Origin of the sequence: Streptomyces sp. 3330, from assembly GCF_031456635.1 — a bacterium.
In the GTDB taxonomy this organism is placed as follows: domain Bacteria; phylum Actinomycetota; class Actinomycetes; order Streptomycetales; family Streptomycetaceae; genus Streptomyces.
In genome coordinates this window covers 1-57,671 of sequence record NZ_JAVDVA010000036.1, presented here as the reverse complement: position 1 = coordinate 57,671, position 57,671 = coordinate 1, and the positions used below count along the sequence as shown (strand labels likewise).

50 protein-coding genes are annotated in these 57,671 nt (G+C 71.6%); 35 read left to right on the top strand and 15 right to left on the bottom strand.

Going from position 1 to position 57,671, the window contains the following annotated elements:
• The first annotated feature begins 32 nt into the window (after positions 1-32).
• From J2X68_RS36495 to J2X68_RS36480, 4 genes are read left to right on the top strand one after another with little or no spacing between them, the layout of a single operon-like run.
• Positions 33-623 carry a sigma-70 family RNA polymerase sigma factor gene (locus J2X68_RS36495; RefSeq protein WP_310436905.1) on the top strand — a complete coding sequence of 197 codons (591 nt, stop codon included), beginning with the start codon at positions 33-35 and terminating at the stop codon, positions 621-623.
• On the top strand, positions 620-1,576 hold the full coding sequence (locus J2X68_RS36490) for a BN159_2729 family protein (RefSeq protein WP_310436904.1): 957 nt from the start codon (positions 620-622) through the stop codon (positions 1,574-1,576). Before J2X68_RS36495 ends, J2X68_RS36490 begins: the two co-directional genes overlap by 4 nt.
• Positions 1,573-2,157, top strand: a complete 585-nt coding sequence (locus J2X68_RS36485) for a WhiB family transcriptional regulator (RefSeq protein WP_310436903.1) — start codon at positions 1,573-1,575, stop codon at positions 2,155-2,157. Before J2X68_RS36490 ends, J2X68_RS36485 begins: the two co-directional genes overlap by 4 nt.
• A 29-nt stretch (positions 2,158-2,186) precedes the next feature.
• Positions 2,187-2,786, top strand: a complete 600-nt coding sequence (locus J2X68_RS36480; RefSeq protein ID WP_310436902.1) for a hypothetical protein — start codon at positions 2,187-2,189, stop codon at positions 2,784-2,786.
• Positions 2,787-3,055: 269 nt separating this feature from the next.
• On the opposite strand, the gene J2X68_RS36475 is transcribed toward J2X68_RS36480, so the two are convergent.
• The 3 genes from J2X68_RS36475 to J2X68_RS36465 are packed head-to-tail and all read right to left on the bottom strand — an operon-like array spanning position 3,056 to position 5,080.
• Positions 3,056-3,955, bottom strand: a complete 900-nt coding sequence (locus tag J2X68_RS36475) for an aminoglycoside phosphotransferase family protein (protein ID WP_310436901.1) — start codon at positions 3,953-3,955, stop codon at positions 3,056-3,058.
• A 28-nt stretch (positions 3,956-3,983) separates the two neighbouring features.
• On the bottom strand, positions 3,984-4,502 hold the full coding sequence (locus J2X68_RS36470) for a ferritin-like domain-containing protein (protein ID WP_310436900.1): 519 nt from the start codon (positions 4,500-4,502) through the stop codon (positions 3,984-3,986).
• On the bottom strand, positions 4,499-5,080 hold the full coding sequence (locus J2X68_RS36465) for a hypothetical protein (protein WP_310436899.1): 582 nt from the start codon (positions 5,078-5,080) through the stop codon (positions 4,499-4,501). The genes J2X68_RS36470 and J2X68_RS36465 overlap by 4 nt, the downstream gene beginning before the upstream one ends.
• 225 nt (positions 5,081-5,305) lie before the next feature.
• On the opposite strand from J2X68_RS36465, the gene rimP reads away from it, so the two are divergent.
• The 9 genes from rimP to J2X68_RS36420 all read left to right on the top strand — a co-directional run bounded on the left by rimP (position 5,306) and on the right by J2X68_RS36420 (position 17,650).
• A complete protein-coding gene (rimP, locus tag J2X68_RS36460) occupies positions 5,306-5,842 on the top strand; it encodes a ribosome maturation factor RimP (RefSeq protein WP_310436898.1) in 537 nt (178 codons plus the stop codon).
• Positions 5,843-5,844: 2 nt separating this feature from the next.
• Positions 5,845-6,831, top strand: a complete 987-nt coding sequence (gene nusA, locus J2X68_RS36455) for a transcription termination factor NusA (RefSeq protein ID WP_020128608.1) — start codon at positions 5,845-5,847, stop codon at positions 6,829-6,831.
• Positions 6,832-6,954: 123 nt separating this feature from the next.
• The gene (locus J2X68_RS36450) at positions 6,955-7,251 is read left to right on the top strand and encodes a YlxR family protein (protein ID WP_310436897.1); all 297 of its coding nucleotides are present in this window, start codon (positions 6,955-6,957) and stop codon (positions 7,249-7,251) included.
• 147 nt (positions 7,252-7,398) lie between these two features.
• Positions 7,399-10,518: a translation initiation factor IF-2 gene (gene infB / locus J2X68_RS36445; RefSeq protein WP_310436896.1), complete on the top strand. Its 3,120-nt coding sequence runs from the start codon at positions 7,399-7,401 to the stop codon at positions 10,516-10,518.
• A 185-nt stretch (positions 10,519-10,703) separates the two neighbouring features.
• Positions 10,704-10,997, top strand: coding sequence for a DUF503 domain-containing protein (locus J2X68_RS36440; protein ID WP_062641530.1), 294 nt, complete (start codon positions 10,704-10,706; stop codon positions 10,995-10,997).
• Positions 10,998-11,040: 43 nt separating this feature from the next.
• The gene (gene rbfA, locus J2X68_RS36435; protein WP_020128605.1) at positions 11,041-11,490 is read left to right on the top strand and encodes a 30S ribosome-binding factor RbfA; all 450 of its coding nucleotides are present in this window, start codon (positions 11,041-11,043) and stop codon (positions 11,488-11,490) included.
• On the top strand, positions 11,490-12,395 hold the full coding sequence (truB, locus tag J2X68_RS36430) for a tRNA pseudouridine(55) synthase TruB (protein WP_310436895.1): 906 nt from the start codon (positions 11,490-11,492) through the stop codon (positions 12,393-12,395). Before rbfA ends, truB begins: the two co-directional genes overlap by 1 nt.
• Positions 12,396-12,657: 262 nt before the next feature.
• Positions 12,658-16,548 carry a trypsin-like peptidase domain-containing protein gene (locus tag J2X68_RS36425; RefSeq protein WP_310436894.1) on the top strand — a complete coding sequence of 1,297 codons (3,891 nt, stop codon included), beginning with the start codon at positions 12,658-12,660 and terminating at the stop codon, positions 16,546-16,548.
• A gap of 157 nt (positions 16,549-16,705) precedes the next feature.
• On the top strand, positions 16,706-17,650 hold the full coding sequence (locus J2X68_RS36420) for a bifunctional riboflavin kinase/FAD synthetase (RefSeq protein ID WP_310436893.1): 945 nt from the start codon (positions 16,706-16,708) through the stop codon (positions 17,648-17,650).
• A gap of 70 nt (positions 17,651-17,720) precedes the next feature.
• On the opposite strand, the gene J2X68_RS36415 is transcribed toward J2X68_RS36420, so the two are convergent.
• From J2X68_RS36415 to eccE, 3 genes are all read right to left on the bottom strand, one after another.
• Positions 17,721-21,221, bottom strand: a complete 3,501-nt coding sequence (locus J2X68_RS36415; protein WP_310436892.1) for an SCO5717 family growth-regulating ATPase — start codon at positions 21,219-21,221, stop codon at positions 17,721-17,723.
• A 322-nt stretch (positions 21,222-21,543) separates the two neighbouring features.
• On the bottom strand, positions 21,544-22,314 hold the full coding sequence (locus J2X68_RS36410; protein ID WP_399041687.1) for a hypothetical protein: 771 nt from the start codon (positions 22,312-22,314) through the stop codon (positions 21,544-21,546).
• Complete coding sequence (gene eccE / locus J2X68_RS36405; protein ID WP_310436891.1) at positions 22,311-23,636, bottom strand: type VII secretion protein EccE; 1,326 nt, start codon at positions 23,634-23,636, stop codon at positions 22,311-22,313. Before eccE ends, J2X68_RS36410 begins: the two co-directional genes overlap by 4 nt.
• 201 nt (positions 23,637-23,837) lie before the next feature.
• Between eccE and eccB the strand changes: the two genes are divergently transcribed.
• The 13 genes from eccB (at position 23,838) to J2X68_RS36340 (ending at position 35,866) form a co-directional block, all read left to right on the top strand.
• Entirely contained in the window at positions 23,838-25,364 is a 1,527-nt protein-coding gene (gene eccB, locus J2X68_RS36400) for a type VII secretion protein EccB (RefSeq protein ID WP_310436890.1), read from the top strand.
• A gap of 125 nt (positions 25,365-25,489) precedes the next feature.
• A complete protein-coding gene (gene mycP / locus J2X68_RS36395) occupies positions 25,490-26,767 on the top strand; it encodes a type VII secretion-associated serine protease mycosin (RefSeq protein WP_399041698.1) in 1,278 nt (425 codons plus the stop codon).
• 82 nt (positions 26,768-26,849) lie between these two features.
• The gene (locus tag J2X68_RS36390) at positions 26,850-27,269 is read left to right on the top strand and encodes a WXG100 family type VII secretion target (protein ID WP_310436889.1); all 420 of its coding nucleotides are present in this window, start codon (positions 26,850-26,852) and stop codon (positions 27,267-27,269) included.
• A 43-nt stretch (positions 27,270-27,312) separates the two neighbouring features.
• Entirely contained in the window at positions 27,313-27,630 is a 318-nt protein-coding gene (locus tag J2X68_RS36385; RefSeq protein WP_310436888.1) for a WXG100 family type VII secretion target, read from the top strand.
• Positions 27,630-29,381 carry an RNase A-like domain-containing protein gene (locus tag J2X68_RS36380; protein ID WP_310436887.1) on the top strand — a complete coding sequence of 584 codons (1,752 nt, stop codon included), beginning with the start codon at positions 27,630-27,632 and terminating at the stop codon, positions 29,379-29,381. The genes J2X68_RS36385 and J2X68_RS36380 overlap by 1 nt, the downstream gene beginning before the upstream one ends.
• A gap of 17 nt (positions 29,382-29,398) precedes the next feature.
• The gene (locus J2X68_RS36375; RefSeq protein WP_310436886.1) at positions 29,399-29,962 is read left to right on the top strand and encodes a hypothetical protein; all 564 of its coding nucleotides are present in this window, start codon (positions 29,399-29,401) and stop codon (positions 29,960-29,962) included.
• 59 nt (positions 29,963-30,021) lie between these two features.
• Positions 30,022-30,321, top strand: a complete 300-nt coding sequence (locus J2X68_RS36370; protein WP_310436885.1) for an RNase A-like domain-containing protein — start codon at positions 30,022-30,024, stop codon at positions 30,319-30,321.
• A gap of 21 nt (positions 30,322-30,342) precedes the next feature.
• The gene (locus tag J2X68_RS36365) at positions 30,343-31,053 is read left to right on the top strand and encodes a contact-dependent growth inhibition system immunity protein (protein ID WP_310436884.1); all 711 of its coding nucleotides are present in this window, start codon (positions 30,343-30,345) and stop codon (positions 31,051-31,053) included.
• Between the two features lie 607 nt (positions 31,054-31,660).
• A complete protein-coding gene (locus J2X68_RS36360; RefSeq protein ID WP_310436883.1) occupies positions 31,661-32,095 on the top strand; it encodes a hypothetical protein in 435 nt (144 codons plus the stop codon).
• Positions 32,095-33,804 (top strand): hypothetical protein, encoded by a 1,710-nt coding sequence (locus tag J2X68_RS36355; protein ID WP_310436882.1) that lies wholly within the window; start codon positions 32,095-32,097, stop codon positions 33,802-33,804. The genes J2X68_RS36360 and J2X68_RS36355 overlap by 1 nt, the downstream gene beginning before the upstream one ends.
• Positions 33,805-33,926: 122 nt before the next feature.
• Positions 33,927-35,105: a S8 family serine peptidase gene (locus tag J2X68_RS36350; RefSeq protein WP_399041683.1), complete on the top strand. Its 1,179-nt coding sequence runs from the start codon at positions 33,927-33,929 to the stop codon at positions 35,103-35,105.
• A 67-nt stretch (positions 35,106-35,172) separates the two neighbouring features.
• Positions 35,173-35,511: a WXG100 family type VII secretion target gene (locus tag J2X68_RS36345; protein WP_020128584.1), complete on the top strand. Its 339-nt coding sequence runs from the start codon at positions 35,173-35,175 to the stop codon at positions 35,509-35,511.
• Between the two features lie 52 nt (positions 35,512-35,563).
• Positions 35,564-35,866 (top strand): WXG100 family type VII secretion target, encoded by a 303-nt coding sequence (locus J2X68_RS36340; RefSeq protein ID WP_310436881.1) that lies wholly within the window; start codon positions 35,564-35,566, stop codon positions 35,864-35,866.
• A gap of 213 nt (positions 35,867-36,079) precedes the next feature.
• On the opposite strand, the gene J2X68_RS36335 is transcribed toward J2X68_RS36340, so the two are convergent.
• The 5 genes from J2X68_RS36335 to eccCa form a co-directional block, all read right to left on the bottom strand.
• A complete protein-coding gene (locus J2X68_RS36335; protein WP_310436880.1) occupies positions 36,080-36,733 on the bottom strand; it encodes a hypothetical protein in 654 nt (217 codons plus the stop codon).
• Positions 36,733-38,910, bottom strand: coding sequence for a hypothetical protein (locus J2X68_RS36330; protein ID WP_310436879.1), 2,178 nt, complete (start codon positions 38,908-38,910; stop codon positions 36,733-36,735). The genes J2X68_RS36335 and J2X68_RS36330 overlap by 1 nt, the downstream gene beginning before the upstream one ends.
• A 5-nt stretch (positions 38,911-38,915) precedes the next feature.
• The gene (locus tag J2X68_RS36325; RefSeq protein ID WP_310436878.1) at positions 38,916-39,362 is read right to left on the bottom strand and encodes a hypothetical protein; all 447 of its coding nucleotides are present in this window, start codon (positions 39,360-39,362) and stop codon (positions 38,916-38,918) included.
• Between the two features lie 346 nt (positions 39,363-39,708).
• On the bottom strand, positions 39,709-40,257 hold the full coding sequence (locus J2X68_RS36320) for a hypothetical protein (protein ID WP_310436877.1): 549 nt from the start codon (positions 40,255-40,257) through the stop codon (positions 39,709-39,711).
• 130 nt (positions 40,258-40,387) lie between these two features.
• Positions 40,388-44,353 carry a type VII secretion protein EccCa gene (eccCa, locus tag J2X68_RS36315; protein ID WP_310436876.1) on the bottom strand — a complete coding sequence of 1,322 codons (3,966 nt, stop codon included), beginning with the start codon at positions 44,351-44,353 and terminating at the stop codon, positions 40,388-40,390.
• Between the two features lie 257 nt (positions 44,354-44,610).
• On the opposite strand from eccCa, the gene eccD reads away from it, so the two are divergent.
• Positions 44,611-46,122 (top strand): type VII secretion integral membrane protein EccD, encoded by a 1,512-nt coding sequence (gene eccD, locus J2X68_RS36310; RefSeq protein ID WP_310436875.1) that lies wholly within the window; start codon positions 44,611-44,613, stop codon positions 46,120-46,122.
• 48 nt (positions 46,123-46,170) lie between these two features.
• Here eccD and J2X68_RS36305 read toward each other — a convergent pair whose 3' ends face one another.
• Positions 46,171-46,311 carry a hypothetical protein gene (locus J2X68_RS36305; protein ID WP_310436874.1) on the bottom strand — a complete coding sequence of 47 codons (141 nt, stop codon included), beginning with the start codon at positions 46,309-46,311 and terminating at the stop codon, positions 46,171-46,173.
• Positions 46,312-46,356: 45 nt separating this feature from the next.
• Positions 46,357-46,653 carry a DUF397 domain-containing protein gene (locus J2X68_RS36300; protein ID WP_310436873.1) on the bottom strand — a complete coding sequence of 99 codons (297 nt, stop codon included), beginning with the start codon at positions 46,651-46,653 and terminating at the stop codon, positions 46,357-46,359.
• A gap of 370 nt (positions 46,654-47,023) precedes the next feature.
• On the opposite strand from J2X68_RS36300, the gene rpsO reads away from it, so the two are divergent.
• The 5 genes from rpsO (at position 47,024) to J2X68_RS36275 (ending at position 52,586) form a co-directional block, all read left to right on the top strand.
• Positions 47,024-47,311: a 30S ribosomal protein S15 gene (rpsO, locus tag J2X68_RS36295; protein ID WP_020128575.1), complete on the top strand. Its 288-nt coding sequence runs from the start codon at positions 47,024-47,026 to the stop codon at positions 47,309-47,311.
• Positions 47,312-47,728: 417 nt separating this feature from the next.
• Entirely contained in the window at positions 47,729-49,948 is a 2,220-nt protein-coding gene (locus tag J2X68_RS36290) for a polyribonucleotide nucleotidyltransferase (RefSeq protein WP_310436872.1), read from the top strand.
• Complete coding sequence (locus J2X68_RS36285) at positions 49,945-51,324, top strand: pitrilysin family protein (RefSeq protein ID WP_310436871.1); 1,380 nt, start codon at positions 49,945-49,947, stop codon at positions 51,322-51,324. Before J2X68_RS36290 ends, J2X68_RS36285 begins: the two co-directional genes overlap by 4 nt.
• A gap of 46 nt (positions 51,325-51,370) precedes the next feature.
• On the top strand, positions 51,371-52,123 hold the full coding sequence (gene dapB, locus J2X68_RS36280) for a 4-hydroxy-tetrahydrodipicolinate reductase (RefSeq protein ID WP_310436870.1): 753 nt from the start codon (positions 51,371-51,373) through the stop codon (positions 52,121-52,123).
• 7 nt (positions 52,124-52,130) lie between these two features.
• Positions 52,131-52,586 (top strand): hypothetical protein, encoded by a 456-nt coding sequence (locus tag J2X68_RS36275; RefSeq protein ID WP_310436869.1) that lies wholly within the window; start codon positions 52,131-52,133, stop codon positions 52,584-52,586.
• An 86-nt stretch (positions 52,587-52,672) separates the two neighbouring features.
• On the opposite strand, the gene J2X68_RS36270 is transcribed toward J2X68_RS36275, so the two are convergent.
• Both J2X68_RS36270 and J2X68_RS36265 read right to left on the bottom strand, forming a co-directional pair.
• A complete protein-coding gene (locus J2X68_RS36270; protein WP_310436868.1) occupies positions 52,673-53,224 on the bottom strand; it encodes a hypothetical protein in 552 nt (183 codons plus the stop codon).
• Between the two features lie 89 nt (positions 53,225-53,313).
• Positions 53,314-53,550, bottom strand: coding sequence for a hypothetical protein (locus J2X68_RS36265; RefSeq protein WP_310436867.1), 237 nt, complete (start codon positions 53,548-53,550; stop codon positions 53,314-53,316).
• Between the two features lie 187 nt (positions 53,551-53,737).
• Here J2X68_RS36265 and thyX point away from each other — a divergent pair, with 187 nt between their 5' ends.
• From thyX to J2X68_RS36250, 3 genes are all read left to right on the top strand, one after another.
• Positions 53,738-54,478 (top strand): FAD-dependent thymidylate synthase, encoded by a 741-nt coding sequence (gene thyX / locus J2X68_RS36260; RefSeq protein WP_310436866.1) that lies wholly within the window; start codon positions 53,738-53,740, stop codon positions 54,476-54,478.
• Between the two features lie 228 nt (positions 54,479-54,706).
• Positions 54,707-55,606, top strand: a complete 900-nt coding sequence (gene dapA, locus J2X68_RS36255; protein WP_310436865.1) for a 4-hydroxy-tetrahydrodipicolinate synthase — start codon at positions 54,707-54,709, stop codon at positions 55,604-55,606.
• Positions 55,607-55,733: 127 nt separating this feature from the next.
• The gene (locus J2X68_RS36250) at positions 55,734-57,419 is read left to right on the top strand and encodes a ribonuclease J (protein ID WP_310436864.1); all 1,686 of its coding nucleotides are present in this window, start codon (positions 55,734-55,736) and stop codon (positions 57,417-57,419) included.
• Positions 57,420-57,671: the final 252 nt, after the last annotated feature.

Genomic DNA, 57,671 nt, shown 5'->3' with positions numbered 1-57,671 from the left:
ACCCCCGCACGACGTCGACGGGAGTACCTGCTGTGTCCGCACCGAACAACGCCACGTCCGCTCCGGACGGCCCGGAACCCGAGTTGATCGCCCGGGCCCGCGCGGGCGACCGGGAGGCGTTCGCCACCCTCTACTACGAGCACTACCGCCTCGTGTACAGCTTCCTGCTGGTCCGCACCCGCAACAGACACCTCGCCGAGGACCTCACCCAGGAGGTGTTCACCCGCGCGCTGCGCCGCATCGACGCCTATGTCTGGCAGGGCACGGCATTCGCCGCCTGGCTGGTCACCATCGCCAAGAACCTCTACCTCGACGAACTCGGCCGCGGCCGCACCCGGTTGGAGACCCCGGTCGCCGAGTTCCCGGACCCGCAGGTGTCCGGCCGCGGCCCGGAGTCGCTCGCCCTGCGCGAACTCGAGGCCGTCGAGGCGCACGAAACGGTCCGCACCGCCCTGCACACCCTCAACGACCAGCAGCGCCACTGCGTCCAACTGCGCTTCCTCCACGAACTGACGGCACAGGAGACGGCCCTGGAGATGGGCCGCAGCGTCGGCGCCGTCAAGGCGCTCACCCACCGGGCGCTGCGGAAGCTGCGCTGGACGGCCGGGGCGGTGGCGGTGTGAACGGGAACGTCCCGCACGCCGCGCGCGTGATCCGCACGGTGCTGGCGACCGTCCGGACCGAGCAGGCGGCGGCCGTGGCACACGCGCTGGACACGGCCCGGCTCCTCGTCGACCCCGAACGTTCCTTCGGCGTGGTGCTCTACCGCGGGCCGGACGGCGACTGGTCCCGCGCCGCGCGGCCGGTCACCGAACTGGAGCGGCAGGCCCTGATCTGGGACACCTCCTGCGCACGGGCGCGGCACGTCGCGCAGGCCGTCGAACGGCACCTGGGCGCCCACCCGGGGCCGCACACCGTCACCGTCGACGGCGACCGGGTGCGGGTCAGGCTGCGCGTCGACGGCCCCGCCCAGTGGGCTCGCTGGCGCTCGTACTTCGGCATCGCGATCGTCGGTGAGCGGACCGAGCCGCACACGCTGACCGGTGAGGGGGAACGCGACGGCGTCCGCGTGACGGTGGTGGCCCTCAGCGCCTCCGCCGCCGCGCCGCCGGAGCCGGCGGCCGGGAACGAGAAGCACCGGTTCCGGATCGGCGAGACCCTGTACGACCTCGCCTTACCGATGCGGGACGGGCACGGGGGCGTCTGGTACTTCGAGGGCCGCCGCAGCAGCGACGGCATGCCCCTGATGTCCCTCGACGGCCGGCCCGAGCGCTGCTCCCTCGCCAACGTTGTCGCCTACCTGGGGCCGTTGTCGCCGGTGCGGCCCGACGAGGACGGCACGAGCCCCGGCCCGACGGAGACCCCGCGGGTTCTGCCGGTCCTGCCGCTGCCGCGGACGCTCCCGAGCCCGCCCGTGCCGCACGTGCTCCCGAGCGCTCCGGGGCCGTGGGCGATGGTGGACGTGTCGGAGGCGGGCATGGCGCCGGACGCGCCACGACCGTGGGCGGCCCCGGACCCACCGGAACCGGAGCGGGAACAGGCACGGGAAGAGGAGCCTGCGGGACCCGTGCGATGAGCGCCGGTCCGTCGAGGGGGCCGACCGGCGCCGGGGGAACGACGGCCAGGGAAAGGGCGGCCAGGGGAACGGCGGACGGGGGGACCCGGGCCTGGGAGACGCGTGCCGCCTGCCGGTACCAGGACGCGGAACTGTGGTTCTCCCGCCGGTCCTCGTCCCGGGCCGTGGCCATCTGCGCGGCCTGTCCCGTACTCGAGCCCTGCCGGGCCGCCGTGCTCCTGCGCGAGAAGGGACTGCCCAAGTGTCAGCGCGACGGTGTCATCGCCGGTCTGACCGGCCCTCAGCGCCATGCCCTGGAACGTCAGGCGGACCCGCGTCCGGCGTCGGCCGCCGTTCCCGAGGCGCCCCGGGCGGCGGGCGGCGTGCCCCGGGGACAGCCCGCCCCGTGCGGGACCCGGGCGGCCTACCAACGGCACCTGCGCCTGCGGGAGTCCGTCGACGAGGCCTGCCGTCTGGCCAACGCGCGCAGCGCCGGCCGGTACCGCCGTACCGGCTCCACCCTCGGGCGCAACGGAGCCGACCTGGGACGCGACCGCCTGCGGGGCGCGGCCGGGTCACCCGGCGGCCCGTCCCGCACGTGACCCCGTGTCCACCGCCATCGGAGTACTTCATGTCCGTACCGTCATCCTCGACGGGCCGTCCGCCCGAAGAGCCCCTGTCCGACGGCTCCCGGGACCGCGGCTCCCGAACCGGTCGTCCCGTCGGCCGCGCGGCCGCACTTCGCCGTCTCCTCGGGCTGCGAGGCCGCGCTCCCCGGCCCGAGACCCCGCCGCGGCACGGTTCTTCTTCCCCTGACCTGGACCACTGCCGTCAGGAGCTGGTCCGCTGGCAGCGTCACGCCGACTCCTTCGAGCGGGAGCTGACCCGCGTCTCCTTCGAACGCGCGCACCTCCTCGCCTGGCTGGCGGCGCTGCACCCGTCGAGCGCGGTCGTCACCCCTGCCGTCGGCGCCGGAGCGGACGGCACGCACCTGCTGCGACTCGTGGCCGGCGGACGGCAGTTGTCCTGGCGCCTTACGCCCAGGGACATCCCGCTGTTCGCGCACGTCCCGTACACGGAGCGCGCCGTCGGCCACGGACAGCGGGACGGCCCCGCCCCGGGGGAGCAGGCCGCCCACATCCGCAGCCACACCCGCCTGCTCGCACTCGAGGGGACACTGCTCGCCACCCCCGCCGAGAGGCGGCCGCAGGCGCGACCGACCGAACACTGACGCCGCACGGGACGGGCCTCGTGGCCCACCCGCGAGACTCCGGTTGGCAGGCTCGGGAGGCACGTCGGCCGGACCACAGCGCTCCCCTGCGGGGGGACCTCCAGCAGGGGAGCGCTGCCCCCTCCACGGCCTGCCCCCTCCACGGCCTGTCCCCTCCACGGCCTGTCCCCTCCACGGCCTGCCCCGTCCACGGCCTGCCCCGGGCCCGTGTAGAGCCCGGTGACCCCGCGGCCCCGCACCTCGGGCGGTCTGCGGGAAGACGGCGCCCGCTACAGCCAGCTCGCGAACTCGAGCAGCAGCTCGGAGTCCCGGGTCCGCCCGACCCGACGCGCCCGGACCCCCGACTCCACCGCCCGGAACAGCGTCCAGCCGCGCAGCCGCTCCTGGTCCAGCTCCAGCGACTCCGCGAGCCGCTTCACCCGGCGCCGGGTGATCGTCGCCCCGGACGGCGAGGCGATCAGGTCCTCCACCCGGTCGCGGACCAGCCGGGCCAGGTCGAAGGCGCACTCGCCGACCACCGGATCCGGCCCCACCGCCAGCCACGGCATCCGCTCGCCCGCCAGCACCTTGCTCTGCCGGAACGTGCCGTGCAGCAGCCGGTGTTCGGGCGGTCCGGCCAGCAGCTCGGTACGGGCGGCGAGCGCCGCGTCCACCAGGGCGGCCACCTCGGGCTCCGCCTCGGCGCTCGCCCGCATCGCCTCCGCCTGCCGTCCCGTGCGGTCGGCCACGGACTCGAAGGAGTGCCCGGCCGGCGGCTCCACCCACAACCGCCGCAACGTCCCCGCCGCCTCCAGCAGGGCCTTCGCCTCCGCCAGCGACCGCACCGACACATCGGGGTGCAGCCGTTCGAGCAGCAGGGCCCCCGCCGTCCGCGGCTCCGCCAGCAACTGGACGGCGCCCAGCCCGTCCCAGTGCGCCAGCGCGGCCCGCTCCGCCTCCGGCCGGAACCGGGGCGGGGCCAGTTTCAGCACCGCCGGCGTCCCGTCCGCGCGCCGCACGAGCACCACCATGCTGGTCCGGCCGCCCGGCACCTGCACCCGATCGACCGTCAACTCGCGCAGGGCGACGGCCTGCCGGGCCGCCTCCGGCAGCTTCTCCAACCAGCCGTCGCCGTCCGGTGCCGTCTCGCCGAGCGCCCTCACCAGACGCGGCGGCGGTTCGAAAGCCATGCGCGAGTCGTTTCCTTCCTGCTTCGGGTCAAGCCGCCGGTGTGCCGGTGGCCGCTGCCGCCGCCGGAGGCGTGGCCGCTGCCGGCACGGACGCCGAGGCCGTGGCCGGATCCGTGCCGGTCCGCTCGGCGAGACCAGGGAAGGCTACGCTCCCGCCGCGCCAGCGCACCGCGCGGACCGCCGCCTCCCGCAGCGCGCCCGCGGCCTCCCGGCGCCGTGCGTCCCCGGCTGCCCGCACCAGGTCGGAGTACACCCCGGCGACGCGTTCCTCCAGTTCGGTCGCCAGCCGGACCGCCGCCGCGGAGTCCGCCACCGGGAACGGCAGCGCGTACCCGGCGCTCGCGGCGACCGGCTCGGCCCCCAGGTCGCGCACCTCGCGCGCCAGCACGTCCCGGCGCGCCCGGTGCGCGTCGTAGGCCGCCCGCGCCTCGGCGCTCCGTTCTTCGCGGATCCGCCCGCCGACGACCCCGTACCCGTACACGGCGGCGTGCTCGGCGGCCAGCGCCGCCTGGAGCGCCGTCAGTTCCGCGCTCGTCGCCTCACTCATCGCGTCCCCTCCGTCAGCAGATAGGCGTGCGCCGCGCCGGCCGCGGCCACCGAGGCCAGCAGCCGGGCCAGTTCGCCCGGGACGTCCAGCAGCTCCGTCACCCTGCGGTCCGCGAGCGCCCGCTCGGCCGCGGCCAGGCCGGCGAGCGCGTCCGTGTCGGTGATCGGCACGGCGGAGGGGACGGCCGGCGGAACCGGGGCGGAGCCCGTCGGGGAGGCCGTGGGAGTGGTGGGCGAAGCGGGGGAGCCGGAGGCGGAGCCCGTGGCGGAGGGGGAGGCCTTCGCGGCGCCCCCGAAGGCCTCCACGTGCCGTGCCACCTCCGCGCGCAGCGGCGCCAGCCGCACCGCGAGCGCCGGGTGGACGGCGAGCACGGCGTCGTACCGTGCCGCCAGCTCGCCGCTGTCCCGGGCCGCACGCGCGCGTGCCCGCTCCGTGGCCGACGGGCCGCCGCCCGCCCTCTCCTCGGACTCCTCCGTACCGGACGAGCAGCCCACGAGCAGGGCGGCTCCCGCGGCCGACGCGAGCAGGGATCTTCTGCGCGGCCCCGAGGGGGTGCGCGAGGGGAGGGGCAACGGCACGGCGGGCGTCCTCGGGGAACTCGTACGGAACTGGCGTCCTGGTGGGCGGCGGGCCCGTGATCACCGTACCCGCGCGGTCGCCCCGTACCACTCAGCGGCACCGCACCGCGAGGGTCCGCCACCCTCCGTGCACAGGTGGACGGCAACACACCCTGCGACCGGATACCCTTTGACCAGACACGCGCCCCATCCCACAACAGCACACGCGGCCGAGGAGTCACCCGGATGAGCACCACCCAGAGCGAGAGGCTGCGAGAGCTCCTGGAACCGCTCGTCGCCTCCCAGGGACTGGATCTCGAAGAGATCACCGTGGACTCCGTGGGACGCAAGCGGGTGCTGAGCGTCGTCGTCGACTCCGACTCCGGAGCGGACCTGGACCAGATCGCCGATGTGAGCCGCGCGCTCTCGGCGAAGCTCGACGAGACGGACGCGATGGGCGAGGGCGAGTACACCCTCGAGGTGGGCACCCCGGGCGCGGAGCGCGCGCTCACCGAACACCGCCACTACGTACGGGCCGTCGACCGGCTGGTGCGGTTCCAGCTGACCGAGGGCGGCGAACTGGTCGCCAGGATCCTCGCGGTCGACGACGCGGGCCTCGATCTCGAGGTCCCCGGTGTGAAGGGCCGCAAGGCCACCACCCGCAGACTCCCCTTCGGTGACATCGACAAGGCCCGGGTGCAGGTCGAGTTCAACCGCAAGGACAAGAGCGACCAGCACCCCCAGAACGAGAACGACGAGAACGAGATGGAAGAGGAGGCGTAGCCGTGGACATCGACATGAGTGCCCTGCGGGGCTTGGTACGGGAGAAGGAGATCTCCTTCGACCTGCTGGTCGAGGCGATCGAGTCGGCCCTCCTCATCGCCTACCACCGCACCGAGGGAAGCCGCCGTCACGCGCGCGTGGAGCTCAACCGGGAGACCGGACATGTGACCGTGTGGGCGAAGGAGGACCCCGAGGACCTCGAGGAGGGGCAGGAGCCCCGCCCGTTCGACGACACCCCGTCCGACTTCGGCCGCATCGCCGCCACCACCGCCAAGCAGGTGATCCTCCAGCGTCTGCGCGACGCCGAGGACGACGCGACGCTCGGCGAGTACGCCGGCCGTGAGGGCGACATCGTCACCGGCGTGGTCCAGCAGGGCCGCGACCCGAAGAACGTGCTCGTGGACATCGGCAAGCTGGAGGCCATCCTGCCGGTGCAGGAGCAGGTCCCCGGCGAGACGTACCCGCACGGCATGCGCCTGCGGTCGTACGTCGTCCGGGTGGCGAAGGGCATGCGCGGCCCGTCCGTGACGCTCTCGCGCACCCACCCCAACCTGGTGAAGAAGCTCTTCGCCCTGGAGGTGCCGGAGATCGCCGACGGTTCGGTCGAGATCGCCGCCATCGCACGCGAGGCCGGTCACCGCACGAAGATCGCCGTCAGGTCCACCCGTTCGGGTCTGAACGCCAAGGGCGCCTGCATCGGCCCCATGGGCGGCCGGGTGCGCAACGTGATGGGCGAGCTGAACGGCGAGAAGATCGACATCGTCGACTGGTCGGACGACCCGGCCGAGATGGTGGCGAACGCCCTGTCCCCGGCCCGGGTCTCCAAGGTCGAGGTCGTCGACCTCGCGGCCCGCTCCGCGCGGGTGACGGTGCCGGACTACCAGCTGTCGCTGGCGATCGGCAAGGAAGGGCAGAACGCCCGGCTCGCCGCCCGGCTGACCGGCTGGCGCATCGACATCCGTCCGGACGTCGAACAGCCCACGGAGTAGCCGCCGAGCAGCCCGGGAATAGTTCTCGGCCTGCCGTGGCTCAGATCACGACAGATGTAACGCGGCACCTGTTCGAATCCTGGCCCGAAGGGGTGAGGTCGCCGCGGGGAGGTAGACTTAAGAGTGTCTGGCCGGACGCACACCGGAGCATGCCCTGAACGCACCTGTGTGGGGTGCCGGGAGCGGGCGGCCAAGACGGAGCTGCTGCGCATCGTGGCGATCAAGGACACCTGTGTCCCCGATCCACGCGGTACGCTGCCCGGCCGGGGTGCGTATCTGCATCCCGCCCCGGTCTGTCTCGACCAGGCGGTACGCCGCCGGGCGTTCACGAGGGCGTTGCGAGCCCCGGGAGCGCTCGACACAAAGGCGTTGCGCCAGTACGTCGAGCAGACGACCGTTGCCGCACAGGCAACACCGTAAGAAGGCGTCGCACGGAACCCCCGTGCGGCTCTGGTACCCCGCGAGTTGGAAGTAGGTCGAGATTGCGATGAGCACTCGATGAGCACGCGATGAGTACGCCCATGAAGTAGCGACGGTCCGGACACACCCGGACCTAAAAGGAGCGAAGTGGCTAAGGTCCGGGTATACGAACTCGCCAAGGAGTTCGGGGTGGAGAGCAAGGCCGTCATGGCCAAGCTCCAGGAACTCGGTGAATTCGTCCGTTCGGCGTCTTCGACCATCGAAGCGCCCGTTGTCCGCAAGTTGACAGACGCCTTCCAGGGCGGCGGCAAGCCCGCCCCCCGCAAGGCTGCCCCCAGGCCCGGCGCGCCCTCTCCGGCGCAGTCGGCCCGTCCGGGTCCGGCCGCACCTCGGCCGGCCGCCCCCAAGCCTCCCGCGGCGCAGACGCCCGCGGCTCCGGCGGCTCCCGCCGCTCCCGCCGCCTCGTCGGCCCCCGCGCCGGCGGCCTCCGGTCCGCGCCCGACGCCGGGCCCCAAGCCCGCGCCGCGTCCGGCCCCGGCCGCCCCGGAGTTCACCGCTCCGCCGGCCGCTCCGGCCGCCCCCGCCGCTCCGGCCCAGTCGTCCGGCCCGCGGCCGGCCTCCCAGGGTCCGCGCCCCGGCGCGCCCCGTCCCGGTGGCCGTCCCGCGCCCGGTCAGGACCGTGGCGACCGCGGTGACCGCGGTGACCGCGGCCAGCGTCCGGCCGCCGCTCAGGGGCCGCGCCCCGGTGGCGCAGGCGCCCCGCGTCCGGGCGGTGCCCGTCCCTCGGGTCCGCGTCCGGGCAACAACCCCTTCACCTCCGGCGGCAACGCCGGTATGGCGCGCCCGCAGGCGCCCCGTCCGCAGGGCGCTCCGCGTCCCGGCGGCCCCGGTGGCGCTCCCGGCGCCGGTCCCCGTCCGCAGGGCCCCGGTGGCCAGGGCGGCGGTCCTCGTCCGCAGTCTCCCGGCGGCGCCCGTCCGTCTCCGGGCGGCATGCCCCGCCCGCAGGGCGCAGGCCCCGGCGGTCCGCGTCCCGGCGGCCCGCGTCCCAACCCCGGCATGATGCCGCAGCGTCCCGCTGCCGGCCCGCGTCCCGGCGGTGGCCCCGGCGGCCGCGGTCCGGGCGGCGGCGGTGCCGGTCGTCCCGGCGGCGGCGGTCGTCCCGGTGGCGGCGGCTTCGCAGGTCGTCCGGCCGGTCCCGGCGGCGGCGCCCGTCCCGGTGGCGGCGGCGGCTTCGCCGGTCGTCCCGGTGGCGGTGGCCCCGGCGGCGGTGGCGGCTTCGGCGGCGGCGGTGGCCGTCCCGGTTTCGGCGGTCGTCCCGGCGGTCCCGGTGGCCGTGGTGGCACGCAGGGCGCCTTCGGTCGTCCCGGCGGTCCCGCGCGTCGTGGTCGCAAGTCGAAGCGTCAGAGGCGCCAGGAGTACGAGGCCATGCAGGCCCCGTCGGTCGGCGGTGTGATGCTGCCTCGCGGCAACGGCGAGACCATTCGCCTGTCGCGCGGTGCGTCGCTCACCGACTTCGCCGAGAAGATCAACGCCAACCCGGCGTCGCTCGTCGCGGTGATGATGAACCTCGGCGAGATGGTCACGGCCACGCAGTCCGTCTCCGACGCGACCCTCGAGGTCCTCGCCGGCGAGATGAACTACACGATCCAGATCGTCAGCCCCGAGGAGGAGGACCGCGAGCTGCTCGAGTCCTTCGACATCGAGTTCGGCGAGGACGAGGGCGACGAGGAGGACCTGGTGGTCCGTCCGCCGGTCGTCACCGTCATGGGTCACGTCGACCACGGTAAGACCCGACTGCTCGACGCCATCCGCAAGACGAACGTCATCGCGGGCGAGGCCGGCGGCATCACCCAGCACATCGGTGCCTACCAGGTCGCGACCGAGGTCAACGAAGAAGAGCGCAAGATCACCTTCATCGACACCCCGGGTCACGAGGCGTTCACCGCCATGCGTGCCCGTGGTGCGAAGTCGACCGACATCGCGATCCTGGTCGTCGCGGCCAACGACGGCGTCATGCCGCAGACGGTCGAGGCGCTCAACCACGCCAAGGCGGCCGAGGTCCCGATCGTCGTCGCGGTCAACAAGATCGACGTCGAGGGCGCCGACCCGACCAAGGTGCGCGGTCAGCTCACCGAGTTCGGTTTGGTGGCCGAGGAGTACGGCGGCGACACGATGTTCGTCGACATCTCCGCCAAGCAGGGTCTGAACATCGACTCGCTGCTGGAAGCCGTGATCCTCACGGCCGACGCCTCGCTCGACCTGCGGGCCAACCCCAGCCAGGACGCGCAGGGCATCTCGATCGAGTCCCGTCTCGACCGCGGCCGTGGTGCCGTGGCGACGGTCCTCGTCCAGCGAGGCACGCTGCGGGTCGGCGACACGATGGTCGTGGGCGACGCCTACGGTCGTGTGCGCGCCATGCTCGACGACAACGGCAACAACGTCGCCGAGGCCGGCCCGTCGACGCCGGTCCAGGTCCTGGGCCTGACCAACGTCCCGGGTGCGGGCGACAACTTCCTCGTCGTCGACGAGGACCGCACCGCCCGTCAGATCGCCGAGAAGCGTGCCGCCCGCGAGCGGAACGCCGCCTTCGCCAAGCGGACGCGCAGGTTCTCCCTGGAGAACCTGGACGCCGCCCTGAAGGCCGGCGAGGTCCAGCAGCTGAACCTGATCATCAAGGGTGACGCTTCCGGTTCGGTGGAGGCTCTCGAGTCCTCGCTGCTCCAGCTGGACGTCGGCGAAGAGGTCGACATCCGCGTCCTGCACCGCGGCGTCGGTGCGGTCACGGAGTCGGACATCGACCTGGCCATGGGCTCGGACGCCATCGTCATCGGCTTCAACGTCCGTGCGGCGGGCCGCGCGGCGCAGATGGCCGAGCGCGAAGGCGTCGACGTCCGGTACTACTCGGTCATCTACCAGGCGATCGAGGAGATCGAGGCGGCCCTGAAGGGCATGCTGAAGCCGGAGTACGAGGAGGTCGAGCTCGGCACGGCGGAGATCCGCGAGATCTTCAAGTCGTCCAAGCTGGGCAACATCGCCGGTGTCCTGGTCCGGTCGGGCGAGGTCAAGCGCAACACCAAGGCGCGCCTCATCCGCGACGGCAAGGTCATCGCGGAGAACCTCAACATCGAGGGCCTGCGTCGCTTCAAGGACGACGTCACCGAGATCCGCGAAGGCTACGAGGGCGGTATCAACCTCGGAAACTTCAACGACATCAAGATCGACGACGTCATCGCGACGTACGAGATGCGGGAGAAGCCGAGGGCGTAAGCGCCCAAGGTCCGTACCGGCCGGCGGGGGATCGTTCCCCGCCGGCCGGTACGGCGTCCGGCGGACGCATGAGCGAGGCGAAACTCCGTCGAGCCACCGCCAGGATCGTTGTACCGTTCGTGATGTCCCTGTCCCATGGGCGGGCGGGGCCATCGATCCCGTACCGGCGGGTGAACCGGTTACACATGTACGTGGGGACTCTGTCCTTCGACCTCCTCCTCGGCGACGTACGGTCGCTCAAGGAGAAGCGCTCCGTCGTCCGTCCGATCGTCGCCGAGCTCCAGCGCAAGTTCGCGGTGAGCGCGGCCGAGGTGGACGACCAGGACCTCCACCGCAGGACCAAGATCGGTCTCGCCGTGGTCTCCGGTGACGCGGAGCATCTGACCGATGTGCTGGACCGGTGCGAACGGCTGGTCGCCGGACGCCCCGAAGTGGAGCTGCTGTCGGTCAGACGCCGCTTCCACGGCGAAGACGACTGACCGACCACAGAACGCAAGAGAAGAAAGAACGGGAGACGGACCAGTGGCCGACAACGCGCGTGCCAAGAGGCTGGCGGACCTCATCCAGCAGGTGGTGGCCCAGAAGCTGCAGCGCGGGATCAAGGACCCGCGGCTCGGCTCCCACGTCACCATCACGGACACCCGGGTGACGGGTGACCTCAGGGAGGCGACGGTCTTCTACACGGTGTACGGGGACGACGAGGAGCGGGCGGCCGCGGCCGCCGGGCTGGAGAGCGCCAAGGGCATCCTGCGCTCCGAGGTGGGCCGCGCGGCCGGCGTGAAGTTCACGCCGACGCTGGCCTTCGTCGCCGACGCCCTGCCGGACAACGCCCGCACCATCGACGACCTCCTCGACAAGGCGCGGGCCGCCGACGAGAAGGTCCGCGAGGTGTCCGCGGGCGCCGGATACGCGGGCGACGCCGACCCGTACAAGAAGCCCGGTGACGAGGACGAGACGGACGACTCCGCCTGATGAACCGCAAGCAGACCCCGCCCGACGGCCTTGTCATCGTCGACAAGCCGTCGGGCTTCACTTCGCACGACGTCGTGGCCAAGATGCGGGGGATCGCCAAGACCCGCCGGGTCGGCCACGCCGGCACGCTCGACCCGATGGCGACGGGCGTCCTCGTCCTCGGCATCGAGCGGGCGACGAAGCTTCTCGGGCACCTGGCGCTCACCGAGAAGGAGTACCTGGGCACGATCCGGCTGGGCCAGACGACCCTGACCGACGACGCGGAGGGCGAGATCACGGGGTCCACGGACGCCTCGAAGGTCACCCGGGACGCGATCGACGCCGGCGTCGCCAAACTGAGCGGCGCCATCATGCAGGTGCCGTCCAAGGTCAGCGCCATCAAGATCGACGGCGTGCGCTCCTACAAGCGGGCCCGCGACGGCGAGGACTTCGAGATCCCGGCCCGCCCGGTCACCGTCTCCTCCTTCTCCGTGTACGACGTCCGCGACGCGGTCGCCGAGGACGGCACCCCGGTGCTGGACCTGGTCGTGTCCGTCGTCTGCTCCTCGGGCACCTACATCCGGGCCCTGGCCCGCGACCTGGGCGCGGACCTCGGCGTCGGCGGCCACCTGACCGCCCTGCGCCGCACCCGCGTCGGCCCCTACAAGCTGGACTCGGCGAAGACGCTCGACCAGCTCCAGCAGGAGCTGAGCGTGATGCCGATCGCCGAGGCGGCGACCGCCGCGTTCCCCCGCTGGGACGTGGACGCCAAGCGGGCCCAGTTGCTCACCAACGGCGTGCGCCTGGAGATGCCCGAGGCGTACGCCGGTTCGGGCGCCGTGGCCGTCTTCGACCCCGAGGGCCGGTTCCTGGCCCTGGTCGAGGAGCAGAAGGGCAAGGCGAAGAGCCTGGCCGTGTTCGGCTGAGCGGCGCCGGACGCCTCGCGTCGCGTGGTGTCCGTGGAGCGGCGAACACGGGGTGGTGCTGCGCCGCCGCTCCACGGTCCCCCCTCGGTTCCCCCACCCCTAGGGTGTATCCAGCGGCCCCCGTTCATTCACCCGTCCGGGCAGGCGCTCGGAGTGAACCGAGGGAGTGCAGGGGGGCGCGTTCGCTCCGTGATCTGTCCCGCTGATCATCCCGCCCCTACCGTCGGACGCAGGGCACGCGGGCGCGGCGGGAGGTACGGCGATGGCGGGACGAGGCCCGCGGACAGCGCGGCAGGACGCACTGCGGGACGTGACCCGCAACCGCCCGGCGGATCCCCCGGGCCGCCAGGACCCCCGGCGTCCCGCGGACGCCCCGGGTGCCCGGGACGCGGACCCCGCCGCCGACCTCGCCTGTGACGCCGACGTCTCGCTCGTCCGGATCCGTGACCTCGCCGGCCGGCCGCGCGGCACCGGGTTCGTCGCCGACCACGACGGCACGGTCGTCACCAGCCACGAGGCGGTCGACGGCCTGACCCGTCTCGTCCTGTCCGCCGCGGGCGACCGCAGCTGCGTCGTGAGCGCCGATGCGGTCACCCCTCTGCCGGAACTCGACCTGGCACTCGTGCGCACCGAGGGCCTCGGCGGGGTCCCGCTGCCGGTGACCGTGCGGGACGGCGTCGAGACCGGCCGGTACGTCCGGCTGGCCGCGGGCTGCTGGCGCGAGGCCCGGGTCCTGGCCGAGACGTCCGTGACGTACACGGCGACGGACCGCTTCCACCCCCTCGACGACGCTCTGGAGCTGGCGATCGGCACGGCGGGACGGGACGCGCTCCGGCTCGGCGGGGGCGCGGCCGGCGGGCCGGTCCTCGACGCCGCGACCGGCGCGGTCGTCGCCGTCCTCGGCACCGCCCTCCGGTCCGGCCACCGGGACGCCGGCTTCGCGGTGCCGCTGCGCCCCCGGATCCCGACGGCCGACGCCCCTCCGGCGATCGACGGCCTCCCGCCGACCGGGGACCCGCCGACGGGCGACGACCACCCTGCGGGCCCGCCGCCGAGCGACCACGTGAGCGACGAGGGAGCGAGGAGCGCGCCCCCGGCGGGAGCGGACGAGGCGGGCGCGGGCGCCGCTCGCGGTGGTGGTGAAGACGACGGTCGCGCGGTGGCGGAACCCGGGTCGTGGGCGGCGGCGGCCCGGGCCGGAACTCCTGCCGACGGGCCGCTGGCCGAGCTGCTCGCGCGCAACGCGGCCACGGTGCCCGCCTACGGCGCCGACCTCAACCTGGCCGGTCTCCTCGAACTCACGGCCACGTCGGTGGCTTCGGACGGCCCGCCCGGAGCCCTGCCCGGCCCCTGCGGCCGTACCGCGACCGACTCCTCCGCGGCCGTCGCGGAACCGATCGAACGCGCCGCCCCGGCACGGGAGTTCGACGCCTTCGCGACGGGTCCCGCGGCCGTCCTCGGCCTCGTCGGCGCGCCGGGCAGCGGCCGTACGACGGAACTCGCCGCCCTCGCCGCGCGCCGCGCCCGGGGCCCTCGGCCGGCCCCCACCCTGTGGCTGCGCGGCGCCGATCTCAGGGCCGGGGACGACTCCCTCGCCGACGCGGCACGCCGCGCGCTGAGCCGCGCGGCGCGCATCGTGGCCGCCTCGGGCTGCCGACCGACGGCCGTTCCGGGGCGCGGGGCGGCGGCCGATCCGTCCGTCGCGGCCGGAGTGTCCGGGGCGTCCGGCCCCGGCGACCTGGGTGATGTCACCCCCGAGCGGCTCGCCCGGCTCGCCGGGGCCGTGGGACGCCCCCTGCTGCTGCTCCTCGACGGGCCCGAGGAGATGCCCCCGGTCCTCGCGCACCGGCTCGGCGAGTGGACCGAGGGCACGGCCGCATGGCTGCGGGAGACGGGTACGCGGCTGGTGGTGGCCTGTCGGGCGGAGTACTGGGAACGGGCCGGCGCGGAGTTCCCGCCCGAGCTGCTGCACGGGACCACGGCGGCCGGGGACCCGCTGCCGCCCTGCGTCCGCCTGGGCGATCTCACCCCCGACGAGGCGCGGGCGGCCCGCGCCCGCCACTCCCTGCCCGAGGGCGCGCTCGCCGCCCCCGACGACCGGCACCCCCTCACCCTGCGCCTCCTCGCCGAGGTGTGCGCGGCCCTCCCCGGACCGCAGGCCCCGGCGCCGGTCGACCGCGACGACGTCCTGTCCGCGTACCTCGACCTGATGTGCCTGCGGGTCGCGGTGCGCCTCGCCGCCGGGAACGGGGTGCGCGGCACCGCCGTACGCCGTCTCGCGGCGAAGGTCTCCGGCCAGGTCCACGAAGCCGCCCGCCGCAGTCTCGGGCCCGGCCAGGGCGAACTGGACCGGGCGTCGTTCGAGGCGGTCTTCCCCTGGGGCCAGGCGCCGGCCCGGCTCGGCGGCGGCGTCGGCTGGGCGTCCGCCGTGCTCGCCGAGGGCCTCCTCGTGCCCGCGGGCGGCGGCTACCGCTTCGCCCACGAGGAACTCGCCGACTGGATCCAGGGCATCCACCTCGACCTGGACGAGGCCCTGCGCGCCCTGGTCCACCGCCGTCGCGCGCCCGGCGGGGGGCATCCGCTGCCCGTCCCGCACCACCGGGTCGGTCCCGTCGTGCAGGCCCTGCTGCTCCTCGCCCGCCAGCAGGGCGCGCACCGACTCGCCCTGCGGCTGCGCGAGTTGGTCCACGCCCTGGACGCCGACCCGCAGTCGTGGTGGGCCGCCCGGCTGCTCACCGAGACCCTGCGGCGCGTCCCGGACGCGACGCCCTACACGGGTGTGCTGCGGCTGCTGGCGGACCTGATCGGCGCGGGGGCCCGGACCGACGGACGGTTCGTGGACTTCGGTCCCGCGTTCTGGACCGAGCTCGCCCTGCCCACCGACGCCCGCCTCGACCTGCTCCGCCGTCTGGTCGTCGCCGACGGCGCCCCGCACGAAGCGGACGGGCCCCGCTACCTCGACGCCGTCGCCCGGCTCCTGGCCGCAGAACCCAGCGCCGTACAGCCGTGCCTGACCGACTGGTTCGACGACGAGCGGCCGCTGCCCGCGACCCCGCACGCCACCGTGGCGACGGCGGCGCAGGCGCTGCTGCACACCCACCGGCACCGCGCGCTGGACGACCTCACGGAGGCCCTCGTCGACCGGGCGCATCCCCGCGCCGACGAGCTGCTCGCCGTGCTCGCGGAGGAGGAGCCGTCCGCGCTGTGCCGGGCCGTCGACCGCTGGTCCCACGACGAGCGGCAGGCCCGGCGGGTGGCGGCGATCACGTACGCCCTGCGCGCCGCCCCGCACGTCCGGACGGACGCGGACCGCCGGCTGCTGCGCTACGCGGCCCTCGTCCTGCTGGCCCGCCCCGCCGACCGCGCCCTGGACGGGGGCGCGCTCGCCCTTCTCGTCCGGGACCCCGATACCCGTGCCCGGCACCTCCCGCAGGCCCTGGAGCTGTTCACGGCAGGGGACCCGCAGCTGCCGCCGAGCGCGCTGCTCCCCGCCCTGGGCACCCACCCCGAGCCGGTCCTGGACGTCTTCCGCTCCCGGCTGCGCGGCCCCGGCCGGGCGGACACCGGCAGCGTCCTGCGCGCCCTCGCCGACGTCACCCCGCCCGCCCTGGCCCAGCGCGTCGCGGCCCTGGTCCGGGAGACGGTGGAGCGGCGACCGGAGGCCGCCGGGCAGGTGGCCGCGTACGTCGACCGGCGTCTCGACCAGGGCCCCGCCGCCCGCGCGGTGCTGCTGCCGCTGGTCACGGGGCTGCTGGACGCGGGCGGGCCCGAGCAGGTGCGGGCCGCGCTGGCCGGTGTGCTGGCCGCGCCGGGCGCGCCGGAGTCCCGCCCCCTGCGGGACGAACTGCTGGAGCGTCTCCTCGCCCGCGAACGCGACCCGGAGGTCCTGGACGCCGTGCTGCACGGGGCCGCCGGGCGCGGCGGCGAGGAGCTGCGGGCCCTCGTCCACCGCACCGGCCTCCTGCTGGTCCGCACGCCCGACGGCGCGACCCGCTTCGACCGCGGACTGGTCGAGCTGGCCCGGCACGTCCCGGGCTTCGCCGCACAGGTGGTGGACTGGCTCACGGACGCGCCGGGGGAGTGGGCGGCGGTCGTCGGCCCCAGCGCCCGCCGGACGATCGAGAACCTGGCGGGGATGCGGGTGCCCGCGTGACGCGTCGTCCACGTGACGCGTCGTCCGCGTGGCCCGACTCACGTGGGTCGGGTCACAGCCCCCATGCCGATGCGGGCCGGGGGCACCCGGCATGGCACCCTTAGTCCTGCGTAAGAGGCAAGGGTAGATACGGACACGGGTTCGAGGAGCGGTCACAGTGCAGCGCTGGCGTGGCTTGGAGGACATCCCCGAGGACTGGGGACGCAGCGTCGTCACCATCGGTTCCTACGACGGGGTCCACCGCGGGCACCAGCTGATCATCCGGCATGCCGTGGACCGCGCCCGTGACCTGGGCGTTCCCGCCGTCGTCGTCACCTTCGACCCGCACCCCAGCGAGGTCGTCCGCCCCGGCAGCCACCCGCCGCTGCTCGCCCCGCACCACCGCCGCGCCGAGCTGATGGCCGAACTGGGTGTGGACGCGCTGCTGATCCTTCCCTTCACCACGGAGTTCTCGAAGCTGTCCCCGGCGGACTTCGTGGTCAAGGTCCTGGTCGACAAGCTGCACGCCAAGGCGGTCGTCGAGGGCCCCAACTTCCGCTTCGGCCACAAGGCGGCGGGCAACGTCGAGTTCCTCACCGGGCAGGGCAAGGTCTACGACTTCGAGGTCGAGGTCGTCGACCTGGTGCTGTGCGGCGAGGCGGGCGGCGGGCAGCCGTTCTCCTCGACACTGACCCGGCGGCTGGTCGCCGAGGGCGACGTCGCGGGCGCCGCGGAGATCCTCGGCCGCCCGCACCGGGTGGAGGGGATCGTGGTGCGCGGGGCGCAGCGGGGCCGGGAACTCGGTTTCCCGACCGCCAACGTCGAGACCCTGCCGCACACCGCGATCCCGGCGGACGGCGTCTACGCGGGCTGGCTGCACGCGAACGGCGAGGCGATGCCGGCCGCCATCTCCGTCGGCACCAACCCGCAGTTCGACGGCACCGAGCGCACCGTGGAGGCGTACGCCATCGACCGCGTCGGCCTCGACCTCTACGGTCTGCACGTCGCCGTCGACTTCCTCGCCTTCGTGCGCGGCCAGGCGAAGTTCGATTCGCTGGACGGCCTGTTGGTGCAGATGGCCGAGGACGTGCAGCGCTGCAGGGAGCTGGTGGCGGCGCGGTAGCCGCCCGGCCCTCCCCGTGAACGCCGAAGGGCGGCCGGCGTCCCAGGACACCGGCCGCCCTTCGGCGTTCTCACTGCTGCGGAGGCTGCCCGGGCTGGGGGGCCTGCGGGTAGCCGTAGCCGGCCGGGGGATACCCCGGGTTGTGCTGCTGCTGCTGCTGCGGCGGCTGCGGCTGGGCGTACGGATCCTGCCCCGGCTGCGGCTGCGGCTGCGGCTGCTGCGGATACGGCTGACCCGGCGGCTGCTGCGGATACGGCTGGCCCTGGGGCTGCCCCTGCTGCGGGGGATACGGCTGCCCGGGGCCGGGCTGGGGCGCCTGCGGGTACGGCTGCCCGGCCTGCGGCGGATAGGGCTGCCCGGGCACCGGCTGGCCCGGCATCTGCTGGCCCGGCATCGGCGGGGCGGCCACCGGCGGCGGGTTGCCGTCGCTGGTCCACAGGCCCTGGCGCTGCTGGTGGCGGATGAAGTCCTCGGCGACCATCGCCGTGAGGTTGAAGTACGCCTCCCGGACCTTGGGCCGCATCATGTCGAGGTCGACCTCGGCGCCCGCGGCCAGGTGCTCGTCGAACGGCACGACGACGACACCGCGGCAGCGGGTCTCGAAGTGCGACACGATGTCGTCCACCTTGATCATCTTGCCGGTCTCGCGCACCCCGGAAATGACGGTGATGGACCGGGAGACGAGCTCGGCGTATCCGTGCGCGGACAGCCAGTCGAGCGTCGTGCTGGCGCTGCTCGCACCGTCCACGGACGGCGTGGAGATGATGATCAGCTGGTCGGCGAGGTCGAGCACCCCGCGCATGGCGCTGTACAGCAGGCCGGTGCCGGAGTCGGTGAGGATGATCGGGTACTGGTTGCCGAGCACGTCGATCGCGCGCCGGTAGTCCTCGTCGTTGAAGGTCGTGGACACGGCCGGGTCGACGTCGTTGGCGATGATCTCCAGGCCCGACGGCGCCTGCGAGGTGAACCGCCGGATGTCCATGTACGAGTTGAGGTACGGGATCGCCTGGACGAGGTCACGGATCGTCGCCCCGGTCTCGCGCCGCACCCGGCGGCCGAGCGTGCCGGCGTCCGGGTTGGCGTCGATCGCGAGGATCTTGTCCTGGCGTTCGGTGGCGAGCGTGGAGCCGAGCGCGGTGGTGGTCGTCGTCTTGCCCACGCCGCCCTTGAGGCTGATGACGGCGATGCGGTAGCAGGACAGCACCGGCGTGCGGATCAGCTCCAGCTTGCGCTGCCGCTCGGCCTCCTCCTTCTTGCCGCCGAGCTTGAACCGGGAGGAAGCGGCGGCGGGCCGTCCGCTCTTCGCCTTCTGCCGCTTGTTGTTGAGCAGCCGGTCCGAGGACAGCTCCACGGCGGCCGTGTAACCCAGCGGCGCCGCGCCGGGGTTGACCGGCTGCCGCTGGTCGTGCTGGATCGGCTGCGGCCAGGCGGCCCCGGCCCGGGGGTCGACGGGCTGCTGGACCTGCTGGGGCGGTTGCGGGTGCTGCGCCGCGTCGGGAGCGGGGGCCTGGGGTGCCTGGGCGGCGTGCGGTGCGTGGGGCTGGGGCTGGGGAGGCTGCCCGGGGAAGTCCTGGGGCGCACCCTGCGGGAAACCCTGGGAGTCGGCCGCCGGGGGCTGCTGTCCCTCCGTCTGCTGGGGGACGCCCGGCTGCGGGAAGCCGGGGTGCGCCTGGGGGGCTTGCGGCTGCTGGGGCTGCGGTGCCGGGGGCTGCGGGAAGCCGTAGCCGGAGGCGGCGGCAGGCGGCGCGTCGGCGGGGTGCGGGAAGCCGTAGCCGGCGGGGGCCTGGGCCTGCGCGTCGGCGGGCGGTCGGGGCGCCGGGGCGGCCGGTTGCGGCGCGGGGGCGGGTGCCGTGTGCTGCTGCGGGAAGCCGTAACCGCCTGCCGCGGGCGGCGCGTCGGCGGGGTGCGGGAAGCCGTGACCGGCGGGCGGCTGGGGTGCCGGGGCGGCCGGTTGCGCCTGCGGGGCGGGCGCCGGAGTGCCACCGGGGTGCGGGAAGCCGTAACCCGGCTGCGGGACGGGCGGCTGCTGGGCCGCCGGGGCGGGAGCGGGGGGCTGCGGGAAGCCGTGGCCCGGCTGCGGTGCGGCCGGGGCGGGCTCCGGGGGCGGCGGGGTCCAGCCGACCGGCGCGGGCGGAGCCGCCTGCGGCTGCACGGGCGGCTGAACGGGCTGCTGCTGGACCGGCGCGGAGGGCGCGGCAGCGTGCGGCGCGGCATCGCCGGGCTGCGGCTGGGCCGGCCACTGGGCCGCCGGCGCGGGCGCCGCGGGCTGGTACGACGGCGGCAGCGGGGGCAGCTCGCCCTGCGGGGCAGGCGGAGGAGTCCAGGCGGGCTGGGCCGGGGGAGCGGCACTCTGGGACGCGGCGCCCTGCGGCTCGGCGGGGCCCGCGGGGACGGCGTCCGAGGGCTCCTCGGCGGCGGAGCCGTCCTGCGGGACGGCGTCCGCGAAGTCGGCGGGGCCGTCGGGTGCCGGGTCCGTCACGACGGCCCGGGCGTCCTGGACGGCGGCCTCGTCGCCCGAGGCCGCCTCGGAGACGCCTTCCCCGTCCGATGCGTCGGCGCCTTCGCCTGCCGCGCCGTCGGTCGGGACCTCGGCCTCGGCCTCGGTGCCGTCGTCGTCGGTGCCGGCGGCCCTGTAGGTGTCGGCTGTGGTGCTCGTGTCGGTGTCGGTGTCGGTGTCGGCGGTGGCGGTCGTCGCGTGGTCGACGTCCGACCCGCCCGCATGGGCGGCTGCGTCCGCCCCATCCGCGTCCCCGGACGGCACGGAGCTGTTCGAGGGGAACTCCGCGGCCTCGGCCCGCGGTTCCGCGGGCGGCTCGGGCTCGGCCTGCGCGGCGGCGGCGTGCTCCGCGATCTCCCGCTTGAGGGCGGCCGCGGAGAAGCGCATGGTCGCACCGCTCTCCAGGTCCCCGGCTCCGGGACCGTCGTCCTCGTCACCCGCCGAAGCCCCCGCGGCTCCCCACGGGGCGTCGGCCCGCTGCTGGGGGTGCTGCGTCTGCGGCTGGGACTGCGGCTCGAACCCGCTGCCCTCCGGAAGGTTCGGCACCGCGACCGACCCCGCGCCGGGCGGCACGGCGGGAGCGGCAGGGGCGGGCGGCGCGGGCGGACCGGGCGGAGCCACCGGAGTGACCGGCGCGCCCGGCGCGGCCAGGGGGAAACCCCCGTCCGCCACGGGCGGTGCGGCCGGGGCGAAGGGAGCCCCGGGCGCGGGCGCTGCCTGCGGTGGGGCCGGAGTGAACGGGGCTTCAGGCGTAGGCGCCGCGGTCGGTGCGGCCGGGGTGAACGGGGCTTCCGGCGCGGGCGGCGTGAACGGAGTCGCCGGCGCGGGCGGGGGGACCGGTGCTCCGGGCGTGCCCGTCGCCCCCGTGCCGGCTTGCGCGCCCGTCCCCGCCCCGGGCGCCCCCGGTGCCGCCCCCGGTGCCGGAGCCGGACCGCCGCCGGTGTTCTGCGTGTACCAGGCCGGCGGCGCGTAGTCGATGGTGAACTCGCCCGTCGCCTCGACGGACTCCGCGTCGGGCTGGTCATCGCCGGGTGTGGCCCAGCCCCCGCGGATCCCGTCCCGCTCGCTGCTCACAATTCCTCCTGGTGTGGTCGAGCACCCTCATGCCGTGCCGGGGCGACCGTTCGCTTGTCGTGCTTGAGTGGTTCGAGGCCGTCTGACGTCGTCCGATGCGGCTTTCCCCCGGGAGACGCCGACGTCCACCCCACGGTTTCCGGCATCGCGCCCCGTACCAGCCTAATCATCAGACGGCCCGCCTCGGCAGGCCCGCCCACCCCTCAGCATCAGTCCACCACGTCACGCGGCTCCCGAAGGGGTCGCGTACGCGCTTCAGGGCACACGGCAAATCAGCCATAACGCCCGAAGTGCCGCACGAGCGACCGGAGGAGGCGCCGCGTCAGTCCATCCGTCTCGGTGTGCCCAGCAACCCGATCTCCGCATCCGTGGGTTGCGTCATCACGTACTGCCGGTCGCGGTCGGCGCACCACAGGGTGAACCCGTCGGCGAGCGTGGGCAGCGCCTCCACGTCCCCGCGGGGCAGCGACAGCGTGCGGCCCAGTTCCACGGCCTCGTCCGGCGAGATGCGCTGCACGCCGACGAGCCGGGCCTGCCGGACCAGCCGCGGGGCGACCGGACTGAGATACGGCAGCAGCGTCAGCACCGACTGCCAGGGCCCCGAGGTGACCCGGCCGCGCGGCGGGCGCATCCCGCAGTCCCGCACCACCAGCACGGGCGTGCCCGCCGAGGCGCCCTGCGGGGGCACCCGGCCGACCTCGTACACGGCGAGCCCGTTCTGCCCGCCGCCCATCGCGTGCACCATCTGCACCCAGGCCTGCGGCCGTCCCGTCTCCACGGCCACCCGGGCCCCGGTGGCCGCCGTCCTCAGCGCGAGTACCTGCGCGGTCCAGAGCCCGCCGATCAGGACGACGTCGTACGGCGTGGGCCGGTTGATCCCCAGCACGGCAGGCCGGCCCTCGGCGCCGACGCCGATGACGACGCCGTCGTCCCCGATGGGCAGCGCGAGCGCGGCGAGTTGGTCCGCGGACACCGTGTGACGTCCGTGCCGCGGCCCGCGCAGGCCGAAGCCGCTGCGCGGTGAGCGGCGTCCGGGCCGGCCGGCGGACGGCTCCGGTTCGCCGGAGGCTCCGTGGGTCGTCGTCACCGTCACCGGGCACCTCCGAGCGGCAGCGTCGCGAGCATGCCGGGCACCTGCTCCCGGTCGAGGCGGGCGAGTCCGGCGCCGGTGTGCCGGGCCGCGCCCTGCACCGCCCGCCGGGCCGCCACGAGTTCGTCGTCGCTGCGGCCGGTCACCCGGATGTGCCCGGACAGGGACACCTCCTGCCGGTCACCGCGCGCGAGCGTGATGCTGAACGTGGTGGCGAGCGCGGGAACGGCCGTGACCAGGGCGACGAACTGGGGGAGCGAGGGGCCTTCGCCGCCCAGCGCGGGCCAACGGCGCAACCAGTACGTGGTGTGGCGGCGGTTGTCGCAGCGCCAGCTGCGGCCGGTCTCCTCGGTCCGCCGCTCCACCGTCCCGGTCCGCCCGGCCTCCGCCGTCACCAGCGGGTTGGCGCAGGCGGACGTGGCGAAGGCGGTCGTCAGCTCCTCCTCGTCGAGGACGGTCGCCCGGAATCCGGCTCCGGTCAGCCGGCTCGCGAGGTGGTCCACCGCCCGTACGACGCACTTCTGCGCCCCGACCGCGCCGCCACCGCGGACGGCCACGGCCTCCGGGCACAGCTCCGGATCCAGCTTCAGGGCGATCCAGGTGATGCGCACCGCGGGCGCCCCTGTCTGCTCCTGCAGGGGCGCGTAGTTGGCCACGGCCACGGACTGCGGGGGCAGGTGCAGGGCGGGCGCCGGCTGGGTGTGCAGCACGATCTGCGCGGACTCCAGCCGGATCCCGTCCACCTCCAGGGCGTCCCGCACCAGGGCGAGCGGCAGTGGCTGACGGCCGCGCTCGGCCCGCAGCGCGGTCGTGTCCGCCTCCACCTGAAGGACGGCGGTGACGAACGTGCCGTCCCCGACGATCCCCACGGGCCGCCGGTCACGGCCGCCGTACGCGTACGTCCGCAGCCCGGGATCGCATTCCACGGCGGGCCCGAACCCCGGTTCCGTCCCGGGCGGTATCTCCAGCCGTGCCGCCAGCCGCCGTCGGGACCTCAACTCCCGTGCCGTGGCCAGCCACTGCGGAAGCGAGCGGCCGCGACGGCGCACGAAGGCGAGGGCGACCAGCAGGGCGGCGACGACCGCCGCGGCCACGAGCGCCACCGGACCGCTCACCCAGCCGACGAGCAGGACGGCGGCCGCGATCTCCAGCAGGACGAGGCGTTGCAACCGGAATGCCCCGCCCTGTCCCGCACGGGTCCTGAGGTGCGGTGCGCCCGGCGCCGCCGACCGCGCGGTCCGCTCGGGCGGCCGCTGACCGGTCGACGAGGATCCCCCTGTCCGCGACCGGCCGACGGAGCGCGCGCCCGTTCCCGAAACCCTCACTCCGTCCCCCCGTTCCGCTCACGAACCGTCCGTGTTCCAGCACCGCACAGGGCGCTCGACGGCCCGGGAACCCTACCCGCTCCCCACGTTCCCATGGTTATTGGGCATAGTAGGTGGCCGCTCCGACATCGGAGACGGGAGCCGGCCGACCGCGCCGAGGATCACGCGGATCGGCCGGAACACGGGGAGAGACGGGCACAGATGGCATCTCGGCGGGACCAGCTCAACGCCTACACCTTCGCGAAGCGCCGGATGCTCGCGGCCTTCCTCCAGTCGTCGCCCGACGGCTCGGAGGAAGGGGCGCCGCGGCCGTTGCGCTCGATCCTGCCCGGCATCGTCGTCGGGGTGCTCGTCATGGCCGTCTTCGGGGCCTGGGGCATGTTCCGGCCGACCGCGCCGAAGGGCTGGGACACGCCCAACGCCAAGGTGATCGTCGCGAGCAAGTCGACCACCCGCTATGTGGTGCTGCGGACCGGCGACGAGGTCCAGCTGCACCCGGTCCTCAACATGGCCTCCGCCAGACTCCTCCTCGAGGAGGGGCAGGGCCAGGTGGTGACCGTCTCGGAGTCCGTCCTCGACAGCGGCGACATCCCGCACGGCGTCACCGTGGGCATCCCGTACGCCCCCGACCGGTTGCCCGCGGCGTCCGAGGCGGGCAAGGCGAAGCGCTGGGCGGTCTGCGAGCGGCCGGGCGCGGGAGGCGGGAACTCCGTCCAGAAGGCGGCACTGGTCCTGGCCGCGCGCGAGAAGGACGCCACCGAGGGCGCGGGACGTCTGCGCGACGGCCAACTCCTCTATGTGGCCGACCCGGACGGCAGGCGCTACGTCGTGGACGCGGCCGGCACGGCGTACCCGGTGGGCAGGAACGACGAGTTGCTGCTGCGGGCGGTGGTCGGTTCCGGCCGGGAGCCCCAACGGGTGTCGGCGGAGTGGCTGGCGACCCTGCACCGGGGCGATCCGATCGCCTTCCCGGACATCCCCGGGCGGCCGGGCGAGGCGGCCGGGGCGCCGGGCCAACTGGACACGTCGGCCGACCGGGTCGGCATGGTGCTCAAGGCCTTCGACAACAACACCGAGCAGTACTACGTGGTGTTGCGCGGCCGCGTCGCCCCCGTCTCCGCCTTCGTCGCCCAACTGCTGCTGTTCAGCAAGGAACTGGCGCCCCTCGGCCAGGCCGGGCACGCCCGCGAGCTGAGCCCGGGCGCGATCGTGCCGGGCGAGGCGTTCGGCACGGAGCGCCGCTGGCCCACCGGTGACCCCGAGCCGGTCAACGAGGCGTCCGGGGCCGCCGGGAGCCGCAGCACCGTCTGCAGCGTGCTGCGCGGCGTCAACTCCGGCTCGGGCGCCACGACCCTGAGCACCTGGGCGGGCACGGACTTCCCGGCCAAGCTGCCCACCGGTTCCTCCAGCGCCTATGTGACGCCGGGCTCCGGCCAGCTCTACCGCCAGTTCCAGGGCGAGGCGACCCAGGCCGGCCCGGTCTTCCTCGTCACCGACACCGGCCTGCGCTACGTCCTGCAGTCCAACGGCGACAGCGCGACGGACGACGCGGGCATCGGCACCACCGCCGAGCAGCGCGCACAGCAGCAGAAGGAGGCCCAGCAGGCCCAGACCCTGCTGGGCTACAAGGACGTCGACCCGGCGCCGATCCCGGCCGCCTGGTCCGAGTTCCTGCCGACCGGCCCCCGTCTGTCGACCGCGGCGGCCCGCCAGCCGCAGGGCTCGTGAGGAGGGGACCGGCGGTGCGCCGAACGACGACGACCTCCCGGACGGCCCCGGCGCCGCGCACGGCCCGGACCCGGCCCACGCCCTTGGCGCCGCGCACGGCCCCGTTCCTGCGCACGGCCCCGTTCCTGCGCAGCGCTCTGGTGGCGACGACCGCGGCTCTCCTCACCACGGCCACGGTCCTCGCACCCCCCGCGTCGGCGGCGGACAAGCTGCCCTACTCGGACCAGTGCACGTTCCCCAACGGCGAGTACCCGGGCCGCCCCTGGGCCCTCCAGCGGGTCCTCCTGGACGAGTTGTGGAGCCGCTCCAAGGGCGAGGGCGTCCGCGTGGCCGTCATCGACACGGGCGTCGACGTGAAGAACCCGCAGCTCACCGAAGCGGTGGACGCGAAGGCCGGCCGCAACCTCCTCCCGAAGAACCTCAAGGACGACGACGGCGACCCGATCGAACGGGGCGCCGAGAACGGCACCACGGACACCGTCGGGCACGGCACCAAGGTGGCCGGCATCATCGCGGCCCGTCCCCTCGACGGCACCGGCTTCGTGGGGCTGGCCCCCGAGGCGACCATCATCCCGATCCAGCAGAACGACGCCGAGGGCCACGGCGACACCGACTCCCTGGCCGCGGCGATCCGCTACGCCGTGCAGGCGGGGGCCGGGGTCGTCAACATCTCCCAGGACACGTCCGACGCGGTCCGGCCGAGCTCCGACCTGGAGCTGGCCGTCGACGAGGCCCTGGACCGGAACGTCGTGGTCGTGGCGTCGGCGGGCAACGACGGCCTGGGCGGCAACGTCAAGGAGACCTACCCGGCGTCCTACGAGGGCGTCCTCGCGGTCGCCGCCTCGGACCGCAACAACGAACGCGCGTCCTTCTCCCAGTCCGGCGACTTCGTGGGCGTCGCCGCCCCCGGCGTCGACATCGTCTCCACGGTCCCCCAGGGCGGTCACTGCGCCGACAACGGTACGAGCTTCTCGGCGCCGTACGTGGCGGGCGTGGCGGCGCTGCTCAAGGCGCGGCACCCGGACTGGACCGCGCGCGAGATCGTCGCCCAGATCGAGCAGACCGCGGAGCGCACCGTCGCGGGCCACGATCGGCTCGTCGGCTGGGGCGTCGTCGACCCGGTCCGCGCCCTGACGGAGGACGACCGTCCCCTCGAGTCCCCGAGCCCCCGGGAAGGCATGGCCAGGGCCGAGGCCCCGAGCGCCGCGAAGTTCCACACCGGCGAGACCCCCGACGAACGCAACACCCGCCTCGCCACCTATGTCGTCGTCGCGGCGACGGCCCTGGTGGCGGGTCTGGGCGGCACGGCGGTGGCGATCCGCGACGCACGCAGACGGACGAGGAGGGCCGCGGGGGCGCGCCAGAGCGCAGCGGCCATGTCGCGGCGCGTCGGCGCGAGTTGAGGTGTGCAGAGGCCAACGATTTGTAGGATCATCGCAATCGCAAGGGACTTGTGATGCCGACGCGACGGGGGAGGGATGCGGCATGGGCGTGCCCGGAGCAGGCTCGGGGCAGGGAAGCGGCCCCGAGCTGAAGGTGTCCGCGCAGGACCTCACCAGACTCGCCGACGACCTCGATGACATGCAGGACCACCTCGACAAGCAGGTACAGCGCATGGACGCGGTCGTCGACGGCATCGAGGCGGGCTGGCGCGGTCCGGCGGCGTCGGCGTACCGCGACTTTCACCGGGCCGCCGCCGAGGACGCCGTACGCATCCGTGAAGTGATGAAGCTGCTGGAGGAGGCGGTCAGGCTGAGCCGTGACGGCTTCTCCCAGGACGACCTCGAGGTGCTCGCCCGGATGCGGCGGATCCAGGTCGACGTCGGGAGCGAGGTGGCGCGACTGTCGACGCCGAACACCGACGTGACCGCGCCGGCGCCGCGCAGCAGCCTCGACGACCTGTAGCCCTTCTCGAAACCGCAGTCGCCGAGACGAACACGGGGGAATCATGTCGACCGGCACCGCACCTGACGACGAGCCCATATCCGTATCCTTCGCCACGCTCGAGGAGCTGGCCGCCGACCTGGAGGACATCCTCAGGAAGCTCAACGGCAAGCTGGACGACCTCTACGACCGGGTCGTGCCCGTCGTGCTGTCCTGGCGGGGCGAGACCCGTGAGGTCTTCGTCGACAAACTCGACGAGTGGGACCGCTCCGCCCAGGACCTGCAAGCGGCCCAGAAGTGGTTGCACGAGTACGTGACCACCGGCCACGCCGATTACGCGGCCGCGCACCTCGCGGTGCTGCGAGGCTGGGGCGGTGCCTGATGGCCGAAGAGCGGCCCACGGACGAGGAGCGTGCACGGGAGCGGTCGGACGCCCGTACCCGCTCGCCCAAGACGGGCGGCGGCGGATTCGACGTACAACCGCAGCACGTGCACTACACCGCGCTGGTGGTGCGTGACGGGCAGTTCGACTACGACAAGGGCGCCAGGGCCCTCGTCGATGTGCTGAACCAGTACAGCCAGTCGGCCGGAACCGGCTGGGGCGCGGACTCCTTCGCGGCGGCGTACAGGTCGGTGAACGAGAAGTTCCTGGAGCTCTGGGCGAAGAGCGTGGTCTCCGTGGGCGGTGTGGCCGTCGGCCTGACGGACACGGCCAACAAGTACACCCAGGCCGACTGGTACGCCCGCAGGATGTACGGTCCGCCGCCCGTCGAGAAGCCGCCGCCGGTCGTCATCGAGAAGGAGCCGGGATACGGCCCGGTCAACGACATCAAGTGGTCCGGCACCGGTGAGGACGCGGACTCCTGGGACATCTCCGGAATCCTCGGCGAGGTCCCGGACTTCCTCGCCGACGTCGTCCGGCCCGCGATCGAGCACGGCCTCAACCTCGGCAAGATGCACGAGATCACCCCGGGAGCCAGGGACGAGGAGCTCAAGGGCATGGCCACGGCCTGGCGCGCGGTCGAGAAGGACGCGAAGGCGGCGTCGGACAACTTCAACGGCGCCATCAAGTTCATCACGAACAACAAGGGCAACGACGAGTGGCAGGGCGCGATGAAGGCGTTCTGCCAGACCATCTGGGGCACCACCGAGTGGGGCAGGACCTACGACGCCCAGATGAACAGGGTCTCCATGGGCCGCAGTTGGAAGACCAACCGCAACGTGGTGCCGGCGAAGCAGCGGCCCGTCATCGAGATCCTCCGCCAGACCGCGACCACCGTGCAGGAGACCCTCGACCATCTGGCCGCCGTCCGTCTCAAGACGGCGGAGACGACCACCCGGCTCGGCAAGGAAGCCGCGAAGGCGACGGTCAAGGACCTGACCACCGGCCTCGACCTGTTCGAGCTGACCCGGCTCGCGGCGACCATGGCGTTCGGCGAGATCGTGCTGACGTTCCGCTCGCACATGGACAAGGGGGCGGCCGACAGGGCGGTCGAGGAGTATCACCAGGCCTTCAGCGACGCCGCGACCAAGCTGAAGGCCTTGGAGCCCGAACTGAACGAGGCGCTGCTCAGCGTGCCGACGTTCCGTGCGGAGGCGGCGCGCGCCGAGGCGTACGGCGCGCGCACCCTGAACGACTTCAAGAAGGAACACAGCTGGCAGCGCACGGAGAGCCAGATTCCGTACAAGTACTCCATCGACCTGGCCACGGAGGAGGAGCTGAGCGGTGGGCACAGCATCGACAAACACGTCGGCCTGACGGACGCCCAGCTGACGCAACGGTTGCGGGACGAGGCGACCGGGTCGGGCAAGGTCGATATTCCCGCGGCTTCCTCCTTCACCGACCTGGAATCGGCGCAGTATTACACTCAGCACAATGTCCGAACAAATACGGCAGAAATCGACAAGTGGATTACGGGCCCGCCGCCTCCGGCACCGGGTGAAAAGAAGGACTTCTCCGTGGATGCGGTGCCCACGGGTCCTCTGGGGATTCCGGCCGTGACAGGGCGTACGGCGCCGGTGGTGAACGATCAGGCGACACCTCCGCAGGACGCTCACGGTGTGCTGACCGTCCTCAAATACGAACCGAACCAGGACCCGCCGTTCGTGGTGCTGACGTCCATGCCCCAGTGATGAGTGAGGAGACGACGATGGCCGAACCCGACGAGCGTTCGTGGTCCGATGCGATCGACATGTACGAGCGTCGGGCGACCATTGCCAAGGTGACGCGCAGGGAGCATGAGAACTGGGTGCTCGACCTGTCCACCCTGATGCACGGCGACACCCGCGACGCCCGCGGCTGGCGGACGGTGGACCTGTGGGAGGGCGAACTCGACAGGCTCGATGAACCGTCCTACCCCTTCGTCATGCCTCCGGAGGTCGTTGCGACGGCGGAGGCCTGGAAGCCTTACCTGCATGAGATCCCGCGTTCTCAGGCCGTGCGGTTCCTTGTGGCCCTTTCCACACCCTGGATCGATGTCACGAAGGAGCCGGATTTCGAGGAGCGCAGGGAGGGCCTTGAGGCGAAGGCGCGCGTCATCCTGTCGCGTTTCCCCGAAGGGTCACACTTCTATGCGAACACCGGGCACGGCAGCGACACCCGCGACTACTACGAGCGGGTTTCTCGGTGGTACTCCTTTTCTGTGCGCACCTTCGACTTCGGCTTGGTGCTCGTGTCGGAGACGGAAGTCGGGATGGTCTGGTCATTCCGCTGATGTGATGCGATCCGCCTGCCGCCCCGACCCTCCGTTCTGACCACGATGGAGAAGCCCCCTTGCGTACCCGTACCGCCACCTACCCCGACCGTGACACCGCCCAGTGGGCGACCCAGCACGTGGTCACCCGCAACGAACAGGTCGTCCACCGCTGGCTGGCACAGTCGACCCGGCAGCGGCTGGTGATCGAAGCGTCGTGGCCGTCCCGTGAGGAGCCCGTCGGGCGGGTCCTGCTGCAGGCGATGATGCTGGCGGGGCGCGACGCCGTCGACGTACGGGCCGCTCGGGTCGTCCTGCGCCGCGAGCCGGCCGCCGCGCACGGGTTCGCCGTGCACGCCACCTTTCCGGTCTATCTGTAGAGAACCCAGAGGCTGCCCACCGTGTCCTTGAGCCCCCTCGAACACGACCGCCGCTACGGCGAGCTGGACCAGGTGATCCGCGCCCACGCGGGCCAGCCGGCGGACGACACCCCCGACAGGCCGAGCCAGGCCCTGACCGCCTACCTGCGGCAGACCTGGCACACCCGCCCATGGGCGCTCGCCGTCGCCGAGCGGCAGCTGCGGGAGTACGCCGACAGCCCGCCCGGCCGACTCCGGATCCGCCTGGGCGAGTTCTACGCGATCCCGGACGTCGGTCTTCCCGAGGGTGAGATCCAGCAGTGGCTGTACCGCCTGGCCGATCACATCAAGCACAGCATCGAGCAGGGCGAGGTCCCGCCCCCGGCCGTTCCGGTCACCCACTGGGAGTGGCACGCCCGCTTCCCTGAACTGGGTCAGTTCCTCGGCGGCTGGTTCTCCCAGGACATGCCGGACGAGTTCGACGACCATGACGCGGCCGTCGACGACTACCGCGCCACGACCGACCGGCACCTCGTGGCACGCCTGGTCGGCGAGTTGCGTGAACTGCTCGCACTCTCCCTGGACGAGTCCGACTACGCCGTGGCCGTCGCCGAGTTGGGCATGGAGGTCGACCCGCCGACGCCGTACGCACCCAGCGGCTGGCTCGCGCTGACCGCCGACCGGCTCACCACCCCGCACCGCGGACCTGGGCCCGGAACGCCACCCCCTGATCAGCCCCCGGTCAAGCACTGACCGCACCCCGGCCACGCACCCGTGACGGCCGCGGCCTGCTCCATGGCCGTCACCTCTACGAGGGGCTCCGCAGCGAGATGCCCCCCCGCAGCGCGCACGATCCGCGACGACGTCCCAGGTCGCCATGTCCTGGGCGGGGCCTGGGCCTTGTCCTGGGCCGGGTCAAGTAGCGCCGGGGCCATGACGAAGGGCTCCTGGCTGAACCCGCCCACTCCTGCGCAGTCCCGCCAGGCCGAAAGCGACCACAGCAAGACCACAGCAAGAAGCCGCGCTCCGGGCCGGGCCGCCGCAGGCCGCCGCGGTCCGGCCCTCCTCGCGGCACCCGTCATGCCGGCTTTCGCCGCGCGCCCCGTCGGCCGGCTGTCCGCATGGCTCACTGTCCGCCAGTACCCGAGCGAAGTCGGCGCACGACGCTGGATGCAGGAGAAAACAGTCCGAACGTGAGGAATGGGCTGCTTGTGCTTCAGCGGTAGCACGGTTGTTGCATAAGGCAGTTGGGGCTGTCAGAGGGAGTCATTACAGTGGTTGCGTTGCGGTCATGAACACTTGAAAGGCGTAGGCGGTTCCCGTCCGGGGCGGGCGGCGGAAAACGGGGAGAGTGGTTGGCGTGATTCCTGCGGACATGGGCGGGGGCCCCACCGACGTACGGCGCGGATACATGGCGCTCTCGACGTTCAAGAAGCGGGTGGACGACCTGCTTACGGCCTTCGAGAAATCCGCCGGCGGCTCGGCGAAGGTGGCGGACCACAGCCTCGCGGAGCACACCTTCGGCGCGGGAAACTTCCCGGAGGCAAAGACGCTCCACCTCCAGTACCAGCGCGTCCACGAACGCATCACGAGCCTGTCCAAGTCGCTGGGCCTCCAACTGGAGGCCATGCAGATCGCCGTGCACGGCGTGGACGTCACCTTCGACAACCTCGAAGAGGACCTGCGGTACCGGTTCCACGAGATCCGGACCGAGGTCAACCGCGACCGTGAAGAGGCGCTCGACCAGCAGCCCGAGCGGACCAACGACGCCGATCACACCGACGCGGGGTACTGATGGCCGACCACAAGAACACGTCGGACCGCTATCGGACGGAACGCCAGGAAGCCGCCCAGCAGAACAGCGGCGTGGACGACGCGGTGAACAAAGCCGTGGTCATCAGTCCCGGGTCCCTCAGCAGCCCCGGCGGCTTCGGCAAGACCAGCTTCGAGGGCTACGACCTCAACGCCATGATCGATATCGTCGAGTCGGCGAACCCGGAGACCCTGGAGAGCGCCGCCACGGCCCTCGTCGACGCCCGGGACGCCATCAACGACGCCGCCAACGAACTCAGCCGCAACCTGGGCGACGTGGACTGGGAGGGCGAGGCCCACACCGCCTTCTACACCTGGGGCATGAACCTCACGACCACCGCCCTCGCGCTCGCCACGTACACCGACGAGGTCGGCACCCAGGTCCTGGCGGCAAGCTCCGGCCTCGCCTCCGTACGCAAGTCGATGCCGCCGCGTGACAGCCGCGCCGACCCCAAGAAGGTCGAGGACATTCCGACACCCCAGCGGGTCGAAGGCAACGAGGAGTACACGGCGGCGGTCAAGGCCGAGAAGGACCGCCAGGAGGCCATCAACCAGATGTACCGGCTGGCGTCGTTCTACACGGTGTCGAGCGGGATGATGGAACTGGCGGAGGAGCCGGTGTTTCCGGAGATGCCTGCGGTGGGAGTGCCGAAGCCGCCGCCAGGGTACGAGATCCCGGCCCCTCCCGGGGAGCGGAACACCGGCCTTGGCACGGTCACGCATGGTTCGGAAACGGTGCACCACCGTACGACGGATGCCGCGGTCGGGCAGCCCCATCCGGATTCACTGTCAGAAGCCACGAAGGCGGACGGTCCCGGCACAGCCCCGGAACGACACGTCGGCACTGAGATCGACAGCGTGGGCCCCTTGCCGCTTCAGGACACAGCCAAGCCGACGACTGTGGTACCGCCGACCACGGCGGGTCCCAGCGCAACGTCGACGGTGTCTCCGTTCGCACCCACTGGCGTACCTTCGACATTCCGAGGGCCGACCGGGCGCACCTCGCCAATCGGCAGTGGACCGGCAGGCAGAATTCCCGCCTCGGCGCAGGGGCGCGCAGGTGGAGTGCCGGGCGGTGCCGCGGCGGGACGCACAGGAACCGGCCCCATGGGGCAGGCAGGGCGCGCCACGGTACCCGGGACGACGGGCGGCCGTACCACCGGCCCCCTGGGGCGAGGTGTGGTCGGCGGAGCACCGAAGACCGCTGGACAGGCGGCCGGACGTACCGGTGGTGTCCCGCGTGGTCCTCTCTCCGGAACTGGTGCCACGAGCCCCGGACGCCCTGGAATCGGGCGCACCGGCGCCGGGCGTACCGGCGACGGCATCGTCGGCGGGAGGGCTGTCACTGGGGGCACCCCCGCGACCAACGGATCCAGGTTGCCCCGAGGCACTGTCGTCGGCGGTGAGAGCCCACCCACGTCGCGCGCCACCGGCGAGAAGCCTGGCCGGCGTGGGGTCATCGGGACACCTGGATCGACGGCGGCCTCGGGTGCGGGACGGATGGCTCGCCGCCCGGGTGCCGCTCCTGACGGCGTGGTCGGAACAACGACGGGACGGTTTTCCGGAAGCAAGAACAGCGGAAAAGTGCCCGGCGGGGCGGGTGCAACGCGTGATTCTGCACGCAAACAGGCTTCCGGCGAGACGCGTTCGCGCCGTGAGGAGCGGCGCAACGATGCGTCGCCGACCGACTGACCGGACAAGGCGAGGACGACATAGGCATGGCGGTAGGAATCAGCCGACGCGGCGGGTGGAGCGCGCGTTCTTCGGAACGAAAGGGCAGACGGGTTTCCACTGTCTGTTCAGCGCTCGGCACCTTGGCCGTCCTGTCGGCAGGTCTGGCGCCGAGTGCGGCGGCCGCCGACGCCCAGCCACAGCAGTGGTATCTGAAGGCGATGAAAGCCGATGAGATGTGGGGGGTGAGTACCGGCGAAGGCGTCAAAGTCGCAGTCATCGATTCAGGCGTCAAGCCGGACACCTCCTCACTCAAGGGACAGGTACTTGCCGACGAGGTACCGGCAGCCGTGGCCTACGGAGCCACAAAGGACTACACGGGCCACGGGACCACCATGGCGGAACTCATCGCCGGTACGGGGAGCGGCAACGGCCTGAAGGGGATTGCACCCGGGGCCAAGATCGTTCCCTTTCGTATCGTCGCGAACAGCCTGAAGAACAAGGCCGATCTCAAGAAGACCGCAAGCGCCGCGGAGGCTATCCGGGCAGCCGCTGACAGTGACGTCAAAATCCTCAGCATGTCTTTCGGAAGCCCTGGTGAAGACCCAGAGGAGGCGGCGGCGATCAAGTATGCCCAGTCCAAGGGTAAGTTGATGTTCGCCAGTGTCGGCAACAACGCTGAGACGAAGAATCTCATCGGGTACCCGGCCGCCTATCCGTATGTGGTCGGCGTCGCTGCTTCCGATGAATCCGGAACGGCTGGAAAGTTCTCGGAATACGGCAACTATGTTGACTTGGCTGCTCCGGGGCTCGACATCCCTGCCTGGTGTGACGCGACATTTCGCGCCTACTGCGACAGGGCGGGAACAAGCATGTCGGCCGCCATCGCCTCCGCCTCCGCCGCCCTCATCTGGTCCGCTCACCCCAAGTGGACGGCCAACCAGGTCCTCGCGAGCCTGATCGACACCGCCGGACGTGACTGGGCGAAGGACGACCCGAGCACCTACCTCGGCTACGGACTGATCCGCCCCCGCATGGTGCTGGAGCAGAGCGACTTCGACCCCGGGTCCGCCGACACCGACCCGCTCGCCAAGGAGAACGCGACGGGCGTCACGGGCGAGGCGAGCGCATCGCCCGCCGCCTCCGCATCGGCCCCGTCCCAGCCTCCGAACGGCGCCGCAGCCGACCGGACGTCGGCAACGGGTTCGAGCTCCGACGCCTCCGACAACACCGCGATGTGGGTCGCACTCGGAGTCGCTGTGGCCGGCCTGTCGATCGGAGCCGGTGTGTTCAAGATGGTCCGCGCCCGGCGAGCCGCTTGACGACCTGACCCCGCACGACGACCGCTCACACACATGTGAGCCACAACTCAGGAAAGGGAGTGCCGAAATGGTCGACCGCAAGCTCAACGACGGCGATGTACAGAAGCTCCAGAAGGAAGTCATCGATCGCTACGACAACATCCGGGGCTCCCTCGCGAAGCTGCAGGGCACGATCGACATGATCGAGAGGGCGTGGACGGGCCAGGGCGCCAACGCCTTCAACACCAAGCAGACCGAGATCAACGGCCATATGGTCGCGATCGGCAAGATGCTCGACGACTTCCTCGACGGCATCCACATGACGAAGACCGACAAGCAGAACCTCGAAGACCAGATCACCGCCGACATGAACAAGATCTCGGTCGAGGATCTGGGTGGAAAGACTTCGGCACTCAACAGCTACTGACCGACTAATCCGGAGAAGTCCGGCTGAAGTCTTCACAGAAACGAGGGGAATCATGTCCGGAGCCCATTACGAGGAACTCGCCGTCACCTACGGCACCATGGACGCGCTCGCCACCGAGCTCGGCGACCAGGCCAGGAAGCTCGAGGAGGACCTCGAAGCCCTGCGCCAGGCCGTGCTCAACGTGTCCTCGGGCTGGGGCGGCGAGGCGTTCCAGCAGTTCCAGAGCAAGAGCGAGGAGTGGAACAAGCACGCGCGCGGCATCCACGCGGCGCTGCTCCAGATCTCGCACCAGGTCCACGGCGCCGGCGGTGACTACCGCGGCGGCGACCTGAAGGGCGCCAGCTACTTCCTGTAGCAGCACTCACGTCACCACACCGGGGTGGGCACGCACGGGAGGTGCCCACCCCGGTGTGGTGTCGGGGTGAGCGGGATGGCCGCCCTCTGATCTCCAAGGGGCGGTGGCGAGGCGGCAGCCCCGCAGCCGTGGGCACAGGCTTGTCGACATGCGTAGCGGCCGTCAGCGTTGGCCTCTCACCTGCACCCTGTGGGGAAGAATCCGGGTCCGATGTCAGCTCTCTGCCCATCGAGGGAGTTTGTCCGGGAAGCTTTGACCGTTCTCGCATTTACCCAGGTCGTAAGCATGGCGGGTCAGTTCGTATGCGAAGTCCGTCAGTGCTTGATGCAGGCCAAGTCCGGACGCCCGGCTCTCCCCGATCACGCGCACCTCGGATATGAGAGCGTAAGCCTGCGAGGCATCATCCGGATTGCTCCCGCTAGGCACGCACGGGACATAGATGCTGGCAAACTTCCCCCTGGAGAGTGCGTAGATTCCACTCGCGGAAGTCTGTTCTGCCGACCCTTGTGATGGTCCACCATAGGACTTGTAGTACGTCTCCCAAGCCTGCCGGGACGAGTCCTGGATCTTCACTTCGCCCGACAAGAGGGAGTCATCGCCTGCGTAGACATGGCAACCGAACATGAAGGTGTCACCTGCGCCATGAGTCTCTCCGTCTTCTTCTGCCGAGCGCGTGTCCGGAAGCAGGCGGATTACCGTGTCCCGTCGGGCTGCCCCGTCGCACACTTCGGCTGGAAGATGATCGAGTCCTTTGGTGAAGAGCTGCTGGTAAGAGATCCAGCTTCCGGCCGTCAAGCCCAGTACGGCTGAGCCGAGAGCCAGCATTTTTATGTTTTTACGCATGAGGAAACTCGCTCGCATTTTCATCAGTTCGGACGCTTCTGACTGTCTCGCAAGATTGTTTCGCTTGATTCCCAGCCCTCATTGACGGCGTTTCCGATGAGAGTGTTGGTTCCGTCTTCCGGGGCGTTCACGTGGTGTTGCTTCAGTGCGTCCTGAACCGACCATTGCGTCTGCTGATTCACCGAATCCTGGGTCCCGCTGAGGTCCTGCCCGTTGCGATATACGGCCTCATCCATAGCGCCTTCCAGTTCTCGGCCTTCGAGCAGACGGCCCACAGCCATGCCGGCGACTCCGGTGATGAAACCTCCGGCACCAGCGTATACAGCCCCTGCCGGTCCGGAGGGTGCCAGCACGGCCGTGCCGTATCCGATGCCGGCTGACAGCACGGTATTGAAGAAGTTTCCCTGGTCTTCCAGGCTTTCATTGTATGCAGTTTCCGTCTCGACGGATGCTTGAATATCTGCATCGGCGACGGACCGAGCGGAGATTCCTTCGATGATGCCTGCGTTTCTTGCTATGCCTTTGAGGACATCGTCGCGATTTCCTTCGAACAGAGAGGGGTCCGACAGATGCGCGTCCAGGAGGCTGCCGGTATAGATGCTCTCTCCGTAGATGATTGCCGCCCTTCCTGACGGGTCCAACGAGACTGCTGACAGAAATCGCGTCACATCCGTCCGCTGAAGTCCCGCAGGGGCGTCACTGGGCGACAGGAAGATCGCCTCGGAGTTCGGCCCTCCGAACGCTCTACTGATTTCCGGCATGTAGGAAGCCGCCATGTGCCCGAAACTCTCGCCCATTCCCCTCCCCACGAGGTCCGCGCCTCCATCTGGCTGTGCCACGGCTTCCATGATGTTCGCCATGATCCTTACCTGCGTCTCGCTGTGGGGCGGGGCCACCGCCATCGAGTCCCCCAACCCGACCCCGGTCACCGCGGCCTCCAGTGCGTGCCCGAGTGAGGGACCTCGGTCTGTGTACGCGGTGGTGGCCAACAGACGATCGAGGTCGGACTTGGAGTCGAAGGCATGCACTGCGGCCTCGGGGTTGTGCGAGAGGCCTTCGAAGAGGCCTTCCAATGGATCTCGGCCGTTGCCGTCGCCGAAGACGAGGTCGAGGGCGTCGTAGCCCTTCACCCATACGGCGTCGGTGTTGTTCTCGCCCCCCACCTTGTCCGCCTTGAAGAGGCTCTTTCTGTAGTCGTCCAAGAACTCGGTGTCGTACTGCCCCGCCCGCATCAAGCTGCTGATGACCTGGGAGCCCAGCGCCCCGATCGGGCTGAATGCGTCGGTGCCACGGAAGTTCGTGTTGCGTTCGGCGACGAGGTTCTTCTTCCAGTCCCGCATGGCTTCCGAGTCCGAGAAGGACGCCGTGGCCAGCGTGAGGCTGAGGTTGTTCTGGAGGCTCTTCATCCTCGCCAGCTCCGAGCCCTTGGCTCCGGCGTGCGCCGAGGTCATCTCGGTCCAGAACTGGAGCGTCCCTTTGGCCCCGAGGCGCGTGGTGAACCGTTCCGCGAAGAGGGAGTCGCCGCTGTACGTAGCCATCGTGCGGTTGAAATTTTTGATGTCGTCGAGGCTCATGTCGGCCGGGTTCTTGGCCATTTTCGCGAGCTTCTCCGCCGCCGCGACGGCCTTGGCAGCGGAGTCCCTGTCGGAGTAGGCGGCGTCGGCGAAGCCGTACTTGGCCTGGTCGACGAGGAGCCGCAGGACCTTCGCGGCGCTGCTGTCACTCTGCGTCGCCTGGGTGAGGATGCCCTGGATCTCGTCGCGAAGGTCGTCCACCGCCTTCTGATCCGTGGCCCCGGTCCTTCCGCTGGGGTCGGACGCCCAGTCCGGCCGGGTGTTGCCGGTGACCGTGAACGTGCCTTCCCCGGTGTCGATCACCGTCAGGTGCTGTTGCGCGCCGCGCGTGATGGCTGCGTTCAACTGTGTCTGGTAGGAGATGAGTTCACCGCGCGTGTCGCTGAGGATCTTGGTGATGGAGTCGGCCTGGGTGTGCGCGTCGGCGAACTCGGCGGCTGTCTTGGTGATGAACTCGCGGCTGACGGTGGCGTTGACCCCGGCCCACCTGGCGGTATCCGCCTTGGCCTTGAGGTTGCTTTCCGCGTCCTTCTGCAGGTCCGCCAGCTTTTTCGTCATCTGCTCCCAGTCGGTGACCGCTTCACCGAGCTTGGAGAAGTCCCCGTGCCGCAGGGCGTCGAGGTCCATCGGTGTCAGTGACCCTTTCGGTCGTCGAAGCCCTCGTCCAGCAGGGCGATGCCGCTGACCGTTCCGGCGATGTACGAGTCGTCGGCCGCGTGCTGGTTCTTGGTGAAGCGCAGGTGGTTGGAGATGTGGGCGCAGGCGTCCAGCAAGGTCTTCGTCTGCTCGCTCCAGCGCTCCGTCACATGGTCCAGAGCGGCACCCAGAGCGAATCCCTCACCCTTGAGTCCTCCCGCGGCAGCCGCGGAGGCCACGCGCGCGTGCCCGCTGTAGGCCGTGAAGTCTTCGAAGAGGTCGTGAGCCGCCTTGCCGACAGCCTCCAGGTCCTGGTGGCCGGCTACCAGGTCCCCCTGTGTGCCGTTCCCACCCTGATCGGCGGGGTACTGGTTGAGCTGCATCCGCGTCGGATGCTGCCCCGCCGCCGCACTCTTGAGCTGCTCCCACTCTTCCCAGGCCATGCGCGAGCCCTTCCCCCGTGAAGCCCGTCCATCGGACGGGGCAGTTTCACCAACCTGCCAACAGGCCTTATATGTGAGCCCAGTTCAATCGAGCTCGCGGATCTCACCCTACTTTCCATGAATGACCGCGGTGCGGCCTGATGGGGGAGGGGAGGAACGGAGATTTCTGGCCGCACGTCAAGCCCTTCCCTCCGGACGTCGAGTGCGTCCAGCCGCTACTGCCTTCAGACGCCGGCCTCAACCTGAACGAGGGGTTTCCCCACAGCGCCGCGACGATCGGGCCCCCACCCCTACCGCGTCAGGCGCCGGAGCTCCATTCCTGCGCAGGTTCGGGCCGAGATCGAGATCACGTGCAGTCACTCCCCTTCTTTATTTGCTCGGTGTAGTCGGTGATGAGGCGCTGCATCGTGGACGGGCTCTTCCGACCGGAGGCGAAGACCTGCACGACGGTGAAGAGAGCCTGGTCCGGATGAGCCGGATCCGTGCACCCCCCGACCTTCCCGACCGCGCCGGTCCCGGAATGGAGGAAGTCGTGGCCGGTGATCACTTTCCCCTTGTTGACCTGCGCGTGCACGGCGGCGACGTCGGCTACGCTTCCTGCCTTCTCCCACCACAATCGTCCTGCCACAAGAGCGAGTTCACCGTCGACGCTCACGTTGCAGCGCTGGGTCCCACCGTTGGGCGTGGCCTGCCGGGTGGAAACCTCTTCGCCGGGCGGAAGGAACGGTGCCAGAAGGTCAGGGTCCACGGACACCCCGCACAGGGACCGTGGCAGGGAATACCCCTGCTTCTCGCCGCTCGAGCATCCGGACAAGGCGGTTCCGACGGCGAGCGATGCCGTCACGACGGCAAGGAGTCGAAGCGTCGCGGAGAGCGGGATCGGTGTGTACTGCACGGTCAGGGGCCTCCCTGGACGGCGGGATCTTCGAGCGGGCGTGCGACGGGTGCGGTCGGGGCCCCGCATCAGACCGGCTTCAGCGTCCGACAAGTCCCCCGGACGGACGGCGGGGCAGTACGCCCATCCGTCACTCCCCCTCCGGCGCCAACCCCACCTGCACCAACGGCTTCCCCCGTCGCCGGGAGACGAAGATCCCCCGTCCCGCGGGCATCGGGCGCGGGCGGACGCCGCCGAGGAGGTCGCCCTCCCCGGGGTCGCCCGCGAGCACGACGCCCTGGGCGCCCAGCTCCTTGATCCGTTGCATGAACGCCTCGTACGACGCGCGCCCCGCGCCCGCCGTAGACCGCGCGATGATGAACCGCACCCCGACGTCCCGGGCGAACGGCAGCAGTTCCGTCAGGCCCGCCAGCGGATTGCCGCTCGACGTCGCCACCAGGTCGTAGTCGTCGATGACGACGAACACCGTCGGCCCGCGCCACCAGCTGCGGTCCCGGAGCTGGCGTGCCGTCACCTCGGCCGTCGGCGCCCGGCGCTTCATCAGGTCGGCCAGCGCGGCCATGTGGTGGTCCATGGCGTTGGACATCGGGATGTACTCGGCCAGGTGGGACTCCGGCGTCACGTCCAGCAGGGAGCGCCGGTTGTCGACCACGAACAGCTTGCACTCGTTGCCCGCGTAGCGCTGGGTCAGCTGCCGGATCAGCAGCCGCAGCAGGTTCGACTTGCCGGACTCGCTCTCGCCGAAGACCAGGAGGAACGGATCCTGCTCGAAGTCGACGTAGACCGGTTCGAGCCGGTCCTCGTCGAGGGCGAAGGCCACCCCGCGGCGCGGGAAGCGGTCGCCCGGCGGCAGCGAGCCGGCCGGGAACTCGCGCGGCAGCAGCCGTACCTCGGGAGCGGGCGCCGCCTGCCACTGGCGGGCGACCTCCGCGGTCAGCGCCTGCGTGGCGTCGGCGAGGTCCGTGTCGGAGGAGAGGCCGTCGATGCGCGGCACCGCCGCCATGAAGTGCAGTTTCTGCGGCGACTGGCCACGGCCCGGCACGCCCGCCGGGACGTTCGCGGCCACCTTGCGGTCGATCTCGGAGTCCATCGTGTCGCCGAGCCGCAGCTCGAGACGGTTCATCAGGTGGTCCTTGAGGGCCGCCCGGACCTCCATCGACCGCGAGGCCGTCAGCACCAGGTGGACGCCGTAGCCGAGCCCGCGCGCCGCGATGTCGAGGATCACCTGGTCCATCGCCTCGTACTCGGACCGGAAGTTGCCCCATCCGTCGACGACCAGGAACACATCCCCCCAGGGCTGGTCCGTGACCGAGATGTCCCCGCGGGCCCGCCTGGCCCGGAACTCCGCGATCGACGGGATGCCGGCCGAGCGGAAGTACTCCTCCCGGCGGGTCAGCACGCCGTACACCTCGGCCACCGTGCGCCGTACCCGCTCCGGGTCGAGCCGGGAGGCGACGCCGCCCACGTGCGGCAGGCCCGCCACCGACGCCATCGCGCCGCCGCCGAAGTCGAGGCCGTAGAACTGCACCTCGTGCGGGGTGTGGGTGAGAGCGAAGGAGCAGATCAGCGAGCGCAGCAGGGTCGACTTGCCGGACTGCGGGCCGCCGACGATCTGCATATGGCCCGCGGCGCCGGAAAAGTCCGCCCAGAGCGAGTCGCGGCGCTGCTCGAACGGCTTGTCCACCAGCCCGACCGGAACCACCAGCCGGCCCGCGCCCTCGTAACCCGGCTGGGTGAAGCCACGGCCCGGCACCGCCGTGAGCCCCGGCAGCAGCGCGTCCAGGGACGGCGGGCTGTCCAGCGGCGGCAGCCACACCTGGTGCGCCGCCGGGCCCTGCGCCTCCAGCCGGCGCACGATCACGTCGAGCACGGTGTCCGCCAGCGCGTCGTCGACCTCCGCGTCCCCGGACGGGCGGGCCTGCGGCACCTGCGCGTACCGCACCGGCACCTCGGCCGAGGTGAACAGCACCGGCCGCCGGTCCACCGGCAGCGGGCCGCCCCCCGGCGCCGTCCGCTGAGCGCCCGAGCGGTAGACCCCGGACACGTACGCCGCCTTGAACCGCACCATCTCGTCGGTGCCGAACTTCAGGAAGCCCGAACCCGGCACGTTCGGCAGCGAGTACGCGTCGGGCACGCCGAGCGCCGCCCGCGACTCCGCCGCCGAGAAGGTGCGCAGACCGACGCGGTACGACAGATACGTCTCCAGGCCGCGCAGCCGGCCCTCCTCCAGGCGCTGCGAGGCCAGCAGCAGGTGCACACCGAGCGAGCGGCCGATCCGGCCGATCTGCACGAACATCTCGATGAAGTCCGGCTTCGCGGTCAGCAGCTCGCTGAACTCGTCGATCACCAGGACCAGCGAGGGGATCGGCTGCAGAGCGGCCCCCGCGGCCCGCGCCTTCTCGTAGTCGTGGATGTTGGCGTAGTTGCCCGCGTCGCGCAGCAGCTCCTGACGGCGGTTGAGCTCGCCCCGGATGGAGTCGCCCATCCGGTCGACCAGCGTCAGATCGTCCGCCAGGTTGGTGATCACGGCCGCCACGTGCGGCATCTGCGCCATGCCGGCGAAGGTCGCGCCGCCCTTGAAGTCGGCGAGGACGAAGTTCAGGGTCTCGGAGGAGTGGGTGACCGCCAGGCCCAGCACCAGCGTCCGCAGCAGCTCGGACTTTCCGGAACCGGTCGCGCCCACGCACAGGCCGTGCGGGCCCATGCCCTCCTGTGCCGCCTCCTTGAGGTCCAGCATCACCGGACGGCCGTCCTCGCCCACCCCGATCGGCACCCGCAGCCGCTCCGCCAGCGAACGCGGCCGCCAGGTGCGGCGGGTGTCCACGGACGCCGCGTCCCCGAGGCTCAGCAGGTCGGTGAACTCCAGATTGGCCAGCAGCGGCTCGTCGTCGTCCCCGCCGGTCGCCATCCGCAACGGGGCGAGCTGCCGGGCGAGCGCCTCGGCCGACTCCGGGGAGAGCGCGTCGGGCGTCCCCTCGTAGACGGCCCCGTGTCCCGACTCCAGCCGCAGCGCGCCGGGCTGTACGACGATGTCGAGCTCACCGCCGGCCCCCGTCGGCTCACCGGGGACGATCTCGAGGACCGTCACGCCCTGGAGCCCCTCGGGGTTGGCGAGGACCGAGTCCGGGGGAAGGGAGACGCCGTCGAGGACGACGACGATGTGCGGCTCGTCGGGCAGCGGCGTCGCGTGCGGATGGAACCGCGGGCGGCCGGTCAGCCGAGCCCCGAGCAGGTTCTCCAGCTCACGGGTGTCGGCGCCGATCAGCCTGCGGCTGCCCGCCCCGTCCACCGCCCCGGACGCCTGGACGTGCGGCAGCCACTTCGCCCACTCCCAGTGCGGCAGTTCGTCCCGGCCCGCCGCCACGACGAGCACCAGGTCCTCGGACGAGTGCAGCGCGGCCAGCGAACCGGCCATGGCGCGGGCGCAGGAGCGCACCGAGAGCGGCTCACCGCTGACCGTGACGTGGTAGAAGGCGCGCAGCGAGACGGCCATCGGCAGGTCGTCGAGGCTGTCGTGGACGGCGAGGAAGCGCTGGAGCGCGCCCGCGGTCAGCGGCTCCAGCTGCTCCACCGGGCCCGTCTCGGGAGCGATCAGCGCGGTGGCGAGGGCCTGCGCGCCGAGACCGACGCGGACCTGGGCGAAGTCCTCGTCCCCGGGCCGCCGTTCCCACACCCGGCTGCCCTCGGCGACCAGCGCCCACAGCTGCTCGGGGGAGGGGTGCAGGTAGTACTGCGCGTCGCGCTGTGCCCGCGCGGTGCCGAGCGCGGTCCGCCGCACCTGCGCCAGATAGCTCAGGTAGTCGCGGCGCAGATCCGCCAACTGCCCCTGCGAACCGCGCCGGAAGCGCACCACCATCGCGATCGACATGGCCACGGTCGAGGCGATCATGACCATGCCCATGATGCGCATGAACGGCTGCCCGCTCGTGAAGAAGAAGACCACCGAGCCGCCCATGCCGAGCGTCGGCAGCAGTTGCATCAGCACGCTCTCCTGATGACCCCGCGGCAGCTCCGGCGGAGGCTGAAGGACGACCTCACCGGTGGGCACCTCGGACGGCAGAGCCCGTGGCTGGCGCTTCACGACGATGTGGCTCACAGCTCACCAATCCCCTTGCGAGGCCCCGAATCCCCTTGCACGGCCCCGGAAAACCTCGTCCGCCGCCCCGTACCGGACGGACGCAGGCCGCCGCGTGATCCTACTGACTGCCTGTACGACCAAGGGGCGGTAGGGTGCCGGATGTTCGCGTGAGCACACCCGCGGGAGGCGCCGCGCGCCATCCGGCACGGAACCTTCACACCGCCGCCCGACGCCGAACACGCAGACGCGGAACCAGCACTGAGGGGGAGCAGCAGGTGAGTATCGCGGCCTCCGCGGCAGCCACCGGAGAAGGACGCGGCCCCGGAGCCGTTCCCGCGGCCGGGACGGGGTTCGGCTTCTGCCGGGTCACCATCGTCGCCCCCGACAGCCGGATCGACGTGGCGCTGCCCGACGACGTCCCCGTCGCCGACATCCACCCGGAGATCCTCAGGCTCTCCCGGCAGAGCCCCGCCGAGGGCGCCCCGGTCGGCTACCACCTCGTCCGCAGGGACGGCACCGTCCTCGACAGTTCCCGTTCGTTCGCCGCCCAGCACATCCTCGACGGCGAGCTCCTCACGCTGCGCCCCTTCTCCGAGTCGCTGCCGCCCGCCGTCTTCGACGACGTGTCGGAGGCGGTCGCCGCGGCCGTGACGCGCGAGCACACCCTGTGGAGCGGTGAGCTGACCCGTGCCGCGGGCCTCGTCGGCGGCGGGGTCCTGCCGGCCCTGCTCGCCTTCGTGGCCTGGAGCGGCGACCCGCGGCACGACATGCACAGCCTGCCCGGCGTCCTCGCCGCGGTCGTCGGCGTCCTGCTGGTCGCCCTCGCCGGTGTCCGGGCCCGTGTCTACGACGACCGCGGCTCGGCCGTCGCCCTCGGGCTCGGCGCGCTGCCCAACGTGGGGGTGGCGGGCTCCGGACTCCTCCCGCTCGCCGACGGCCAGGGCATCGGCAGGCCCGCGTTCCTGTCCGCCTGCGCAGCGGTGCTGCTGGCCGCGGTGCTGCTCACGCTGTGCTCCCCGCGAGGGGACGGCCCGTTCGTCGCCTTCGTCGTGGCCTCCGGCGCCGGCCTGGCGGCGGTGTTCGCGGCGACCCTCGCGCACTGGACACCGGCCGAGACCGCCGCGCTGTGCGCCCCCGTCGGCGTGGGCGCGCTGGCCTTCCTGCCCGGCCTGTCCATGCGCTTCGCCCGGCTGCCGATCGGCTTCGACACCCCGGCCTCCGCCCCGCGCGGCGCGTACGGCGCCGATCCCGCCCCGCGGGAGCCGGTGGACGCCGAGCGGATCGCCGCCCAGGCCCGTCGCGGGCACGAACTCCTGGTCGGCCTGGTGGGCGGCTGCGCCGTGATCACGGTCGGCGCCTGCGCGGTCCTCGGGTTCTCCGACGACGTCTGGGCCCGGCTCCTCGCCCTGGCCGCGGGCATCGCGCTGCTGATGCGCGCCCACCTGTTCCGCTACACCGCGCAGGTCGCCCCCGTACTGGCGGCGGGCCTCGGTTCCCTCGTCCTGCTCGGGCTCGGGCTTGCGCTGAACCCGCCGCACTCGGTGATCCGCGACGCGCTGGCGGGCGACCGCGCCGACCTGGACCTCCGCACCGTCTGGCTCGTCGCGGCGATCGCGGCGGCGGCCGCGATCGTCACCGCGATCGGCCTGATCGGCTCGCGGGGCGGTCTCACCCCGTTCTGGGGCCGCTTCATGGAGCTCGCCGAGGGCTTCGTCCTGCTGACGCTCGTCCCGTTGGCCCTGGCCGTCTTCGACGTGTACGCGGCAGCCCGCTCCATGACGAGCTGACCCGCACCCGGCGCCTGAGGACGCCGGGCGCGGCCTTCGTCCCACCCGCTAGTCCATCCGGCCCAGGTCCGTACCCCCACGGCTCCGGCGCCCGTTCACCGCCGTCACCGCCGTCACCGCCGTCACCGCCGTCACCGCCGTCACCGCCGTCACCGCCGTCACCGCCGTCACCGCCGTCACCGCCGTCACCGCCGTGCCCGTGCGTACCGGTCCTTACCGGCCGGGGCGGCCCGGCTACCGTGCCGCGGACTCCCCGTCGTGCGGCGCCGGCTCCAGATCGAACTCGCCGTCCCGGGCGCCCAGCACGAAGGCCCGCCACTCCGCCTCCGTGTAACGCAGCACCGTCTCCGGGTCGAGCGACGACCGCATCGCCACGGCCCCCGCGGGCAGGTGGGCGATCTCGACGCGCTCCTCGTGCTCCTCCGTGCCCGGGGCGCACTGCCACTCGACGCCGGAGATGTCGAGCGCGTACAGCTCGTCCCGCTCCCGCTCCTTGCGCGCTTTGACGTCTTTGTCCTCGGCATCGGCCATGTCGGCTCCGACCCTCTCCGCTGAGTTCCCGCAGTTCCAACGAGCTGTGGCGCCAGCCTACTTGCCCGCGTTCCCCCAGCTCAGAGGTTCTTCTTTTACGTTCCCGCCCGGCGTCGTCGCCCGTACACTGCCCCCGCGCGGGGCGATACGGCCCGGCCGGGTGCCGCGCCGTCCCGGACAGGCCCGACGCCCCGGGCTGCTACCCTGGCTTTCGGCCGTTTGTGTACGCACCCCCGGAAACACCCTCAGGGAGTCCCTGAAGGTTCTGAGGGCCGCGCTCAGCGGATCCCCGCCACCCGAGTAACGGAAGCTCCCCCGAGACCAAGACCGGGGGCACTCGGTGGCCACTCAAAGACTACGAGGAGTACGCGTGCCGCTCGATGCCGCTACGAAGAAGCAGCTCATCACGGAGTTCGGCCAGAAGGAGGGCGACACCGGCTCCCCCGAGGTCCAGGTCGCCATGCTGTCCCGCCGGATCTCGGACCTGACCGAGCACCTCAAGACGCACAAGCACGACCACCACTCCCGTCGTGGTCTGCTGATCCTGGTCGGTCAGCGTCGCCGCCTTCTCCAGTACCTGGCCAAGAAGGACATCCAGCGCTTCCGTGCGCTGGTCGACCGCCTCGGCATCCGTCGCGGTGCGGCGGGCGCCAAGTAGAACGCCGTGAGGGGGAGCGGTTCCCGGACCATCGGGACCGCTCCCCTTTGCCGTACGCATCGGCACACATCGGTACGTATCGGCGCAAGCGGGTACCCGCCCGCGGCGGGGCCGTCGTACGCCCCGTCGCCGTGCGGAAACGTGCGGAGTGTCACCAACGCTTTGTAGTGTGGTAGCACAACGACACACGTACGACACAGCGTGATGACGTGCACTCGCTGCGGGTGAACGTCAGCACGCCCACCGAACGAGGAGAAGCGCGCCTAGCAGCCGCCGGTCCTCGGTAGTGGCCCCCGGGAAAGACATCCCCGGGTGCTTCGATCGAAGACCGGCCCGCACCGAGCGTTTCTCCGCCACCGTCCCCCTGCCACACGGGCAGCGAGGGACGAAAGACGACAAGTAACGGAGAAAATGCTAGTGGAGAACGAGACCCACTACGCCGAGGCCGTCATCGACAACGGCACCTTCGGCACCCGCACCATCCGCTTCGAGACGGGCCGCCTGGCCAAGCAGGCCGCCGGCTCCGCCGTGGCGTACCTGGACGACGACACCATGGTGCTGTCGGCCACCACCGCCTCCAAGAACCCCAAGGACCAGCTCGACTTCTTCCCCCTCACGGTGGACGTCGAGGAGCGGATGTACGCCGCCGGCAAGATCCCCGGCAGCTTCTTCCGCCGTGAGGGCCGCCCCTCCGAGGACGCCATCCTCACCTGCCGCCTGATCGACCGCCCGCTGCGCCCGTCCTTCAAGAAGGGCCTGCGCAACGAGATCCAGGTCGTCGCCACGATCATGGCGCTCAACCCCGACCACCTGTACGACGTCGTGGCGATCAACGCCGCCTCCGCGTCCACGCAGCTGGCCGGTCTGCCCTTCTCCGGCCCGATCGGCGGCGTCCGCGTCGCGCTGATCAACGGCCAGTGGGTCGCGTTCCCGACGCACACCGAGCTCGAGGACGCCGTCTTCGACATGGTCGTCGCCGGTCGCGTCCTGGAGGACGGCGACGTCGCGATCATGATGGTCGAGGCCGAGGCCACCGAGAAGACCATCCAGCTGGTCGCGGGCGGCGCCGAGGCGCCGACCGAGGAGGTCGTCGCCTCCGGTCTGGACGCCGCGAAGCCCTTCATCAAGGTGCTCTGCAAGGCCCAGGCCGACCTCGCCGCCAAGGCCGCGAAGCCCACCGGCGAGTTCCCCGTCTTCCTCGACTACCAGGACGACATCCTGGAGGCGCTGTCCGCCGCCGTCCGCCCGGAGCTCGCCTCCGCGCTGACCATCGCGGGCAAGCAGGACCGCGAGGCCGAGCTGGACCGCGTCAAGGCGCTCGCCGCCGAGAAGCTCCTGCCGGAGTTCGAAGGCCGCGAGAAGGAGATCTCCGCCGCGTACCGCTCGCTCACCAAGCAGCTGGTCCGCGAGCGCGTGATCAAGGAGAAGAAGCGCATCGACGGCCGCGGCGTCACGGACATCCGTACGCTCGCCGCCGAGGTCGAGGCCATCCCGCGCGTGCACGGCTCGGCGCTGTTCGAGCGTGGCGAGACCCAGATCCTGGGCGTCACCACCCTCAACATGCTCCGGATGGAGCAGCAGCTGGACACCCTCTCCCCGGTGACCCGCAAGCGCTACATGCACAACTACAACTTCCCGCCGTACTCCGTCGGCGAGACCGGCCGCGTCGGCTCCCCGAAGCGCCGCGAGATCGGCCATGGCGCCCTCGCCGAGCGCGCCATCGTGCCGGTCCTGCCGACGCGCGAGGAGTTCCCCTACGCGATCCGTCAGGTGTCCGAGGCCCTCGGCTCCAACGGCTCGACGTCCATGGGCTCGGTCTGCGCCTCCACCATGTCACTGCTGAACGCCGGTGTGCCGCTCAAGGCCCCCGTCGCCGGTATCGCCATGGGCCTGATCTCCCAGGAGATCAACGGCGAGACGCACTACGTCGCCCTCACCGACATCCTCGGTGCGGAGGACGCCTTCGGCGACATGGACTTCAAGGTCGCCGGCACCAAGGAGTTCGTCACCGCCCTCCAGCTCGACACCAAGCTGGACGGCATCCCGGCCTCCGTCCTGGCCGCGGCCCTCAAGCAGGCCCGCGACGCCCGCCTCCACATCCTCGACGTGATGATGGAAGCGATCGACACGCCGGACGAGATGTCCCCGAACGCCCCGCGGATCATCACCGTCAAGATCCCCGTGGACAAGATCGGCGAGGTCATCGGCCCGAAGGGCAAGATGATCAACCAGATCCAGGAGGACACCGGCGCCGAGATCACGATCGAGGACGACGGCACCATCTACATCGGTGCCCAGGTCGGCTCGCAGGCCGAGGCCGCCCGCGCCACGATCAACGGCATCGCCAACCCGACCATGCCGGAGGTCGGCGAGCGCTACCTGGGTACGGTCGTCAAGACCACCACCTTCGGTGCGTTCGTGTCGCTGCTCCCGGGCAAGGACGGTCTGCTGCACATCTCGCAGATCCGCAAGCTCGCCGGCGGCAAGCGCGTGGAGAACGTCGAGGACGTGCTCGGTGTGGGCCACAAGGTCCAGGTCGAGATCGCCGAGATCGACTCCCGCGGCAAGCTCTCCCTGATCCCCGTGATCGAGGGCGAGGAAGCTGATGAGGACACGAAGGACGACACCGACAAGTGACGTCGAGTAGCTCCCAGGCGACGGCCCGCACCTCTTCGGAGGCGCGGGCCGTCGCCCGTACCCAAACTCTGATCAAGGGCACGGCCGGCATCGGCGTCGTCCGCAAGACCACCCTCCCGGGCGGCCTGCGCATCGTCACCGAGACCCTCCCCTCGGTCCGTTCCGCCACCTTCGGCATCTGGGCGCACGTCGGCTCCCGCGACGAGACGCCGTCCCTGAACGGCGCCACGCACTACCTGGAGCACCTCCTCTTCAAGGGGACGAACCGCAGGTCCGCGCTGGACATCTCCTCCGCGATAGACGCGGTCGGGGGCGAGATGAACGCGTTCACGGCGAAGGAGTACACGTGCTACTACGCGCGCGTGCTCGACGCCGACCTGCCCCTCGCCATCGACGTCGTCTGCGACATGCTCACGGGCTCCCTCATCCGTGAGGAGGACGTCAACGTCGAGCGCGGCGCGATCCTCGAGGAGATCGCGATGACCGAGGACGATCCCGGCGACTGCGTGCACGACCTGTTCGCGCACACGATGTTCGGCGACAACGCCCTCGGCCGCCCGGTCCTCGGCACCGTGGACACGGTCAACGCCCTCACCGCCGACCGCATCCGCCGCTTCTACAAGAAGCACTACGACCCGACCCACCTCGTGGTCGCCGCCGCCGGCAACATCGACCACAACAAGGTCGTACGCCAGGTCCGCGCGGCCTTCGAGAAGGCGGGCGCCCTCACCGACCCGCACGCCACGCCCATCGCCCCGCGCGACGGCCGGCGCGCGATCCGCGCCGCGGGCCGCGTCGAGCTGATCGGCCGCAAGACGGAACAGGCGCACGTCGTTCTCGGCATGCCGGGTCTGGCCCGCACGGACGACCGGCGCTGGGCCCTCGGCGTGCTGAACACCGCCCTCGGCGGCGGCATGTCCTCCCGCCTCTTCCAGGAGGTCCGCGAGAAGCGCGGCCTGGCCTACAGCGTGTACTCGTACACATCGGGCTTCGCCGACTGCGGCCTCTTCGGCGTGTACGCGGGCTGCCGCCCGAGCCAGGTGCACGACGTGCTGAAGATCTGCCGGGACGAGCTCGACCAGGTCGCCGAGCACGGCCTGTCCGACGAGGAGATCGTCCGCGCCATCGGCCAGCTGAAGGGCTCCACAGTCCTCGGCCTGGAGGACACCGGCGCGCTCATGAACCGCATCGGCAAGAGCGAACTGTGCTGGGGCGAGCAGATGTCGGTCGACGACATGCTGACCCGGATCGCCGAGGTGACCCCGGACGAGGTCCGCTCGGTGGCCCGCGACATCCTGGGACGACGTCCGTCGCTGTCGGTCATCGGCCCGCTCAAGGACAAACAGGCCTCCCGACTGCACGACGCGGTCGCCTGACCCTCTTCGGCACGCCTTCGGCGATTTCGGTAAGGAAGCACAACAGATGAGCAAGCTGCGCGTGGCGGTCCTCGGCGCCAAGGGCCGGATCGGTTCCGAGGCGGTACGGGCGGTCGAGGCCGCCGAGGACATGGAGCTGGTGGCCGCCCTCGGCCGGGGCGACAAGCTCGAGACCCTGACCGAGAACGGCGCCCAGGTCGTGGTCGAACTGACCACGCCCGCCTCGGTCATGGACAACCTCGACTACTGCGTACGGCACGGCATCCACGCCGTGGTCGGCACGACCGGCTGGACCGAGGAGCGCCTCGCGCACCTGAAGGCCCGGCTGGCCGAGTCTCCGGAGACGGGCGTGCTCATCGCGCCGAACTTCTCCATCGGAGCCGTCCTCACCATGAAGTTCGCGCAGATCGCCGCGCCGTACTTCGAGTCCGTCGAGGTCGTCGAACTGCACCACCCCAACAAGGTGGACGCGCCCTCCGGCACCGCCACGCGCACCGCCCAGCTCATCGCCGAGGCCCGCCGGGCGGCGGGCACCGCCCCGGCGCCGGACGCCACGGAGACGGGCCTGGACGGAGCGCGGGGCGCGAACGTCGACGGCGTCCCCGTGCACGCCGTCCGGCTGCGCGGGCTGCTGGCCCACCAGGAGGTGCTGCTGGGCGGCGAGGGCGAGACCCTCACGGTCCGCCACGACTCGCTCCACCACAGCAGCTTCATGCCGGGCATCCTGCTGGGCGCCCGCCGGGTGGTGTCGACTCCGGGCCTCACCTTCGGCCTGGAGAACTTCCTGGACCTCGGCTGAGGCTGACATGCGAGCCAAACTCTCCTACGCCGTCACGGCCGCCGTCCTGGTCTTCTACTTCGTCCTGGTCGGCAGCCGCGGCGTCATGCTCATCCAGGCCGGCACCCTGCTGACCGTCACCTTCGGTGTGGCGGTGCTGATCCTGCCGGTCATCGGCGTCTGGTTCCTGTGGAAGAACACCCAGTTCGTCCGCCGGGCCAACGCCCTCGCCGCCGAACTCGACGCCGAGGGCGGGCTGCCCGTCGACGATCTGAAGCGCACCGCGGCCGGCCGCGTCGACCGCGACTCCGCCGACGAGGTGTTCGGCCGCCGCAAGGCCGAGACCGAGGCTGCTCCGGACGACTGGCGCACCTGGTTCCGCCTCGCCGTCGCGTACCACGACGCCCGGGACACCCCCCGGGCCCGCAAGGCGATGCAACGCGCGATCAGCCTGCACGACGGCAAGCCGGTGCGCACCGCCTGAGCCGTACGCCGAAGGGGCCGGCCCGCACGGTGGCGGACCGGCCCCTTCGCATGTCCGGACGGCTGCCGGTCGCGGTGCCCGTGGGATCAGACGCGCCGGTTCTCCGCGGCCCAGGCCTCGATCGAGTCAGCCGCCCGGTCGAACGCCTCGGCGCGCGCCAGGAAGTCCGCCCCGTGCGTGGTCAGCAACTGCGTGGCCTCCTCGGGGCGGTCCCGCCGTCCGACGGTCAGGGCCTGCCCCTGCACGGTCCGCGGCAGCCCCAGCCAGCGCACCGGCTGCTGCACCGTCCGCACGGCCACGACGCGCTCCCAGGGCAGCGTGCGGGTGCGCAGGAAACGCACGTGCCGCAGCCCGCGGTCGCTCACCCACACACCCATACGCAGCAACCGCAGGGCGGCGCCGATCACGAGCAGGGAACAGGCGAAGATCGCACCGGCCTCGGACGCCGACCCGGTCAGCGCGATGATGACGGCGGCGAACAGCACGTAGGAGGCGAGCAGCAGCGCCAACGCGGCCACCCCGACCCGCCAGGGGCCCGGCCGGTAGGGGCGCCGCCAGCGCTCGCGGTCCTCGAAGGGCAACGCGACGTCGTCCGCCGCCTCGAATGCGCGGTCGGCCGTCAGGAAGGGCAGGGGCACGGCTGGTCCTCACTCGTCCATGCGTGGGCTGTGCCGGTGAGGTTATCCGTCTGTGTCCCGGCTCACCACCATCGGGGGGCCGGATGGCGTCAGTGCCCCCGGGACGCCTGCGACTGCTGTGTCTGCGCCGAGTGGTCCAGGCTGAGCGCCGGCATCCCGATGACCAGGGACCCCACCAGGGCGGCCACGATGGTGAGCCCCAGCAGCCAACGCCCGGCTATCTGACCGGCGGAGGACCGCTCGGAGGGCGGGGGAGCGACATTGCTACGGAACCGGTCGGCCTCGGCGAGGAAGGCGAAGGGTACGGGCTCGCGCCGGCGGAACATGATGGGTACGTCCTCCTGGGACCTTCGATCGGGTGTCTCACTGGTACAGACGAGCGGGTGCCCGAAAAGGTGCCTCATATCAGCAGTCGTCCCGCACGAATCCCGCGGCACGCCCGTGGACGTCCGGCTCGGCGGCCCCCGTAGAGTTGGCGCCGCTCCGAAGACGCGATGGAAGGACCCCCGCACCGTGACCGACAGCCCCGCCGACGACCTGAAGCCCGGCTTCCGCAGCGACGTCACCGTCGAACTGGTCAAGCACACCGCGTCCGACGCCGACGTGCTCTTCGCCGCCCGCGTCTCGACCGTCGGCGAGCAGTCCCTGGACGAGCTGGGCAAGGACCCGGAGCGCTCCAAGGGCCTGATCAACTACCTGATGCGCGACCGGCACGGCAGCCCGTTCGAGCACAACTCGATGACCTTCTTCATCAGCGCCCCGATCTTCGTCTTCCGCGAGTTCATGCGCCACCGCGTGGGCTGGTCGTACAACGAGGAGTCCGGCCGCTACCGGGAGCTCCAGCCCGTCTTCTACGTCCCCGGCGAGTCCCGCAAGCTCGTTCAGCAGGGCCGCCCCGGCAAGTACGTCTTCGTCGAGGGCACCCAGGCCCAGCAGGAGCTCGTCGGCCGCGCCATGGAGGACTCCTACCTCCGGTCCTACGAGGCCTACCAGGAGATGCTCGCCGCCGGCGTCGCCCGCGAGGTCGCCCGTGCGGTCCTGCCGGTCGGCCTGTTCTCGTCGATGTACGCCACCTGCAACGCGCGCTCGCTGATGCACTTCCTCGGCCTGCGCACCCAGCACGAGCTGGCGAAGGTGCCGTCCTTCCCGCAGCGGGAGATCGAGATGGTGGGCGAGAAGATGGAGGCCGCGTGGGCCGAGCTCATGCCCCTCACGTACGCGGCCTTCAACGCCAACGGCCGAGTGGCGCCCTGACGACCGCGACGAAGGCCGGCACGGAAACGCGAGCGACGGAGACGTATGTACGGATCATCCGTGCGAAGTGTCCGTATTGCGGCATTTAGAGAAGTTCATCTAGCCTGATCAAACGGACCCGGCACTGCTTGAACCCCCGAGCAGGCAGTGCCGGGTTCCATCTTTGTCATGACTTTCCGTACCCCCCGCGGGCAGACCCCGCGGTGAGCAACGAGTAGCGTGTTACCCATGGCTCCGACCTCCTCTCCGCAGACCCCCTTCGGGCGGGTCCTCACCGCCATGGTCACGCCCTTCACGGCGGACGGCGCACTCGACCTCGACGGCGCTCAGCGGCTCGCCACCCACCTGGTGGACGCAGGCAACGACGGCCTGATCGTCAACGGCACCACCGGCGAGTCCCCCACCACCAGCGACGCGGAGAAATCGGACCTGGTACGAGCCGTCCTGGAGGCCGTCGGAGACCGTGCCCACGTCGTCGCCGGCGTCGGCACCAACGACACCCACCACAGCGTCGGACTCGCCCGCGCGGCCGAGAAGGCCGGCGCGCACGGCCTCCTGGTCGTCACCCCGTACTACAACAAGCCCCCTCAGGAGGGCCTGTACCGGCACTTCACCGCCGTCGCCGACGCCGCCGAGCTGCCGGTCATGCTCTACGACATCCCCGGCCGCAGCGGTGTCCCGATCAGCACCGAGACGCTGGTCCGCCTCGCGGCGCACCCGCGGATCGTCGCCAACAAGGACGCCAAGGGCGACCTGGGCCGCGCGAGCTGGGCCATCGCGCGCTCCGGCCTGGCCTGGTACTCCGGCGACGACATGCTGAACCTGCCGCTGCTCTCCGTGGGCGCGGTCGGCTTCGTCTCCGTCGTCGGCCACGTGGTCACCCCGGACCTGCGCGCCCTCGTCGAGGCGTTCACCGCCGGAGACGTCCAGAAGGCGACCGAGATCCACCAGAAGCTGCTCCCGGTGTACACGGGCATGTTCCGCACCCAGGGTGTGATGACCACCAAGGCCGCCCTCACCCTGCTGGGCCTGCCCGCCGGCCCCCTGCGCTCGCCCATGGTCGAGTGCTCGCCCGAAGAGATCGAACAGCTCAAGATCGATCTTGCGGCGGGCGGGGTACAGCTCTGACAACAGACTTCACAACTGAATAGCAGGCCACCGGTGCCTGCAATCCACAACGACAACTGCTATTGCACGAACGTCATGCGCGCCACGTGCCCACCGGTACGTGGCGCGCGTGGTTGAGGAGAGTCTTTTGAGTCATCCGCATCCCGAACTTGCCCCGCCCCCGCCGCTCCCGGCGGGCGGCCTCAGGGTCACCCCGCTCGGCGGCCTCGGCGAAATCGGCCGGAACATGACGGTCTTCGAATTCGACGGCCGTCTGCTGATCGTCGACTGCGGTGTGCTCTTCCCCGAGGAGGAGCAGCCCGGAATCGACCTGATCCTGCCGGACTTCACGTCCATCCGGGACCGCCTCGAGGACATCGAGGGCATCGTCCTCACCCATGGTCACGAGGACCACATCGGCGCCGTCCCCTATCTCCTCCGGGAGAAGCCGGACATCCCGCTGATCGGCTCCAAGCTGACCCTCGCGTTCATCGAGGCCAAGCTCCAGGAGCACCGGATCCGTCCGTACACCCTCGAGGTGGTGGAGGGACACCGTGAGCGCATCGGCCCCTTCGACTGCGAGTTCATCGCCGTCAACCACTCGATCCCGGACGCCCTCGCCGTCGCCATCCGCACCCCGGCGGGCATGGTGGTCCACACGGGCGACTTCAAGATGGACCAGCTCCCGCTGGACGGCCGCCTCACGGACCTCCACGCGTTCGCCCGTCTGAGCGAGGAAGGCATCGACCTCCTCCTCTCCGACTCCACGAACGCCGAGGTCCCCGGTTTCGTCGCGCCCGAGCGGGACATCTCCAACGTCCTGCACACGGTCTTCGGGAACGCCCGCAAGCGGATCATCGTGGCCAGCTTCGCCAGCCACATCCACCGCATCCAGCAGATCCTGGACACGGCGCACGAGTACGGCCGCCGGGTCGCCTTCGTGGGCCGCTCGATGGTCCGCAACATGGGCATCGCCCGCGACCTGGGTTACCTGAAGGTCCCGCCGGGCCTGGTGGTGGACGTCAAGACGCTCGACGACCTGCCCGATCACGAGGTGGTCCTCGTGTGCACGGGCTCGCAGGGCGAGCCGATGGCGGCCCTGTCCCGCATGGCCAACCGCGACCACCAGATCCGCATCGTCCCCGGCGACACGGTGATCCTGGCGTCGTCCCTCATCCCCGGCAACGAGAACGCGGTCTACCGCGTGATCAACGGCCTGACCCGGTGGGGCGCGCACGTCGTCCACAAGGGCAACGCCAAGGTGCACGTCTCGGGCCACGCGTCCGCGGGCGAGCTCCTGTACTTCTACAACATCTGCCGCCCGAAGAACCTGATGCCGGTCCACGGCGAGTGGCGTCATCTGCGCGCCAACGCCGAGCTGGGCGCCATGACCGGTGTCCCGCACGACCGCATCGTGATCGCCGAGGACGGCGTGGTCGTCGACCTCGTCGAGGGCAAGGCGAAGATCTCCGGCAAGGTCCAGGCGGGATACGTCTATGTCGACGGCCTCTCGGTCGGCGACGTGGGCGAGCCGGCCCTCAAGGACCGGAAGATCCTGGGCGACGAGGGCATCATCTCGGTGTTCGTGGTCGTGGACTCCTCCACCGGCAAGATCACCGGCGGCCCGCACATCCAGGCCCGCGGCTCCGGCATCGACGACTCGGCCTTCTCGGCCGTCACCCCGAAGATCGCCGAGGTCCTGGAACGCTCCGCCCAGGACGGCGTGGTCGAGCCCCACCAACTGCAGCAGCTCATCCGGCGCACGCTGGGCAAGTGGGTCTCCGACACCTATCGCCGCAGGCCGATGATCCTCCCGGTCGTGGTCGAGGTCTGAGCGTCGTACGACCGCTCGTAGGCGTGAGCACGGAGCGGGGCTCCTCGATTTGCATCGAGGAGCCCCGCTCCAGTACGTTTACGTCTCCGCCCGAACGGGAACCCGGTACGCCTCGTGCCCCGGATCCACTCCCGGGAGGGGCCGGGAAAACCGACTCAGAACTTCTGATAAAGTCGGAACCGCCGGAAAGGAAACCGCGAAACAAAAGCGGGAACCTGGAAAGCACCGAGGAAATCGGGTCGAGAAAAGATC

Excerpts from the sequence above, each read along its gene's own strand:
- J2X68_RS36390 (WP_310436889.1), top strand. The coding sequence starts at position 26,850 with ATGGGCGTGCCCGGAGCAGGCTCGGGGCAGGGAAGCGGCCCCGAGCTG.
- J2X68_RS36300 (WP_310436873.1), bottom strand. The coding sequence starts at position 46,653 with ATGGCCGATGCCGAGGACAAAGACGTCAAAGCGCGCAAGGAGCGGGAG.
- J2X68_RS36340 (WP_310436881.1), top strand. The coding sequence starts at position 35,564 with ATGTCCGGAGCCCATTACGAGGAACTCGCCGTCACCTACGGCACCATG.
- rimP (WP_310436898.1), top strand. The coding sequence starts at position 5,306 with ATGAGCACCACCCAGAGCGAGAGGCTGCGAGAGCTCCTGGAACCGCTC.
- J2X68_RS36485 (WP_310436903.1), top strand. The coding sequence starts at position 1,573 with ATGAGCGCCGGTCCGTCGAGGGGGCCGACCGGCGCCGGGGGAACGACG.
- dapA (WP_310436865.1), top strand. The coding sequence starts at position 54,707 with ATGGCTCCGACCTCCTCTCCGCAGACCCCCTTCGGGCGGGTCCTCACC.
- J2X68_RS36345 (WP_020128584.1), top strand. The coding sequence starts at position 35,173 with ATGGTCGACCGCAAGCTCAACGACGGCGATGTACAGAAGCTCCAGAAG.
- J2X68_RS36440 (WP_062641530.1), top strand. The coding sequence starts at position 10,704 with ATGTACGTGGGGACTCTGTCCTTCGACCTCCTCCTCGGCGACGTACGG.
- dapB (WP_310436870.1), top strand. The coding sequence starts at position 51,371 with ATGAGCAAGCTGCGCGTGGCGGTCCTCGGCGCCAAGGGCCGGATCGGT.
- J2X68_RS36425 (WP_310436894.1), top strand. The coding sequence starts at position 12,658 with ATGGCGGGACGAGGCCCGCGGACAGCGCGGCAGGACGCACTGCGGGAC.
- truB (WP_310436895.1), top strand. The coding sequence starts at position 11,490 with ATGAACCGCAAGCAGACCCCGCCCGACGGCCTTGTCATCGTCGACAAG.
- J2X68_RS36265 (WP_310436867.1), bottom strand. The coding sequence starts at position 53,550 with ATGTTCCGCCGGCGCGAGCCCGTACCCTTCGCCTTCCTCGCCGAGGCC.
- J2X68_RS36385 (WP_310436888.1), top strand. The coding sequence starts at position 27,313 with ATGTCGACCGGCACCGCACCTGACGACGAGCCCATATCCGTATCCTTC.
- J2X68_RS36375 (WP_310436886.1), top strand. The coding sequence starts at position 29,399 with ATGGCCGAACCCGACGAGCGTTCGTGGTCCGATGCGATCGACATGTAC.
- J2X68_RS36470 (WP_310436900.1), bottom strand. The coding sequence starts at position 4,502 with ATGAGTGAGGCGACGAGCGCGGAACTGACGGCGCTCCAGGCGGCGCTG.
- J2X68_RS36475 (WP_310436901.1), bottom strand. The coding sequence starts at position 3,955 with ATGGCTTTCGAACCGCCGCCGCGTCTGGTGAGGGCGCTCGGCGAGACG.
- J2X68_RS36275 (WP_310436869.1), top strand. The coding sequence starts at position 52,131 with ATGCGAGCCAAACTCTCCTACGCCGTCACGGCCGCCGTCCTGGTCTTC.
- J2X68_RS36325 (WP_310436878.1), bottom strand. The coding sequence starts at position 39,362 with ATGGCCTGGGAAGAGTGGGAGCAGCTCAAGAGTGCGGCGGCGGGGCAG.
- J2X68_RS36330 (WP_310436879.1), bottom strand. The coding sequence starts at position 38,910 with ATGGACCTCGACGCCCTGCGGCACGGGGACTTCTCCAAGCTCGGTGAA.
- eccB (WP_310436890.1), top strand. The coding sequence starts at position 23,838 with ATGGCATCTCGGCGGGACCAGCTCAACGCCTACACCTTCGCGAAGCGC.
- J2X68_RS36335 (WP_310436880.1), bottom strand. The coding sequence starts at position 36,733 with ATGAAAATGCGAGCGAGTTTCCTCATGCGTAAAAACATAAAAATGCTG.
- J2X68_RS36355 (WP_310436882.1), top strand. The coding sequence starts at position 32,095 with ATGGCCGACCACAAGAACACGTCGGACCGCTATCGGACGGAACGCCAG.
- J2X68_RS36380 (WP_310436887.1), top strand. The coding sequence starts at position 27,630 with ATGGCCGAAGAGCGGCCCACGGACGAGGAGCGTGCACGGGAGCGGTCG.
- J2X68_RS36480 (WP_310436902.1), top strand. The coding sequence starts at position 2,187 with ATGTCCGTACCGTCATCCTCGACGGGCCGTCCGCCCGAAGAGCCCCTG.